At 57.2% G+C, this 57149-nt stretch carries 59 protein-coding genes and 1 pseudogene (2 of these 60 cut by a window edge); 8 read left to right on the forward strand and 52 right to left on the reverse strand.

What is annotated here, in order from left to right; genetic code table 11:
- From mnmA to G5137_RS04970, 5 genes are all read left to right on the forward strand, one after another.
- Positions 1-402: the 3' end of a tRNA 2-thiouridine(34) synthase MnmA gene (gene mnmA, locus G5137_RS04950; RefSeq protein WP_005353619.1), read on the forward strand. 705 nt of this gene lie to the left of the window's left edge; only the last 402 of its 1107 coding nucleotides appear in the window; its start codon lies beyond the left edge, outside the window; the stop codon is at positions 400-402.
- A 23-nt stretch (positions 403-425) separates the two neighbouring features.
- Complete coding sequence (gene hflD / locus G5137_RS04955) at positions 426-1040, forward strand: high frequency lysogenization protein HflD (protein ID WP_005334622.1); 615 nt, start codon at positions 426-428, stop codon at positions 1038-1040.
- Positions 1041-1170: 130 nt separating this feature from the next.
- Positions 1171-2541, forward strand: a complete 1371-nt coding sequence (gene purB, locus G5137_RS04960; RefSeq protein WP_005334624.1) for an adenylosuccinate lyase — start codon at positions 1171-1173, stop codon at positions 2539-2541.
- Between the two features lie 139 nt (positions 2542-2680).
- Positions 2681-3811, forward strand: a complete 1131-nt coding sequence (locus tag G5137_RS04965; RefSeq protein ID WP_266134045.1) for a cupin domain-containing protein — start codon at positions 2681-2683, stop codon at positions 3809-3811.
- Positions 3812-3994: 183 nt separating this feature from the next.
- On the forward strand, positions 3995-4408 hold the full coding sequence (locus tag G5137_RS04970) for a hypothetical protein (protein ID WP_266134046.1): 414 nt from the start codon (positions 3995-3997) through the stop codon (positions 4406-4408).
- A 96-nt stretch (positions 4409-4504) separates the two neighbouring features.
- Here the strand turns inward: G5137_RS04970 and G5137_RS04975 are convergent, their stop codons facing one another.
- Positions 4505-5044, reverse strand: coding sequence for a GNAT family N-acetyltransferase (locus tag G5137_RS04975; RefSeq protein ID WP_005344037.1), 540 nt, complete (start codon positions 5042-5044; stop codon positions 4505-4507).
- Positions 5045-5344: 300 nt separating this feature from the next.
- Here G5137_RS04975 and G5137_RS04980 point away from each other — a divergent pair, with 300 nt between their 5' ends.
- Positions 5345-5410 (forward strand): hypothetical protein, encoded by a 66-nt coding sequence (locus tag G5137_RS04980; RefSeq protein ID WP_374956611.1) that lies wholly within the window; start codon positions 5345-5347, stop codon positions 5408-5410.
- A gap of 456 nt (positions 5411-5866) precedes the next feature.
- Here the strand turns inward: G5137_RS04980 and G5137_RS04985 are convergent.
- The 5 genes and pseudogenes from G5137_RS04985 to G5137_RS05005 all read right to left on the reverse strand — a co-directional run.
- Positions 5867-6691 (reverse strand): annotated as a pseudogene (locus G5137_RS04985) (GNAT family N-acetyltransferase); the annotation flags it as partial.
- A complete protein-coding gene (locus tag G5137_RS04990) occupies positions 6691-7305 on the reverse strand; it encodes a glutathione S-transferase family protein (RefSeq protein WP_216979245.1) in 615 nt (204 codons plus the stop codon). The pseudogene G5137_RS04985 and the gene G5137_RS04990, both read right to left, overlap by 1 nt.
- A gap of 36 nt (positions 7306-7341) precedes the next feature.
- A complete protein-coding gene (gene pdxH / locus G5137_RS04995) occupies positions 7342-7980 on the reverse strand; it encodes a pyridoxamine 5'-phosphate oxidase (protein ID WP_216979246.1) in 639 nt (212 codons plus the stop codon).
- Positions 7981-8175: 195 nt separating this feature from the next.
- Positions 8176-8499 carry a hypothetical protein gene (locus tag G5137_RS05000; protein WP_005344032.1) on the reverse strand — a complete coding sequence of 108 codons (324 nt, stop codon included), beginning with the start codon at positions 8497-8499 and terminating at the stop codon, positions 8176-8178.
- Positions 8496-10511, reverse strand: coding sequence for a reprolysin-like metallopeptidase (locus tag G5137_RS05005; protein ID WP_421255024.1), 2016 nt, complete (start codon positions 10509-10511; stop codon positions 8496-8498). The genes G5137_RS05000 and G5137_RS05005 overlap by 4 nt, the downstream gene beginning before the upstream one ends.
- A gap of 222 nt (positions 10512-10733) precedes the next feature.
- On the opposite strand from G5137_RS05005, the gene G5137_RS05010 reads away from it, so the two are divergent.
- Positions 10734-11945 (forward strand): RsmB/NOP family class I SAM-dependent RNA methyltransferase, encoded by a 1212-nt coding sequence (locus tag G5137_RS05010; RefSeq protein WP_374870968.1) that lies wholly within the window; start codon positions 10734-10736, stop codon positions 11943-11945.
- A gap of 80 nt (positions 11946-12025) precedes the next feature.
- Here G5137_RS05010 and G5137_RS05015 read toward each other — a convergent pair whose 3' ends face one another.
- The 6 genes from G5137_RS05015 to G5137_RS05040 form a co-directional block, all read right to left on the reverse strand.
- Positions 12026-12409, reverse strand: coding sequence for a RidA family protein (locus G5137_RS05015; protein ID WP_216951785.1), 384 nt, complete (start codon positions 12407-12409; stop codon positions 12026-12028).
- A 69-nt stretch (positions 12410-12478) separates the two neighbouring features.
- Positions 12479-14773, reverse strand: a complete 2295-nt coding sequence (gene pflB / locus G5137_RS05020; RefSeq protein WP_216951786.1) for a formate C-acetyltransferase — start codon at positions 14771-14773, stop codon at positions 12479-12481.
- A gap of 44 nt (positions 14774-14817) precedes the next feature.
- Positions 14818-16026 (reverse strand): propionate kinase, encoded by a 1209-nt coding sequence (gene tdcD, locus G5137_RS05025; RefSeq protein ID WP_421255025.1) that lies wholly within the window; start codon positions 16024-16026, stop codon positions 14818-14820.
- A gap of 201 nt (positions 16027-16227) precedes the next feature.
- Positions 16228-17559, reverse strand: a complete 1332-nt coding sequence (tdcC, locus tag G5137_RS05030; RefSeq protein WP_279505501.1) for a threonine/serine transporter TdcC — start codon at positions 17557-17559, stop codon at positions 16228-16230.
- Between the two features lie 11 nt (positions 17560-17570).
- A complete protein-coding gene (tdcB, locus tag G5137_RS05035) occupies positions 17571-18575 on the reverse strand; it encodes a bifunctional threonine ammonia-lyase/L-serine ammonia-lyase TdcB (protein WP_216951789.1) in 1005 nt (334 codons plus the stop codon).
- Positions 18576-18934: 359 nt separating this feature from the next.
- Complete coding sequence (locus G5137_RS05040; protein WP_005353650.1) at positions 18935-19279, reverse strand: Grx4 family monothiol glutaredoxin; 345 nt, start codon at positions 19277-19279, stop codon at positions 18935-18937.
- Between the two features lie 288 nt (positions 19280-19567).
- Here G5137_RS05040 and sodB point away from each other — a divergent pair, with 288 nt between their 5' ends.
- Positions 19568-20152, forward strand: a complete 585-nt coding sequence (sodB, locus tag G5137_RS05045; RefSeq protein WP_005334664.1) for a superoxide dismutase [Fe] — start codon at positions 19568-19570, stop codon at positions 20150-20152.
- Between the two features lie 112 nt (positions 20153-20264).
- On the opposite strand, the gene G5137_RS05050 is transcribed toward sodB, so the two are convergent.
- The 40 genes from G5137_RS05050 to G5137_RS05245 all read right to left on the reverse strand — a co-directional run.
- A complete protein-coding gene (locus G5137_RS05050) occupies positions 20265-21077 on the reverse strand; it encodes an MlaA family lipoprotein (protein WP_021229893.1) in 813 nt (270 codons plus the stop codon).
- An 85-nt stretch (positions 21078-21162) separates the two neighbouring features.
- On the reverse strand, positions 21163-22431 hold the full coding sequence (gene ccmI / locus G5137_RS05055; RefSeq protein WP_279505509.1) for a c-type cytochrome biogenesis protein CcmI: 1269 nt from the start codon (positions 22429-22431) through the stop codon (positions 21163-21165).
- A complete protein-coding gene (locus G5137_RS05060) occupies positions 22428-22907 on the reverse strand; it encodes a cytochrome c-type biogenesis protein (RefSeq protein WP_227341076.1) in 480 nt (159 codons plus the stop codon). Before G5137_RS05060 ends, ccmI begins: the two co-directional genes overlap by 4 nt.
- An 11-nt stretch (positions 22908-22918) precedes the next feature.
- On the reverse strand, positions 22919-23449 hold the full coding sequence (locus G5137_RS05065; protein WP_279505510.1) for a DsbE family thiol:disulfide interchange protein: 531 nt from the start codon (positions 23447-23449) through the stop codon (positions 22919-22921).
- Positions 23446-25401 carry a heme lyase CcmF/NrfE family subunit gene (locus tag G5137_RS05070; RefSeq protein WP_216951794.1) on the reverse strand — a complete coding sequence of 652 codons (1956 nt, stop codon included), beginning with the start codon at positions 25399-25401 and terminating at the stop codon, positions 23446-23448. Before G5137_RS05070 ends, G5137_RS05065 begins: the two co-directional genes overlap by 4 nt.
- The gene (gene ccmE / locus G5137_RS05075; RefSeq protein WP_005344003.1) at positions 25398-25889 is read right to left on the reverse strand and encodes a cytochrome c maturation protein CcmE; all 492 of its coding nucleotides are present in this window, start codon (positions 25887-25889) and stop codon (positions 25398-25400) included. The genes G5137_RS05070 and ccmE overlap by 4 nt, the downstream gene beginning before the upstream one ends.
- A complete protein-coding gene (ccmD, locus tag G5137_RS05080; protein ID WP_216951795.1) occupies positions 25886-26092 on the reverse strand; it encodes a heme exporter protein CcmD in 207 nt (68 codons plus the stop codon). The genes ccmE and ccmD overlap by 4 nt, the downstream gene beginning before the upstream one ends.
- Before the next feature lie 2 nt (positions 26093-26094).
- Positions 26095-26835, reverse strand: a complete 741-nt coding sequence (locus G5137_RS05085) for a heme ABC transporter permease (RefSeq protein ID WP_216951796.1) — start codon at positions 26833-26835, stop codon at positions 26095-26097.
- Between the two features lie 171 nt (positions 26836-27006).
- A complete protein-coding gene (gene ccmB / locus G5137_RS05090) occupies positions 27007-27675 on the reverse strand; it encodes a heme exporter protein CcmB (protein WP_216951797.1) in 669 nt (222 codons plus the stop codon).
- A 5-nt stretch (positions 27676-27680) separates the two neighbouring features.
- Complete coding sequence (ccmA, locus tag G5137_RS05095; RefSeq protein ID WP_421255026.1) at positions 27681-28316, reverse strand: cytochrome c biogenesis heme-transporting ATPase CcmA; 636 nt, start codon at positions 28314-28316, stop codon at positions 27681-27683.
- A gap of 293 nt (positions 28317-28609) precedes the next feature.
- On the reverse strand, positions 28610-28987 hold the full coding sequence (locus G5137_RS05100) for a DUF2802 domain-containing protein (RefSeq protein WP_216980226.1): 378 nt from the start codon (positions 28985-28987) through the stop codon (positions 28610-28612).
- A gap of 28 nt (positions 28988-29015) precedes the next feature.
- On the reverse strand, positions 29016-29504 hold the full coding sequence (locus tag G5137_RS05105; RefSeq protein ID WP_005343991.1) for a chemotaxis protein CheW: 489 nt from the start codon (positions 29502-29504) through the stop codon (positions 29016-29018).
- A 69-nt stretch (positions 29505-29573) separates the two neighbouring features.
- A complete protein-coding gene (locus G5137_RS05110) occupies positions 29574-30446 on the reverse strand; it encodes a chemotaxis protein CheW (protein WP_421255027.1) in 873 nt (290 codons plus the stop codon).
- Positions 30443-31237 carry a ParA family protein gene (locus G5137_RS05115; RefSeq protein ID WP_005334696.1) on the reverse strand — a complete coding sequence of 265 codons (795 nt, stop codon included), beginning with the start codon at positions 31235-31237 and terminating at the stop codon, positions 30443-30445. Before G5137_RS05115 ends, G5137_RS05110 begins: the two co-directional genes overlap by 4 nt.
- A 4-nt stretch (positions 31238-31241) precedes the next feature.
- Positions 31242-32162, reverse strand: coding sequence for a flagellar motor protein MotB (locus G5137_RS05120; RefSeq protein WP_216951800.1), 921 nt, complete (start codon positions 32160-32162; stop codon positions 31242-31244).
- A 2-nt stretch (positions 32163-32164) separates the two neighbouring features.
- Positions 32165-32902, reverse strand: a complete 738-nt coding sequence (locus G5137_RS05125; RefSeq protein ID WP_227341082.1) for a flagellar motor protein — start codon at positions 32900-32902, stop codon at positions 32165-32167.
- A gap of 2 nt (positions 32903-32904) precedes the next feature.
- Entirely contained in the window at positions 32905-34020 is a 1116-nt protein-coding gene (locus G5137_RS05130; protein ID WP_227341083.1) for a protein-glutamate methylesterase/protein-glutamine glutaminase, read from the reverse strand.
- 32 nt (positions 34021-34052) lie between these two features.
- Positions 34053-36281, reverse strand: coding sequence for a chemotaxis protein CheA (locus G5137_RS05135; protein WP_216951802.1), 2229 nt, complete (start codon positions 36279-36281; stop codon positions 34053-34055).
- Between the two features lie 11 nt (positions 36282-36292).
- Positions 36293-37033: a protein phosphatase CheZ gene (locus G5137_RS05140; RefSeq protein ID WP_216951803.1), complete on the reverse strand. Its 741-nt coding sequence runs from the start codon at positions 37031-37033 to the stop codon at positions 36293-36295.
- 12 nt (positions 37034-37045) lie between these two features.
- Positions 37046-37429 carry a chemotaxis response regulator CheY gene (cheY, locus tag G5137_RS05145; protein WP_041234108.1) on the reverse strand — a complete coding sequence of 128 codons (384 nt, stop codon included), beginning with the start codon at positions 37427-37429 and terminating at the stop codon, positions 37046-37048.
- A 111-nt stretch (positions 37430-37540) separates the two neighbouring features.
- Complete coding sequence (locus G5137_RS05150; RefSeq protein WP_216951804.1) at positions 37541-38260, reverse strand: RNA polymerase sigma factor FliA; 720 nt, start codon at positions 38258-38260, stop codon at positions 37541-37543.
- Positions 38253-39095: a MinD/ParA family protein gene (locus tag G5137_RS05155; RefSeq protein WP_408082997.1), complete on the reverse strand. Its 843-nt coding sequence runs from the start codon at positions 39093-39095 to the stop codon at positions 38253-38255. The genes G5137_RS05150 and G5137_RS05155 overlap by 8 nt, the downstream gene beginning before the upstream one ends.
- 34 nt (positions 39096-39129) lie before the next feature.
- On the reverse strand, positions 39130-40554 hold the full coding sequence (flhF, locus tag G5137_RS05160) for a flagellar biosynthesis protein FlhF (protein ID WP_227341085.1): 1425 nt from the start codon (positions 40552-40554) through the stop codon (positions 39130-39132).
- A gap of 16 nt (positions 40555-40570) precedes the next feature.
- Entirely contained in the window at positions 40571-42676 is a 2106-nt protein-coding gene (flhA, locus tag G5137_RS05165) for a flagellar biosynthesis protein FlhA (protein WP_421206218.1), read from the reverse strand.
- A 107-nt stretch (positions 42677-42783) separates the two neighbouring features.
- Positions 42784-43914, reverse strand: coding sequence for a flagellar biosynthesis protein FlhB (gene flhB / locus G5137_RS05170; RefSeq protein WP_216951807.1), 1131 nt, complete (start codon positions 43912-43914; stop codon positions 42784-42786).
- Complete coding sequence (gene fliR / locus G5137_RS05175; RefSeq protein ID WP_216951808.1) at positions 43907-44704, reverse strand: flagellar biosynthetic protein FliR; 798 nt, start codon at positions 44702-44704, stop codon at positions 43907-43909. The genes flhB and fliR overlap by 8 nt, the downstream gene beginning before the upstream one ends.
- Positions 44701-44970, reverse strand: coding sequence for a flagellar biosynthesis protein FliQ (fliQ, locus tag G5137_RS05180; RefSeq protein ID WP_005334727.1), 270 nt, complete (start codon positions 44968-44970; stop codon positions 44701-44703). The genes fliR and fliQ overlap by 4 nt, the downstream gene beginning before the upstream one ends.
- A 25-nt stretch (positions 44971-44995) precedes the next feature.
- Positions 44996-45769 carry a flagellar type III secretion system pore protein FliP gene (gene fliP, locus G5137_RS05185; protein WP_216951809.1) on the reverse strand — a complete coding sequence of 258 codons (774 nt, stop codon included), beginning with the start codon at positions 45767-45769 and terminating at the stop codon, positions 44996-44998.
- The gene (fliO, locus tag G5137_RS05190) at positions 45756-46136 is read right to left on the reverse strand and encodes a flagellar biosynthetic protein FliO (protein ID WP_216951810.1); all 381 of its coding nucleotides are present in this window, start codon (positions 46134-46136) and stop codon (positions 45756-45758) included. The genes fliP and fliO overlap by 14 nt, the downstream gene beginning before the upstream one ends.
- A complete protein-coding gene (gene fliN, locus G5137_RS05195; protein ID WP_005343964.1) occupies positions 46133-46525 on the reverse strand; it encodes a flagellar motor switch protein FliN in 393 nt (130 codons plus the stop codon). Before fliN ends, fliO begins: the two co-directional genes overlap by 4 nt.
- Positions 46526-46574: 49 nt before the next feature.
- Positions 46575-47645 carry a flagellar motor switch protein FliM gene (fliM, locus tag G5137_RS05200; protein ID WP_005343961.1) on the reverse strand — a complete coding sequence of 357 codons (1071 nt, stop codon included), beginning with the start codon at positions 47643-47645 and terminating at the stop codon, positions 46575-46577.
- A gap of 7 nt (positions 47646-47652) precedes the next feature.
- Complete coding sequence (gene fliL, locus G5137_RS05205) at positions 47653-48168, reverse strand: flagellar basal body-associated protein FliL (protein ID WP_227341088.1); 516 nt, start codon at positions 48166-48168, stop codon at positions 47653-47655.
- 57 nt (positions 48169-48225) lie between these two features.
- Positions 48226-50160, reverse strand: a complete 1935-nt coding sequence (locus G5137_RS05210; RefSeq protein ID WP_421255028.1) for a flagellar hook-length control protein FliK — start codon at positions 50158-50160, stop codon at positions 48226-48228.
- 67 nt (positions 50161-50227) lie between these two features.
- Complete coding sequence (fliJ, locus tag G5137_RS05215) at positions 50228-50668, reverse strand: flagellar export protein FliJ (protein WP_216951813.1); 441 nt, start codon at positions 50666-50668, stop codon at positions 50228-50230.
- A gap of 27 nt (positions 50669-50695) precedes the next feature.
- Entirely contained in the window at positions 50696-52027 is a 1332-nt protein-coding gene (gene fliI / locus G5137_RS05220) for a flagellar protein export ATPase FliI (RefSeq protein ID WP_421254383.1), read from the reverse strand.
- Positions 52028-52079: 52 nt separating this feature from the next.
- Positions 52080-52904: a flagellar assembly protein FliH gene (fliH, locus tag G5137_RS05225; protein WP_421222777.1), complete on the reverse strand. Its 825-nt coding sequence runs from the start codon at positions 52902-52904 to the stop codon at positions 52080-52082.
- Between the two features lie 68 nt (positions 52905-52972).
- The gene (gene fliG, locus G5137_RS05230; protein WP_216951816.1) at positions 52973-54034 is read right to left on the reverse strand and encodes a flagellar motor switch protein FliG; all 1062 of its coding nucleotides are present in this window, start codon (positions 54032-54034) and stop codon (positions 52973-52975) included.
- Complete coding sequence (gene fliF / locus G5137_RS05235; RefSeq protein ID WP_216951817.1) at positions 54027-55733, reverse strand: flagellar basal-body MS-ring/collar protein FliF; 1707 nt, start codon at positions 55731-55733, stop codon at positions 54027-54029. Before fliF ends, fliG begins: the two co-directional genes overlap by 8 nt.
- A 45-nt stretch (positions 55734-55778) precedes the next feature.
- Positions 55779-56096, reverse strand: a complete 318-nt coding sequence (gene fliE, locus G5137_RS05240) for a flagellar hook-basal body complex protein FliE (protein ID WP_042011636.1) — start codon at positions 56094-56096, stop codon at positions 55779-55781.
- Positions 56097-56442: 346 nt separating this feature from the next.
- Positions 56443-57149 carry the 3' end of an efflux RND transporter permease subunit gene (locus G5137_RS05245; protein ID WP_421255029.1) on the reverse strand. 2398 nt of this gene lie beyond the right edge of the window, so the window shows 707 of its 3105 coding nt (coding positions 2399-3105); its start codon lies beyond the right edge, outside the window — the gene reads right to left on this strand; its stop codon occupies positions 56443-56445.

Genomic DNA, 57149 nt, shown 5'->3' on the forward strand with positions numbered 1-57149 from the left:
CTGATGTATCACACCCTGGGCCAGCGCAAGGGGCTCGGCATCGGTGGTCGCAAAGATGCCACCGAAGAGGCCTGGTATGTGGTCGACAAAGAGGTCGAGCGCAACGTGCTGGTGGTGGCGCAGGGCGAACATCCTCGCCTCTACTCCGATGGCCTGATTGCCAGCCAGTTGCACTGGGTGGATCGCACCCCCATTCGCGAGCCGCGTCGCTGCACCGTCAAGACCCGCTACCGCCAGCAGGATATCCCCTGCCTGATCCAGCCCATCGACGACGAGACCATCCGGGTCATCTTCGACGAGAAACAGGCTGCGGTAACCCCGGGCCAGTCCGCCGTCTTCTACGACGGGGAAGTGTGTCTGGGCGGTGGCATCATCGAACAGCGTTTCAGCCATCCGGTTTGAATCCTTAACAGAAGGCAGCAGACGTGAGCGATAAATTCCAAGACAGAACAATGGCCTTTGCCGGCATCTGCCAGGCCGCGTATCTGGTGCAGAAGGTGGCCCGAGACGGCAGCTGTGACGAGGCCGCCCTGCGCGAGAGCCTCTCCAGCATTCTGGTGACCAACCCGAGCCAGCCGCTCGAGGTGTTCAACAACACCCATCTGGCCATTCGCGACGGCTACCGCGCGCTGGTCGAGCAGCTGGGTGCCGACGGCAGCCAGAAGAATGCCGAGCTGACCCGCTACGTGGTGAGCCTGATTGCGCTGGAGCGCAAGCTGGCCAAGCGCAAGGACATTCTCAATATGCTGGGTGAGCGGATCAGCCAGATTGGCCGCCAGCAACAGCACTTCGATCTGCTCGACGAGCAGATTTTGGCCAACATGGCGAGCATCTACAGCGATCTTATCAGCCCCATCGGGCCGCGCATCCAGGTGGCGGGTACCCCGCTGTTCCTGCAGCAACCGCTGGTGCAGCACAAGGTGCGCGCCCTGCTGCTGGCGGGCATTCGTGCCTGCGTGCTGTGGCGCCAGCTCGGTGGCAGCCGCACCCAGATCATCTTCGCTCGCAAGAAGATGGTGGAGCTGGCCAAACGTTACTAATCATCGGCTCGCGCGCGGGCCAGCCGAGGTCGACATCAGGGTGAACAGCCGCACATCCGCCTTGATGACGACTCAGCCCCACGCGCGAGTGGATACGGATCCCCCACACAAATCATCAGGAGTTCACCCCATGGAGCTGTCCGCGCTGACTGCTGTTTCCCCGATTGACGGTCGTTATGGCGACAAGGCCGATGCCCTGCGCCCTATCTTCTCCGAATTCGGCCTGCTGCGTTTTCGCGTCGAAGTCGAGGTGCGCTGGTTGCAAAAACTGGCCAGCCACGCCGGGATCCCGGAAGTCCCTGCCCTGAGCGCGGCCGCCAACGCCCTGCTCGACGGCATCGTCAGCAACTTCAACGAGAGTGACGCCGCCCGTATCAAACAGATCGAGCGCACCACCAACCATGATGTGAAAGCGGTGGAGTACTTCCTCAAAGAGAAAGTCGAAGTGAACCCGGAGCTGGCGGCTGTCAGCGAGTTCATCCACTTCGCCTGCACCTCGGAAGACATCAACAACAACTCCCACGGTCTGATGCTGAAAACCGCCCGCGAAGAGGTCATCAAGCCTTATTGCGAAAAGCTGATCAGCGAGCTCAAGCGTCTGGCTCACGAGTACCGTGACATGCCGCTGCTCTCCCGTACCCACGGCCAGCCGGCCACCCCGAGCACCATGGGCAAGGAGATGGCCAACGTCGCCTACCGTCTGGAGCGCCAGTTCAAGCAGATCATGGCGGTGGAGATCCTCGGCAAGATCAACGGCGCAGTCGGCAACTACAACGCCCACCTCAGCGCCTACCCGGATGTGGACTGGCACCAGTTCTCCGAGGAGTTTGTGACTTCCCTCGGCCTGACCTGGAACCCCTACACCACCCAGATCGAGCCGCACGACTACATCGCCGAGCTGTTCGACGCCATGGCCCGCTTCAACACCATCCTGATCGACTTCGACCGCGATGTGTGGGGTTACATCTCCCTGGGCCACTTCAAGCAGCGCACCATCGCGGGGGAAATCGGCTCCTCCACCATGCCGCACAAGGTCAACCCCATCGACTTCGAGAACTCCGAAGGCAATCTGGGTCTGGCCAACGCCGTGTTCCAGCATCTGGCGAGCAAGCTGCCCATCTCCCGCTGGCAGCGAGATCTCACCGACTCTACCGTGCTGCGCAACCTGGGTGTGGCGGTGGGTTACTCCCTGATTGCCTATCAGGCGACCCTCAAGGGCATCTCCAAGCTGGAAGCCAACGACGCCGCCATGGCCGCCGATCTGGATGCCAACTGGGAAGTGCTGGCCGAGCCGATCCAGACCGTGATGCGCCGCTACGGTATCGAGAAGCCCTACGAGAAACTCAAGGAGCTGACCCGTGGTCGCCGCGTCGATGCCGAAGGGATGCGTACCTTTATCGACACCCTGGAGTTGCCGGAAGCGGTCAAGGTCGAGCTGAAGAAGCTGACCCCGGCCAACTACATCGGCGACGCCCAGCGTCTGGTCGATCTGCTGAAGTAAGCCAACCGGCAGTGACGAAGGGGCCCTGTGCACGATACGCCACAGGGCCCCTGTTATTTTCCCTGCCACGGCAGGATCCCGAGTGGCTTTTCCCAAGCCCGCCTTGGGCAAAACCTCTTTGCGATACACGAGAAACAGCATGTACGAACTCAATCTGGATATCGCTCACTTCCTCGAGCACTACTGGCAGAAGCGCCCACTGCTCATCAAGGGCGGCTTCACCGACTTTCAGGATCCCATCAGCCCGGACGAGCTGGCGGGTCTGGCCATGGAAGAGGTGATTGAATCGCGCCTCGTCACCCGCTTCAACAACAAGTGGGAGGCAGCCCACGGCCCCTTCGAATCCTACGATCACCTGGGTGAAGAGAACTGGACCGTGCTGGTGCAGGCCTGCAACCACTGGGCTCCCGAGGTCAACGAGCTGGCAGTGCCGTTCCAGTTCATTCCGGGCTGGCGTTTTGACGATGTGATGGTGAGCTTCTCCACCCCTCACGGCGGGGTCGGTCCCCACATCGACAACTACGACGTCTTCATCACCCAGGGCCAGGGCAAACGCCACTGGCGCGTCGGCGATGCCAAGCCCTTGAACGAGTTTGCCGCCCATGCGGCCCTGCTGCACTGCGAGCCGTTCGAGGCGATCATCGACGTCATCATGGAGCCGGGCGACATCCTCTACATCCCGCCTGGATTCCCCCACGAGGGCTACGCCATCGAGCCCTCCCTGAACTTCTCGGTGGGCTTCCGCGCACCAGATGCCAAGGCGCTTATCTCCTCCTTTGCCGATCACCTGATAGACAACGAGGTGCGCACCGAGCGTTACGGCGATGCCGACCTCAAGCCCCGCACCCGCCACGGCGAGATCCAGCCCCACGAGCTGCACCGTCTGCGCGAGCTGATGCAACAGGCCCTCGATGACGAGACCCTGTTCAAGGAGTGGTTCGGCACCATGATCTCCGAGGCCAAGCACGATCTGGACGTCAATCCGGTGGAGCCGGACTACAGCGCCGAGGAAGTGGCCGACCTGCTGACCCAGGGCGAGCCAGCCATCAAGGTGCCGGGTCTGCGCACCGTCTGGTTTAGCGGCGAAAGCCAGCAGTGCTTCATCGACGGCGAAGCCTGGACCCTGCAGAGCGAAGACGCGGCCGCCATTTCGCTGTTGTGTGACAAAGACATCATCACTCAAGCCGATATGGTGGAGCTGGCCGATCAGGCCGGTTTCCTGCAACTGCTGACCCGTCTCGTCAACCGCGGGTACTGGTTCTTCAACTGATCCAGCGATGACTGAACGACAAAAAGGCGCCTTATGGCGCCTTTTTTGTCACTCAGATACGGTTCAATTAACAATCGATGCGCGAAACTGAACCCACTCTTGATGAACCGACAAGTGGTGATTTATTGAACTAAGATCGATGAGTATCATGCGTCCGTCCCTGTTCAAAAGAGAAGCGCCACCATGCAAATCACCTCCCGACCCATGCCGCTGCCCGATTACGGCAAATACCCCTCCTCTCCGACTGTCACACCCGAGCAGGTCAGTCAGGCCCGTAACGAAGCACTGGCCAAGAAGGATGAAGTGCAGGCGCAGAGCGAAGAGAAAGCAACGGCTCGCAGAACTCTGGCGGTCTCTTATACGGCCAACCAGCAAGATAAGGCCGTGGTGGAGCGCTACCTGGAGGCCAGCGGTCAGGAGAGCGACAGCAAGTCGGGCCCGAGCACAGCGGAACTCTATCAGGCGGCCAATCGCTACCAGCGCCAGCAGAATCTGAGCGACTACATGCAATTCCAGCAGAGTCCGCTCGCCCAGCAGATGGGTGACATGGTGGGCGAAGATAATCGCAAGGGCACCCAGCTCGACATCATTGCCTGAGCCAATTTGCTCGAATAAGCCCGGCAGGGACCAATACAAGATGAAAAAGCCCTCGATGAGGGCTTTTTCGTTATGGCTTGTCGCTGCGACGTCTCGCTATAAATGGGACACTTCTGCCTGCGCGTCCGGCAGCTCGTCGGGGAGTTCATCAAACAGGGGGTGATAGAGCACCTCACCCTGCACACCCGCAAAACCGCGCTCCTGTAGCTCCATCGCCATAAAGCAGTCGGCAGGCACCTCATAGATGCAGTGCAGGCCAAACTCGCTGGCCGGGCGGAAACCGAAACGGCTGTAATAGGCCGGATCCCCGAGTACAACCACCCCTTTCCAGTCCATCTCGAGCGCCGTATCAAGCCCTTCACGGATAAGATCCGAGCCAATCCCCTGGCCTTGCCAGTCGGGATGAACCGCGACCGGCGCCAGACCGAGCCAAGGCCCTTCCATGCCGTTAATGGTGATCGGGCTTAGCATCAGGTGCCCCATGAACTCGTACTCTTCCTCTTCGACCATGGTCACCACGGCAGCACCACATTCGCGCAGGCGGTTGACCAGTTCGGCCTCATCGGAACGACCGAAGGCGGCACTCAGCAGCTCATAGACCGGCAGCATGTCACCGGGGCGCTCGGTTCTCAACATCAGGTATTACTCCTCGTACAGCAGAGCAGGCATTATTCCACATAACGGCTGGTCACTCTGAGTACCTTTGTCCAAAAATGGGAGGGTGCACTCAGGAAAACGAGCTGCAAACTGCTGCTGCAAGGCGGTTAGCGTCGCCGGGGTGACCCTGTTCATCGCCTCGCGGTAGGCCAGCCAAAGGGCGGGAGCCTCCCGCGCCAACCGCTCAAAAGTCAGTTCGGGCGTTTGATGCCAACAACCATCCAGCTCGTCGACCAGCTCCGGCAGCTCCACTAGCAGCCGTAACTGCTGATAGCGTATCTGCGACGAGTCACAGTTGCCACCCAGCGCCTGCGCCATCAATTGGTTGAACCAGTGGAGCCGTGATGCGCGCTCCTCGCGGCTAAGCCGCTCGGGCCCTTGACGCTGCAGCGCGGCCAGTTGCAGCAACCACGCCAGCCCCTGTTCATCCCTGTCTTTCAGCAAGACGCCGCCAAGATGGGACAACTGCTCCGGTTCGGCCTGCTCCAGCAGTTCGACGGGGTAACAGTGCAGCTCCAGAGACCTCTCAAGATGCGGCGGGCAGCGAATAGAGCAGGACTCCTCCCCCGCGCCCCTCTCATCCACAAAGAGCGAGATAGCCTGCTTTCCGTTGGCACTCTGCCGATTGGTCGTTGCGGGATCACACAGGATCACTACGGCGATCCGCTCATCCGCCAGCCAATGATCAATCTCATCAAGTAAAGGGGCTGGCAAGGAGAGGGGGCGATCCAGCCGCCAGTAGCTCACCTCACACGACTGGCGACCGCTGATATGGCGCCGCCCGCGATAGTGCATCCCCACTTTTGCCATCACCCGGCCGGAGGCTAAATTGTCTGGCATATGGCGAGCCGTCAGCGCAGGCAGTTGCAGTTGGTCAAAGGCGAACCCCTTGACCAAGCTGGCGGCCCGGGTCGCCAGACCGCGATTTTGCCAGGGCACGCCCACCCACCAGGCGAGCTCGCCATTCCATTGCAAGGAGATCACTCCAACCAGCGCCACCCCTTGCTCCTCTGGCAAGGTGATGGCCCAGCTCCAGCCAAGGCCAAGCGCCGCTTTGCGCCAATTGAGCGCCAGCCAGTCGCGGGCCCCCTCCGGCGGATAGGGGTGAGGAATATTGAGGGTGTAGCGCGCCAGCGCCTCGTCGCTGCAGTAGCGCACTATCTCGCGTTCATCGTCGGCCTGCAGCGGTCGCAATACGACACCTGATAGCGGATGCCCCTCAGCCAGGGTCGGCACCGTCACGCGGCGCGCCAGCAGGCGATTGAGCACGGCGCCCAAATCGGCCTCGGGGGTGAGCGGCAGATCGGCCCCCACAGGGCCAAGGGTGAGCAGTCCCTGCTCCCTGGCGAGGGTCAATAGGGAGGTAGAGGCACTGATCAGGATCTGGCGGCTGGGATCAACATGAAAATCCGCCAGCAGATCCCCATCGAGCCAAGTAGCCAGCAGGGCCCCCGGGCAGAGCACCCCGTCAGGAGGACTGCTCGCCCAGGGAGCATCGGTTTGATCGAGGACGGCGGCCGCCTCTTTGCCCAGTAGCAGCTGCCAGCGATGACCCTGCTGCTGCCAGTGCGGCAACAGCGCAGCCCACTGCGGTTGCCACAGACTGGCCTCGATCAGCAGTTCCATCAGCTGGCCTGACAGGCCGCGGGCAGCGTCAGGTGACGGGGATGGGCTTCAATACGGGCGATCCAGCTACGGATAGCGGGCCACCCCTGCAGAGAGAAGATCCCCTCCTCTGCCACATGGGTGTAGGCATAAAGGGCGATATCGGCGATGGTCGGCGCATCACCACACAGGTAGGGGCTCTGTTTCAGCTGTTGCTCCATCACCGCCAGCGCCTTCTCGCCACCGGCTTTCAGCCCGTCGAGACGCGCCTCCTGCGACTCGGGTCGGCCGAGATAGTGAACGATGAAGCGGGCCACCGCGATGTATGGCTCGTGGCTGTATTGCTCGAAGAACATCCATTTGAGCACCTCGGCCTGCTGGCGCGGATCGGTTGGCCACAAGGTGCTACCTTGCGCCAGATAGAAGAGGATGGCATTGGATTCCGCCAGCGTATCGCCCTGACCCATCTCCAGCACCGGGATCTTGCCGTTGGGGTTCATGGCCAAAAATGCAGGGGTACGGGTATCCCCCGCCTGAATATCGACCTCTACCCACTCAAGGGGCAGCTCCAGCCAGCGGGCCAGCAGCCACACCTTGTAACAGTTGCCGGAACGCAGATCACCATACAGACGCATACACACTCCTTGTGAAAACAGATTTGAACAGCGCACTCAGGGAGCCAGACGCTCGATATGCCAGCCATCCCCATCGCGGGTGTAGTAGAAACGATCGTGCAGGCGATGCTCACCCCCCTGCCAGAATTCGACCGTGTCGATCCGCACCCGAAAACCGCCCCAGAAGCTCGGCAGCGGCACTTCGCCATTGGCAAACTTCTGCTTGAGCTCGAGGAATTTGGCCTCCAGCACACCGCGCGCCGAAATGCGGGTCGACTGCTTGGAGACCCAGGCGGCAATCTGGCTATCCTTGGGACGGCTGTGGAAATACTTCATCACCTCGAAGGTGCTCATCTTCTCCACCCGACCGGTCACATGCACCTGTCTGTCCAGCGTATGCCAGGGAAAGAGCAGGCTGATACGGGGATTGCCTTCCAGCTGCTGCGCCTTGCGGCTGCCCATGTTGGTGTAAAAGACCATCCCCTGGGCATCGTAGTGCTTGAGCAGCACGGTACGCTGCCAGGGCTGACCATCGGCATCGACGGTCGCCACCACCATGGCGGTGGGATCGGTCAGTTTGGCCTCACAAGCCTGCGCCAACCACTTCTCGAAAAGCGCCAGCGGCTCGGCCGGCAGATCGGCCCGGTGCAGCCCGCCACGGGTATACTCCCGACGCAGATCAGCAACATCCATCATCTTGATTTTCCTTCTCTCTTTGCCGCCCATGCGGCCATGCGGCCATGCGGCCATGCGGCCATGCGTGCTGGCATTGTGCGACGAGCACGCCATGGGTACAAGCCTTGTGACCAGCAAATGGCTGCTGCAAAAAAAGAGGGAGGCTCACGCCTCCCTCCTTGATATACCCTTCGCACGATCTTGGTACGCGCAGGCTTATTGCCTGCCAGCGACAGCAGGACAATGCGCCAGCATGCGCCGGTTGTAATCGGCCGCATAGGCCGCCAGCTTGGCCTGGGCCTCTTCCTGTCCGGGCTTGATGACATCCCCCAGACCGTCGAGGTAGCGCACACCGCAGCGCGCCTTGGCCGAGGCCTGCTGCTCCGGCGCGATGCCGGGCGCCACCTCGCCGCGCCCGGCCCGCACGATCAACCGGTAATCCTGCTTTGCCAGGCTGGCGCTGACCGCCTGCTCCAGAGTATCGGCGTCGGCCTGACAGCCGCCAAGCAGGGACACCAGCATCAGCCAGCCAACCCTCATCCGCGCCTCCGTTGCCAACCCAGCAGAGCCAGCGCCAGAGTCCAGAGACCGAGGGCACCACCGCCGCCGCTACCGCCCGAACTGCCGCCGCTTTGGACAACCGGCAGCTTGGAGGGACTGATCGCGAAGAAGATGTTGTCGCTGCAGGCCACCTTCAGGCGGGCAGAGCTGGCCAGATCCGCCGGCAGGGTGACAGTGGCGGCGCCGCTGTTGGGCTGGCTGACCGCCAGATTGCTCCAGCTGGTTCCCTCGTTTTGGGTGATGAACAGGTCTACCTTGCTGCAGCTGATCGGCGCCAGCGTGGTGCCGGCCACATCCCAGCTGACAGCCAGGCTTGCCCCCGGCGTCAATGCCACCCCAATCGGGGCGGTCAATCGGAAGGCACTGCCAGTGTTGATCACCTGGACCTTCATGTCGTCGCTGGCGACACCGCCCTTGCCGTCACGCACCGTCAATCGGAAGTTGAGATCCCGGTTAGTGGTGGGCCATGCCTCGCCCTTGGCGAGCGAGCCCGAGAGCAGGGATGGCAAGCTCGGCAAAATCCGCTCCGGCGAGCCGGTCGGCGACACGAAGCGGAACAACGGACGGGAGCCGTCATCGATCATGTCAAAAGCACTGCTGGACGGGTCGCCCAGATCAATCTGCTCCCAAGTGTAGGTCAGGGGATCCTTGTCCAAATCGGCGCCGGCCCCCTTGAGCACGAATGGCGTGTTGGCGGGAATGATATAGCTGGCTCCGGCCACCGCCTGGGGCGTGTTGTTGACGAGATTCAGGGTGGTGCCACAGGCCGGCACGGTCGCCATGTGCGCCCGCATCTGCTCGATAGATTTGCTGTGAAAATAGGGATCGCTGTGGGGCTGGATGTTCTCGTCCCCGCAGATCCCGGCATAGGCCATGATAGAAGTACCGCTGCCCGGCTCCCAGGCTTGTGCCGCCTCCCGATTGCCACCGCCGCAACTGCCAGTGGTGCCGTTGAAGGTGTGGTCGGCACCGAACTGGTGGCCGATCTCGTGAGCCACGTAGTCGATAAAGAAGGCATCCCCCACCGGCTTATCGGAGCCCGTCATCCCGGCCGACTTGTCCGCGGTGCACAGCACGCCGAGCCCGGCCAGGCCACCTCCCCCGGTATTGACCACATGCCCGATATCGAATGCGCCCAGCTCACCATTGGCGAAGGCTTCTCCCTGTACCAGGACGTTCTTGCTGGTGTCATCAGCCTCATAGATGCTGCTCACGCCGCTCACGTAGTCAGGGTTATCGCCGTTGTAGAAAGGGTCTGTTACCGGATCGGTAAAAATCACAGAATCGTTGCCGCTGGCCAGCACGAACTCGGCCCCCACATCTCGCTGGTACACCTCGTTGACCCGGTTGAGCAGGGTAGTAATGGCCGCCAGGGCCAGCACTTGGGAGCCGCCATGATATTGGGTGTACTCACCTGCGGCCGAGATAGCGATGGTGTAACGTTTGCGAACATTACCATCCACTTGCACCTTGCGAGCCAACGTTTTGGCGTCAGCCCCGATCACCTTGTCGGCGTCTTCTTCCAGTCGGCTGTAGGCATCCTGCTGGTAGTAAATTGCATACCCCTCGGCATTGCGCAGCGGATCGACAAACACCATCTTGCCCTGATGGCTGAACATGGCATGAAAACCTTGCGGCCCCAGATCGAAGCGTCCAGTATCAACCGGATGAGCCGGGTTGTACCCCTTGAAGGTGCGGATCTGAGGATACTTGGCTGCAAGGTCTGCGGGCAGTACATTGTAAGCTTCCAGTGCAAAGGTAACCTCCCCCCCATCAGGCAGTGGCAAGGTCAGCTTGCTGGCCCCCGCTTGCAACCCGGCAAAATAGTCGAGCGGCACCTTGGCGACCCGGAACTGATGAGCCCGTACCTCATAACCCTCGTCAGCTGTTGCTCTGGCGGCAACCGTGCTCCATTCGCTGGCCATCAGGCTGGTTGAGCCCAGCATGCTGGCAACCAGCAAGGCCACCCTAGAGTATTTCGTCACATGCATTGTTTTTAGTCCTTGTATTAATGCAATCGCCTGAATTGCGGCCTGTACTTTATTTTTATTCGGCCACATCAATACAAAGCTGAAGCAACCCTTTCCACCATTCCCGAGTGGGAGTGTTGCGCCAACCCCGTCTAACCCCTATCATTGCGCGGATTTGTCAATTTTAGAACAGCCCCTCTTCACAAAGGTGCAGTTCATCTTTATCTGGCCAAGGTTAATCTCATGCTCAAATCCCCACTGTTGCCCCGTTTCGGGGATCTGGTCGTTGCCATTATTGACGATGTGCTCGGTCAGGGTCTTACCCTCGACCGTGCCTATGCCCGTCACTTCTCAGGCATCGAACTCAAACCGCAAGAACAGGCAAGGATTGCCCTGGTCACCGGCGACCTGCTGCGTCGTCTCAGCCTCTATTGCTTCCTGACCGGCATCCAGGTCCGTCAGGCCGAAAAGAATGTCTGGCCGCTGCTACACAGCTGGCACGCCTTCCACAAAATTGCCCAGCCCAACAACCCGACCCTGGATCGCTTCAATGAAGAAGCATTCCGCCGCCGTCTGACCGAGGCGAAGAAGAACCCGGTATTGATGGATGGCTGCCCTTCCTGGCTGGAGAAACTGGGCAGCGAACAGCTGGGTGAAGCCTGGCCTGCCGAGCGTGCCGCTCTGGCCTGGATGCCCAAGCGCTACCTGCGGGTCAACACCCTCAAGTGCACCCGTGATGAGCTGCAAGCCATTCTGGCCAAAGAGCAGGTCACCACCATTCCGGTTGATGGTGTGGAGACTGCCCTGCAGGTCACCTCGGACGCCGCCCTGTTCCGTACCAAGGCCTTTGCCGATGGTTGCTTCGAGCAGCAGGACGCAGGCTCCCAGCTGGTTGCTGCGGCTCTGGAGGTCACCCCGGGCATGCGCGTTATCGACGCCTGCGCCGGGGCCGGTGGCAAGACTCTGCACATCGCCGCCATGATGCAGGGCAAAGGCCGTCTGCTGGCGATGGATGTGGAAGAGTGGAAGCTGGAGAACCTCAAGCAGCGCGCCCGTCGCGCCGGTGCCCACAACGTGGAGACCCGGGTCATCACCAGCAGCAAGACCGTCAAGCGCCTCAAAGAGAGCGCCGACCGCGTACTGCTGGACGTGCCCTGCTCCGGTCTGGGCGTACTCAAGCGCAATCCGGATGCCAAGTGGCGTGATACCGCCGAGCGTCTGCCGGTGCTGGTCGCGCTGCAAGAAGAAATCCTGCAGCGTTACAGCCAGATGGTGAAGGTGGGTGGTCTGCTGGTCTATGCAACCTGCTCCATCTTGCCGCAGGAGAACCGCCAGCAGGTGGACAAGTTCCTCGCGGCCAACGAGAACTTCCGTCTGCGTGACGATCACACCGTAAGCCCGTCCGAGACCGGCTTCGACGGTTTCTACATGGCTCGTATCGAGCGGATCGCCTGATCTGCCCGATGACCAGATAGAAAAAGCGGCTGCCAATGGCAGCCGCTTTGTTTTGGCTTGCTGACCCACACCCGATGGGGTTACAGCGCAGCAATCGCCTCAATCTCGATCTTTACATCCTTCGGCAAGCGGGCCACTTCCACACAGGATCGCGCCGGATACATGGCATCGTGCTTGGTGAAAAAGTCGTTGTAGACCTGATTCACCACAGCAAAGTCGTTCAGATCAGAGACAAACACCGTGGTCTTGATGATGTTGCGCACCTGACCGCCTGCCGCCTCGACAATCGCCTGTACGTTTTGCAGGGAGCGCAGGGTCTGCGCTTCGATCCCCTCCGCAACGTCGCCGCTCACCGGGTCCAGCGGGATCTGACCGGAGGTGTATAGGATGTTGCCAATCCGGGTGGCCTGCACATAGGGGCCGATGGCGCCCGGCGCCGCCTTGGTAGTGATAACCTGTCGCATCTGTTACTTCCTCGTGCTGACAAACAAAAAGTAGGCCCGGAGCAAGCCTGCTCACCCCGGGCATGAGAGTTACATCATGTTGGTGAAGGTTCTGGAGATGACGTCCTGCTGCTGCTCGCGGGTCAGGGCGTTGAAGCGCACCGCATAACCGGAGACCCGGATGGTCAGGCTGGGGTACTTGTCCGGATTGTCGATGGCATCCAGCAGCATCTCGCGGTTCATCACGTTGACGTTGAGGTGCTGACCCCCTTCCACATCCCGCTCATGATGGAAGTAGCCATCCATCAGCCCCACCAGATTGCTCTCGCGATTGGCTGGCTCCTTGCCGAGCGCCCCCGGCACGATGGAGAAGGTGTAGGAGATCCCGTCCTTGGCGTATTTGAACGGCAGCTTGGCCACCGAGGCGAGCGAAGCGACCGCCCCATTGCGATCCCGACCGTGCATCGGGTTGGCTCCCGGTGCAAACGGGGCACCGGCACGGCGGCCATCCGGGGTGTTGCCAGTCTTCTGGCCATAGACCACGTTGGAGGTGATGGTCAGGATCGACTGAGTTGGCACCGCATTGCGGTAGGTCGGCAGCGCCTGGATCTTCTTCATGAAGCGCTCGACCAGATCGCAGGCGATGGAGTCGGCCCGCTCGTCGTTGTTGCCGTACTGGGGATACTCCCCCTCAATCACGAAATCGACCGCCAGCCCGTCAGCATCGCGCACCGGCTTGACCCTGGCGTACTTGATGGCCGCCAGCGAATCGACCGCCACCGACAGACCGGCAATGCCGCAGGCCATGGTGCGATAGACGTCGCGATCGTGCAGCGCCATCAGCGAGGCCTCATAGCTGTACTTGTCGTGCATGTAGTGAATAAGGTTGAGCGCGCTGATGTACTGCACCGCCAACCAATCCATAAAGCTGTCGAGGCTGGCCATGACGGTGTCGTATTCCAGCACCTCGTCCATGATGGGGGCCACTTTCGGGCCAACCTGGATCTTCAGCTTCTCGTCCACGCCACCGTTGATGCAATAGAGCAGGGTTTTGGCGAGGTTGGCGCGGGCACCAAAGAACTGCATCTGCTTGCCGATCACCATCGGGCTCACGCAGCAGGCGATGGCGTAGTCATCGCTCTCGAAATCGGTGCGCATCAGGTCATCATTCTCATACTGCAGGGATGAGGTATCGATGGAGACGCGGGCCGCATAGGTCTTGAAGGCACGTGGCAACCCTTCCGCCCAGAGGATGGTGAGGTTAGGCTCGGGCGCCGGCCCCATGGTCTTGAGGGTATGGAGATAACGGAAGGAGTTCCTGGTCACCAGGGTGCGACCATCCAGCCCCATGCCGCCGATCACCTCGGTGGCCCAGATGGGATCGCCGGAGAAGAGGGAGTCAAACTCGGGAGTACGCAGGAAGCGCACCATGCGGATCTTCATGATGAAGTGATCGACCAGCTCCTGGGCATCCTGCTCGTTGATAAGCCCCGCCTTCAGATCCCGCTCGATATAGATGTCGAGGAAGGTAGCGGTACGACCGAGGGACATGGCCCCACCATTTTGCGACTTCACCGCCGCCAGATAAGCAAAGTAGAGCCACTGCACCGCCTGCTGGGCAGTGCGTGCCGGCCCGGAGATGTCAAAGCCATAGCTGGCCGCCATCTGCTTGATCTGCACCAGTGCCCGCTTGTGCTCGGCCAGCTCCTCGCGCTGGCGGATCACCTGCTCCAGCTGCTCTCCCCGCTCGAGAGCCGGTTGCAGATCGGCAAACTGCAGCTCCCGTTCACGGATTAGATAATCTATGCCATAGAGCGCCACCCGACGATAATCTCCGATAATGCGACCACGGCCGTAACCATCCGGCAAACCGGTCAATACCCCTGATTTTCGGCAGCGCAACATCTCGGGAGAGTAGACGTCGAACACCCCCTGATTGTGGGTTTTACGCAATTCGCTGAAGGTATATTCAAAATCGGGATCCATCTCCCGGCCATACGCTTCAAACGAGCTGCGGATCATATTTACGCCGCCAAACGGGTGCAGAGCTCTTTTAAGGGGCTTGTCGGTTTGCAGGCCAACGATTTTTTCCAGCCCCTGCTCGATATAACCCGGCCCATGGGCGGTGATTGTGGTGGCAATATTGGTATCAAAATCGACCGGTGCGTGGGTGGCATTCTCGATACGGATCCCCTCCATCACCTTATTCCACAAAGTGGTGGTCGCTTCGGTCGCATCTGCTAAAAACTGTTCGTCACCTTCATAGGGGGTGTAGTTCTGCTGGATAAAATCACGGACGTTGATCTCGTGCTTCCAGTTTTCACCGGCAAACCCTTGCCATGCCTGACGGAATTTATCCTGATCCAATTGCATATCAACTTTCATCAAATAAACCTCATTCACTACTCATGACACTACAGTGGAAGATGTCAGACGCACTCGGCCTGACGAACCAGCTGCCCCAGACGAATGGCATCCAGTGCGATCATTTTCTCTTCATTGGTGGGAATAACCGCCGCCAGCACCATGGACTCTGCCGCCGAAATCACCCGGCAGCCCTCGCTATTGGGACGCTGGTTAAACGGCTCACTGATCGCTACGCCAAATACCTGAAGTCGTTCGCATACCAGCTTTCTGATAAAGGCCGAGTTCTCGCCGATCCCGCCGGTGAAAATAACGGCATCCAGCCGGCGCAATGAGGTGGCATGGCCGCCGATATGGCGGGCAATACGATGGACAAAAGCGTGAATGGCCAATTTTGCCCCGGGATGTCCTTCGTGATAGGCAGCTTCCAATACCCGCATATCGGAGGAGAGCCCCGAAATACCTAGCAGGCCGGACTGCTTGTTCAATACCCGCTCGATATCCTCGATAGATTGTCCTGTCTTGCTGGCGATATAGGCCAGCGCGCCAAAATCGATATCGCCGCTGCGGCTGCCCATGATCAACCCCTCCAGCGGCGTCATCCCCATCGAGGTATCGACGCTCTTGCCATCCTGCACCGCACAAATAGAGGCGCCATTGCCCAGATGGGCGATGACCAGACCGGCATGCTGCTCATCCAGCCCCATAAATACGCAAGCCTGCTCGGCCACATAGCGATGGGAGGTGCCGTGGAAGCCATAGCGGCGCACGCCGTAATCCTGCAAATATTGGTAAGGCAGCCCATAGATATAGGCTTCCGGCTTCAGGGTCTGGTGAAAACCGGTATCAAATACCGCAATTTGGGGCTGGTTGGGAAAGAGCTGGCGGGCGGCCATCACGCCGCTCAAATTGGCGTGGTTGTGCAGCGGGGCCAGTGGCGAGACCTGCCTGATTTTGGCCAATACATGTTCATCAATGATCACGGCTTCACTAAATTCACTCCCACCATGAGCAATTCGATGACCCACCAGTGCAATGGCATCACGCAGATCCCGTTTTTTCAATTCCGCCGCGATGGCAGCCAATGCACAGGTGTGGTTATTTTCAGGTAATAACATTGCGGGCGCTTTACCCACTTGCAATTGGGGATGGGCCGTCTCAATACCATCGGCCATCCCGGAGATCACCACCTCGCAGGTTTTACTATCCAGTACCGAGAATTTGACCGACGAAGAGCCGCAATTGATAACCAGAACCAACGAATCAAACTTCATTACATCGCCTCGATATTTATGCTGTCGAGTCACTGCAGTCAGAGCATCTTTGCCACTGTGTTTAGTGGCCAAATAACGGATAGCCTTGCCCTCGGCCCAAATAATTGGGCCAACCAAGAACCGGTTATTGCGCGCTTCTGACTACGCCATGCAGACCCCGCCAAGGGGATCTGAATGGCTGATGACTTGCAGAAAAGGTTTTCAGAACAGCTTGGAAACAATATTCAGGATGGTCAGCACACCTATGATGGTGACAAACAGGTTGCTGGCCTGACCTTTATATTTTGCCAGTGCCGGTGTCTTGTTGACGGCATACATCGGCAGCAGACAGAGCAGGGAAGCGATGATCGGCGCCCCCATTGCCTCAATCAGGTCGAGGATGTTGGGGTTCACATAAGCGACCAGCCAGGTGGAGCCCATGATGAACAACATACTGACCATATTGAGTTTTTTACTGGAAACCTTGCTCTTGTCGCCCTGGTAGCCAAAGCGGAGGATAAGGCCGTTCAACCCTTCCAGCGTCCCCAGATAGTGGCCGAAGAAGGATTTGAAGATAGCAACCAGCGCGATAATGGACGCCGCATACTCCAGAGTGGTGGCAAACGCAGACTTGCTGCCCGTCATCGAGGAGAAGTGGTTGGCCAGATAGGAGAGCACCGGAATATTCTGGGCCTTGGCTTCCGCCATATTTTGCGGCGACAGGGTAAACAGGCAGCTGAAGGCAAAGAACATCACCACGGCCACCATCAGCATGCTGGCACCGGAGATAATCTTCGAGCAGCGCTTCTCGGTAAAATCACGACCGAACTCCTGCTCATACTCTTCCCGCTTGGAGACGATGAAAGAGGAGACAATCGGCGAGAAGTTGAAGGAGAAAACCATGATGGAGATCCCCAGCCAGACGGTGACCAGAATACCATCGTGACCGAACATGGATATCTCGCTAAGGTTGACCTGATCAAAGACGGCACTATTCCAGTACGGAACGAGGGAGAGAGAGATGACCACTAGGCTGGCGATGAAAGGAAATACCAGATAGCTCATTACGCGAACCATCAGATCCTTACCAAAATAGATCACAAATGCCATCAATAGCAGCAGCCCAAGGGCGACAACACCCCGATTAAGCGGCGCCATTTGCAGTTGATGCTCCCAGAATGCCATAAAGGTATTGGTGATCGTCACACCATATATCCACAGCAGTGGGCAGATGGCAAAGAAATAGAGGAAGGTAATCACTACCCCACCCATTTTGCCAAAATGTTCTTCAACGGTCTCGGTAATATTTGCCGATGGATTGCTGCCAGAAAGACATAATCTGGCCAACGCCCTGTGGCAATAAAATGCAATAGGGTAAGCCAGCACCAGCATGATTAATATTGGGATCAGGCCACCATATCCGGCCCGAATAGGGAAAAATAGAACACCTGCACCGATCGCTGTACCAAACAGACCTAATCCCCATGTGGTATCCGATTTACGCCATGCACGTGTATTCTCTTTACTGCCGGTGACAACACTGTCTAATATCATGACTGCATTCCTTACAGGCTAAATTGACGAATATTGTTCTGTTCGATAATTTCGGTGATCCGGGTCAGGTCAATATTGCCACCAGAAATAATACTGACGGTTTTTTTGCCTTCGACATAATGTTTGAGTTTGCCGCTCAGCAGCGCTGCCGAGGCCAGAGCTCCCGCCCCTTCGGTAATCACCTTGTTGCGCTGAATAAGGTCAACCATGCTGTGACGAATATCATCCTCGGTGACCAGTACAATATCATCCACCAATTGTTTGACGATTTCGAAGGTCAGGGTGCCGGGTCTTGCCACGTCACAGCCATCGGCCAGCGTACTGCTGGTTCTGTGATTGGTAATGGTGCCTGCGTAGTATGAAGCCGCCATGCCGTGGACATTCTCCGACTGCACGCCAATCACCCGGATAGTCGGGTTGATGGATTTGATGGCCATGGCGACACCGGCAATCAGACCACCACCGCCAATCGGCACTATGATGTTATCGACATCGTACAAATCTTCGATAATTTCTAGGCCGATGGTTCCCTGGCCGGCAATCACTTTTGCATCGTCAAAGGGGGGGATAAATACGCGGCCTTCCATCTCCACGATTTCGCTGACTTTGGCAATGGTGTCATTGAAACTATTGCCATGCAGAATAACTTCCGCCGAATAATCGCTGGTTGCAGCAATTTTTGATTTGGGTGCGCAGCAAGGCATGACCACCTTGGCATCAATTCCCAGCATGGCACTGGACAAAGATACCCCCTGCGCGTGATTACCGGCAGAGCAGGCGACAACACCTTTTTGACGATCCTCCAGACTTAATGAACTGAGTTTGTTGAAGGCACCGCGAATTTTAAAAGAGCCTGTACGTTGCATGTTTTCAAGCTTGAGGTAAACCTCGCCATGGCAACGTTCGCTGATGTAGTTAGAGGGTAATTGCGCGGTCTTGTATATATGGTTGGTCAGTCTTTTTTTGGCTTCGGTAATATCATGAAGACCAATGGGCAGATTGCTATACATCTTCATCGCAAATCTCTTTTTATTTATTAATTTGTAGGGTTTTATTTCACTGGGCGAAGCGATACTAGGTTCTATCACTTGCAATTAATGTGAGCATAAACACAAAAAAATCTACAAAGAGACTGCGTTACGGTGAAATTATCAAAAAATGTGATGACAGCAACACTTGAATCCAAAATGATTAAAAAAAGTAATCGCAGATTGGGAAATCAATATGGTTAACAACTCCAAAACAAAGCGGCAAAGATTAGATTTTTCAGGGCGAACGCGTTGCTTTTTGCAACCGACAATCAGTTGCTTGCCTGCCAGAACCGGGATAATAAAAAAGGAGCCGATGTGGCTCCCTATCGACAACACAGGACCGATTACTCGGCTGCTGCATCATCTTTCTTGTACTTGGCAGCAGTCTCTTTGATCAGAGCCTGCAACTCGCCAGCCTGGAACATCTCGATCATGATGTCACAGCCACCGATCAGCTCACCTTCAACCCACAGTTGCGGGAAGGTCGGCCAGTTGGCGAATTTTGGCAATTCGGCGCGGATATCCGGATTCTGCAGGATATCAACGTATGCAAACGGCTCGCCGCAGGACATCAGAGCCTGGGAGGCCTGGGCAGAGAAGCCACAGCTGGGTAGCTTGGGGGAGCCCTTCATGTAGATGATGATGGGGTTGTCAGCCAGCTGCTGCTTAATCTTTTCAATAGTTTCCATAGGTGCCTCACTAGAGCGATTTCGGCGGCCATTCTACTGCAATCTTGCCCGAGCACAAACTGACAAAGGGGTGACCCGGCTCGAATTGTGCAAAGAACCCACACAGGATTGATCGCGATCATGGCGCCAATCAAGAGTTGTTAGGCCATCTTTGATACTGCTACAATCCCTTGGCTTTGGGCTACCCAGCCCCATCATTTTAAAAACAACTCTTTTCACATATAGAAAAGAGTACGCAATGTCTTGCAACCGTCGCCTTCGCACGGTCCAGCCAATGGAGAGTAGAAAATGGCATTCGAACTTCCCGCTCTGCCCTATGCAATCAACGCTCTGGAACCGCACATCTCCCAGGAAACTCTGGAATATCACCACGGCAAGCACCACAACACCTACGTGGTCAACCTGAACAATCTGGTGCCGGGTACCGAGTTTGAAGGCAAGTCTCTGGAAGAGATCATCAAGACCTCCAACGGCGGCATCTTCAACAACGCCGCCCAGATCTGGAACCACACCTTCTACTGGCACTGCCTCTCCCCGAATGGCGGTGGCGAGCCGACTGGCGCCCTGGCTGATGCTATCAACAAGGCATTCGGCTCCTTCGCCGAGTTCAAAGATGCCTTCACCAAATCAGCCATCGGCAACTTCGGTTCCAGCTGGACTTGGCTGGTGAAAAAAGCTGACGGCTCTCTGGCTATCGTCAACACCTCCAACGCTGGCTGCCCGCTGACTGAAGCCGGTACCACCCCGCTGCTGACCGTTGACCTGTGGGAGCACGCCTACTACATCGACTTCCGCAACCTGCGTCCGAAGTACATGGAAACCTTCTGGGCTCTGGTTAACTGGGAATTCGTGGCCAAGAACTTGGCTGCCTAATCAGCCTCGCTTGCCAAAACGCCCCGCACTGCGGGGCGTTTTTTTATATCTAGATGGCTGCGTAAATGAAAGAGGCGCCCGCAGGCGCCTTTTACATATCGAGATAGCCAGTTTACTGGTCCAGCTCGTCCATGTATTCATCCAGATTGGCATCGTCGGCCTGCTCTTGCTGAGATGCTTTCAGCTCGGTCTGCTTGCCCGTCACCTTGCCCTGGTTATATTGCAGGTAGAAGTCCTTGGTTAGCGCATAGGGGTCGAGGGAGTTGTCGATGATCCGCTCCTGATCGATCAGCTTGGCGCGATTGCCCAAGCCATCCAGAACCCAATGAGTAACCCTTAACGGGATAGTCAGCAAGGCATAGGGGAAGTAGATGGTGTCAATGGTGTCACCAACCAGCTCCCGAGTGGTGGTCGGACCGTAAACAGGCACCATGATGTAGGCACCATTACCGATATCGGCCCTGCCCAGCACTGTGTCCATCTCCAGCTTGTTGCGCTCGAGGCCGGCATGTTTGGCCACATCGAAGATACCCAGCAGACCGACGGTGGTGTTGAGGGTAAAGCGCCCCAGGTTGGTCCCTGCCCCCTTCAAATCACCGGTGATCAGATGGTTCACCATGCTGCTTGGCTCATCAAAGTTGGCAACAAAGTTGGCAATGCCATCCTTCACCCCCACCGGAATATAGCGAGCGTAAGCATGTACCACAGGACGTGCTACATAGGGCTCCAGCACATCATAGTTGACCGCCCACATGGCCCGGTTGGCCCCCTGGAAGGGATCGCGCGGATCGGCCGCCGTACTGGTTGCGCCCGGATTATTCATGCCGGGATTGAGATCCAGACTCTCTGGGCCAGGCTTGGGTGGACCACCGGCACAGCCAGCCAGCAAGAGGGCTGCCAGTATGGCCCCTGAACGAAGATACATATGATTGTCCTGACGTTTTATTTTGATTTATCAGAAGTATAGATAACCCGGCCCCTATCCAGGAGCCGGGTTATCCAAAGGCATATTAGAGGGCGTGATCGATGCGGATGTCAATCGGAGCAGCAGGGATCTCGGCCGTCTTGACCGGCACGGATACCCCTTCGAAGGCTCCTTCCTTGTTCATCACATTGCCACCGCGGGAGAGACGCGCCTTGAACTGCAGTTCTGGATACGCTTCCAGCTTGCTGCCCTCCATCATGGCGTCACCATCCCCCAGTGAAAGGGTGACAGGCAGGGTTGGCCCAGCGATACGTTTCACCGCGATGGGCATGGGTGGTCCGTTGGGCACCACGGCAAAGACGAAGAGGTGAGCATCTTCCGGCATCTGGATGCCCGCAGCCAGCGTGATGTGGATGGGGAACTCTCCCTCATTAACGTCAGACTGCTTTACCTGCTCTGTTCCCGTTTTGGCTGCGCCTGAATTCGTCACCTCTATGCCACGCTGCTTGAGCTGCGTGCGGGCATACTCCATGGAGCGCTCAACCATCACATAACGGGGAGAGCCTTTTTCCATCAAGGGCAACATCGCCTGCCAGCGAGACAGCGCGGTCTGGAAGTCCTCTTTCTGCAGCGCCATAAAGGCATAGACGGAGCGCGCCTCGATATTATCAGGCTCCTGCGCGATGGCTGCACGCAGCAGTGCATCGGCCTGCACCTCCTCCCCCGTCATCATCAGCGCTTGGGCATAGGGCACCGCCACCAGCGATTTCTGGGGAGCAAGCTTGTAGGCACGCGACAGCGCATCGTTGGCCATCTCGGGATCATTGCCATCCAGCGCCAAACGTCCGAGCAGCAACCAGCCGCGGTAGTCGTTCGGTTCATCCTTTAGGCGGGTACGCAGTGCCAGCGTGAAGTCCAGCAGATCCTGCTCGGTTACCTGGGCATCCCGCTCCACCAGAATGCGGTTGCTCAGCTCGCCAAGACGGCTGCTGGCATCCTGCCAGCGGCTCACCTCCTGCCATGAACCCAGCTTGTAGTAGATACCCAGGCTCACCACCACCAGCACCAGCACACCTGGGATCCAGCTCAGACTCTTGCCACTGCGGGCTGTCTGCTCCACATCGGGAATATCATCCAAGAGGCTGCGCTGCAACTCGACCAGCGATTCGGGCTCCTCGGCAAGCACACCCTGCTCTCGCTCCTCGCCAATCTCTAGCAAGCGCTGACGATAGAGCTGTTTGTTGAGCGCCGAGCGACTGATGCTCTGGTTTCCCTCACTGCGCCACAACGGTAACACCAGAGCCAGACTCACCAGCACCAGCAGGGCCGCAATCACAATCCAAAAGGCGGTCATTGTTTCTCTTCCTCTTTGAGCAGCTCGGCCAGGCGACGCTGCTCTTCATCGCTCAGGGTGCTTTCCACAGGCTCTGACGTTGCCGCAGAGCGTCGGCTACGTATCACCACCACGCCGATGCCGATAACGATCACTAACAGCGGGCCAAGCCAGAGGATCAGGGTCGATGCCATCAGGGGCGGGTTATAGAGGATAAAGTTGCCATAGCGGGCAACCATATAGTCCACGATCTCCTCTTTATCCTTACCCTCGCGCACCATCTGGTAGGTCTTGTCACGCAAGTCCTTGGCCAGCCCCGCATTGGAATCGGCGATATCCTGGTTCTGGCACTTGGGGCAGCGCAGCTCTTTGGTCAGTTCGCGAAAGACCTGCTCCTGATTGTCGTTGTCGAAGGTGTAGACATCGATAGCAGCCATGACCGGCGTTTGTACCACCCATCCCAGCAACAGCAGCAGGGAAGCAATAAATACTCTCATCAGCACGCCCCTCACTTCATGGCATCAAAGATGGGTTTGAGGGTCGACACCCAGTTCTCGGGATTGATATCCCCCACGTGGCGATAACGGATGATCCCCTTGCTGTCGATAAAGAAGGTCTCCGGCGCGCCGTACACCCCAAGATCCAGTCCCAGCATGCCGTCCGGATCATAGAGATTGACCAGATAGGGGTTGCCCAGCTCCGCCAGCCATTTGATCGCCTTGTCGCGCTCATCCTTGTAGTTCATGCCGATGATGGGAATGCCCTGCCCTGCCAACTGTTTGAGGTAGGTGTGCTCGCCGTAGCAGGTCGGGCACCAGGTGGCCCAAACGTTGAGCAGCATGGGGCGACCGGTCAGGATACTGCGATCGTGCTGTTTGTTCAGATCGTAAATGTCCTGCAGGGTAAACACCGGTACCTCCTTGCCCACCATCACGGATTCGAGCTTGGTGGGATCGGAGTAGAGCCCCTTGAACAGGAACACAGCCCCCAGCAAAAAAACGATAAAGGGAATTAAAAACAACCAGAGCTTTTTGTTCATGCCTTGGCTTCCTCCTCACGACGGCCGAAACGGTAACGCTTGTCGAGCATCGCCAGCACGCCACCGATAGCCATAAAGACGCCGCCGAACCAGATCCAGCGCACGAACGGCTTGTAGTAGATCCTCACTGCCCAGGCATTGTTGTCTAGCTGCTCGCCAAGGGCCGCATAAAGATCTCGCGTGAAACCAGCATCGATGGCCGCTTCGGTCATCGGCATCCGGGTCACTGTGTACATCCGCTTCTCGGGCTTGAGCAGGGCGACCTGCTTGCCATTTTTGTGCACTTCCAGCACGCCCTTGAAGCCATCGTAGTTGGGGCCGTTCTTCTCTTTGATCCCGGCAAAAACGAACTCGTAATCGGCAAAGTGCACCCGATCACCCGCCTGCATCCGCAGATCCTTCTCGATGCTGTAGTTCTGGGTGCAGGCGATACCTATGATGCTGACTGCCAGCCCCACATGGCCAAGGATCATAGCCCAGTGACTGTTGCCAAGCTTGCGCACACCGACCGCAAAGCTGTGCTTGTGGGTCGCGCGCACCCAGGTCTCCTGCAGGCTGGTAACGATGACCCAGGCCCCAAGACCAATCCCCACCGCAGCCCACGGCTTGAAGGTTTCGGCAAAGATCAGCGGCAACAGCAGGGCTGCTGCCAGGCTCAGCACCAGCGCAAGAATCACCTTGCCCTTGAGCTCGCCAAGCTCCTGGCGGCGCCAGCGAAACAGCGGACCAACCCCCAGCAGCAGGGCAAACGGAATGATCAGCCAACTGTAGATATGGTTGAAGAAGGGAGTACCGATAGAGATGCTCCCCAGCCCCAGCTCCTTGTGCACCAGCGGCAGCAAGGTGCCGAGCAGCACAGTCAGCAGGCCAGCCACCAGCATGATGTTGTTGCAAAGCAGCAGGGTTTCGCGACTCCACAGCTCATGCTTGCCGTGGCTTTTCACCTGCGAACCTTTAAAGGCAAACAGCAGCAAGGATGAACCGATCACCGCCAGCAGGAAGCCGAGAATAAACAGGCCGCGGGTCGGGTCGGAGGCAAACGCATGCACCGACACCAGCACGCCGGAGCGCACCAGGAAGGTACCGAGCAGGCTCAGCGAGAAGGCCGAAAGGGCCAGCAGCACGGTCCACGCCTTGAAGGTGGCGCGCTTCTCGCTCACCGCCAGCGAATGCAGCAGAGCGGTACCCGCCAACCAGGGCATGAAGGAGGCATTTTCTACCGGATCCCAGAACCACCAGCCGCCCCAACCGAGCTCGTAGTAGGCCCACCAGGAGCCGAGCACTATGCCGAGGGTCAGGAATACCCAGGCCGCCATGGTCCAGGGGCGCGACCAGCGGGCCCAGGTTGCATCAAGACGACCGGTCATCAATGAGGCTATGGCGAAGGCAAATGCCACCGAGAATCCTACATAACCCATGTAGAGCATCGGCGGATGGAAGATCAGACCCGGATCCTGCAGCAGCGGATTGAGGTCACGGCCATCGACCGGAAAATAGGGCAAGGTGCGGGTGAAGGGATCAGAGGTGAACAGCACGAACGCGGTGAAACCGACCGAGATCAGCCCCAACACGCCGAGCACCCGCGCCACCGCATCGAGCGGCAGACGGCGGCTGAACATGGCTACCGCCGCAGTCCAGCCACCCAGGGTCAGTACCCACAGCAGCAGGGAACCTTCGTGGGCCCCCCACACCGCCGAGATACGATAGGCGAGCGGCAGCAGGCTGTTGGAGTTAGTGGCCACATACTGCACGGTAAAGTCGTTATCGATAAAGGCCCAGGTCAGGCAGAGAAACGACAGCAGCAGCAACAAAAACTGGGCATAGGCGAGCGGACGAGCCGCCGACATCATGCCAAGACGCCCCCGACTTGCGCCAAGCAGCGGATAGCTACCCAGCAACAGGGAGGTGGCAAAGGCCAGGATCAGCGCAAACTGTCCTAATTCCGGGATCATGGCTTATTCCCCTTCAACTGCGCATCGGTGTATTCCGGTTTGAAGTGCATGCCACTGGTGGCATCGGCCACTTCTGGCGGCATGTAGTTTTCATCGTGTTTGGCCAGTACCTCGAACGCTTCGACCGTGGTGGCATCCTTGAGAGTTCCTTGCGCCACAATCCCCTGCCCCTCGCGGAACAGATCCGGCAGGATGCCATCAAATTGCACCATCACCTGATGACCACCATTGTCGATCAGGTTGAAGCTAACCTTGAGGCTGTTCGGATCGCGCTTGACAGTGCCGGGGACCACCAGACCACCAATGCGCAGGCGCTGCCCCTCTTCCGGTTTGATCTTGTCCGGCCCCTTCCCTTCCACCAGCTCGCTCGGGGTATAGAAGAGGTCGATATTCTGACTGAGGGCGTAAAGCACTAGGCCGCTCACGGTGGCGAGGCCCAGGGTGATGGCCAGAATGATAGTGAGGCGTTTTTTGCGTCTCGGGTTCATAGGGTGTTCTCCATCTGCCGGGCCGCCTTGCGACGGCTCTCGCGTGCCTGCTTGCTGCGTAACTCATTAAACAGACGACGGGTTTTCATGCGGGTAGAAATGATGATACCGACCAGACAGAGCAGGGTCAGACCGAAGGAGAGCCAGACGTAGAAGGCGTAACCGCCCATCGCCAAAAAGTCACTGAATGAGGCAAAGTGCATGCTTACTTCTCCTGTTCGGCAATCTCTTGAACCCAGGGACGATGCCACTCCCGCATCAAGAGCTCGTTTCGAAAACGCATCAGGGTAAGGGCCCCGAGAAAGGCAACAAACGCCAGGATCATGATGAGCAGTGGCCAAAGCATCTCGGGAGAGATGGAGGGTTTGTCAAACTTGGTGATAGTGGCCCCCTGGTGCAAGGTGTTCCACCACTCCACCGAGTAGTGAATGATGGGGAGGTTGATCACCCCCACCAGTGCCAGAATGCCGGCAGCACGGCCAGCAACCACCTTGTCACTGAAGGCGTTGTAGAGGGCAATCACGCCGAGATAGAGAAACAGCAGGATCAGCTCAGAGGTGAGCCGTGCATCCCACACCCACCAGGTTCCCCACATGGGCTTGCCCCAGGCGGCACCGGTAAACAGTGCAATAAAAGTGAACACAGCGCCGACAGGTGCGATAGCCGCCACCGTCATGTCCGCCATCCGCAGTTGCCATACCAGCCCGATAAAGGCGGCAACTGCCATGGTGGAGTAGGCCCCCATCGAAAGAATGGCGGAAGGAACATGGATATAGATGATCCGGAAAGAGTCACCCTGCTGATAATCGGCGGGTGCAAAAGCCAGTCCCCAGACAGTGCCGATGATGAACGATAGCAGACTTATCACAGCAAACCAGGGCAACAGGGTCCCAGCCAGCCGATAGGCCCGTTCGGGTTTAGCGTAAGGGTGCAACCATTTCCACATAACTCACAAACCTTTTTGTTATTAATTGTTTGGCGAGGCCTAACATACTGACCTCGGGATAACATCAAATACCTCGAAAGCAATAAGCGGCAATCCGCTTGATCCATCGCAACTTTATTTCTGGAAAAGAATGCTCCATGCGAAACCATGTTGCGTTCTACCAATAGATCATCAGTTAAGACTGACCCTCAATGCGGCCGAAACGGCCAGTGGCGTCAGCGTCAGGGCACCAACCAGCATGGCGGCCAGAATGGCAAGCTGTCCGCCATAGGGCAAGCCCATCCCCGCCGCATCAATTGCAGAGGTGGCAAAAATCAGTACCGGAATATAGAGCGGCAGGATCAGCAGACTGAGCAGCACTCCGCCCTTGCGCAACCCGACCGTCAGGGCAACCCCGACTGCACCGAGCAGGCTCAGCACCGGTGTGCCGAGTGCCAGAGTGGCGACTACCGCCAGATAACTGTTCATATCCAGCGATAGCAAAATTGCCAGCAAGGGCGAAATCAGCAGCAACGGCAATCCAGTCAGTAACCAGTGAGCAATCACTTTGGCCAGCGCCAGCAACCCGAGTGAATGGGGCATCAACATGATCTGCTCCAACGAACCGTCGCCAAAGTCGTCGCGAAACAGTCGCTCCAGCGACAGCATGGCCGCCAGCAAGGCTGCCACCCAGATGATGCCGGGAGCAATGCGAGCCAACAACTTGGGCTCAGGGCCGATACCGAGTGGGAACAGGGTGATGACAATAAGGAAAAACCAGAGCGGGTTAAGAATGTCTGCACGCTGGCGCAGGGCCATCAATAACTCGCGGTGGATCAAATACATGACGGCACGCAACATCGAAACTACTCCTGCAGCAAGGGCGTAAGCGAGAGTGTTTTCAGTCGACCCTGCATCAGCGTCATATCCTGATGAGTGGTGAGGATCACCATCCCCCCCCGCTCGGCATGAGCAAGAAACAACCTCTCCAGCACCTTGACCCCCTGCTTATCAATGGCGGTAAAAGGCTCATCCAGGATCCAGAGAGCCGGTTTGTCACTGAGCCAGAGCCTGGCCAGAGCCACCCGACGCTGTTGACCTGCCGAGAGCTGCCCGGTCGGGTTCTCTTCAAAACCGGCCAACCCAACCTGGGCAAGCACCTGCCACAAATCGACCGTCTGCCGGGACACATGATGCAGCTTCTGGTAAAAGGCGAGATTTTCGAGCGGAGTCAAAGCAGCTTTGACCCCGGGCTGATGACCGAGATAGAGCAGATTGGCATGGTACTCATCACGGCAATGGCGAATATTTTCACCATTCCAGCACACTTCACCGGCAAACGGCTGAGACAGCCCAGTCAGCAGGCGCAGCAGGCTGGTCTTGCCTACCCCGTTGGGACCTTCAATTTGCACCAGATCACCGGGAACTACCGCAAAGGAGAGATGTTCAAACAGAGTGCGATCTTCACGCACGCAGCTCAGATTGTTAACTTGAAGCAGCATGGAGATTTTTTCAGAGAAAATGAAGCGGCCTGCATCTTAACACAGTATTGGAATACGTCTTTTCCAAGATGCCCATCATCCACTGTTTTTGTGGAGAAGATCGCGCATAAGAGAAAATAGGCGGGAAAAATGATGACAATCAACGACTTCAAAATACATCAAATCGAAAAGATTAATAAAAAATCATCTTAAAACATAATAATTCAATCATCTCACTGTACATCGCGCTACATCAGAGAGCTGTATGCAAGGAGCAGAAAAAAATTCAGGAAGGCGACTGCCTCCCTGAATAATCAAGAGCGACCTTTTCGCAACGATATCAAGAGCTCTGCTTCTGCCTTTGGCAACTCACACTCACTCATGACTTCATCAAGATCGGCGCCCAGTTCGACCATCTTAGCCGCTCGACTGTAGAGCCTGCGTTCGGGATCTTGCATGGTCAGTTCTTGCTGGCGTTCATTGACCTGCTGCATCGCGCCTTCTACCGACTGTAACCGCTGTCCCATGCCAATGGAGCCGCTATGAAGCTCCATCATCTGTTTGCGCAAGCTTTCCAACTGACCTTGCAGCGTTGCCACACTGGCCTCGGACTCCTGCTTGCTACGCTTGCTCTTGAACCAGTTATAAGAGGCAAACACCAAGGCAATCAGGGACACCCCCAAGGCAACCATCTCGATTATCAAAACATCACCTTATTTGTCAGAGGGAACCGATATCTTCCCACTCTTCATCGGAGAGCAGCTTGTTCAAGTCAACCAGGATCAGCAGTTGACCGTCACGGTTGCTGACTCCCTGAATGAACTTGGCACTCTCTTCGGTTCCCACGGCCGGAGCCGCATCGATTTCGGAAGATTTCAAATAAACCACTTCCGCCACACTATCGACCATAATGCCAATCACCTGCTTCTCGGCCTCGATGATAACAATACGGGAATTTTCGCTCACATCACCGGAAGGCAGACCGAAACGGGAACGGGTATCGATGACAGTCACCACATTGCCACGCAGGTTGATGATCCCCAGTACGTACTCAGGCGCACCCGGCACCGGTGCAATTTCGGTGTAGCGCAACACCTCCTGAACCTGCATCACATTGATGCCGTAGGTTTCGTTTTCCAGTTGGAAGGTTACCCATTGCAGCACTTCATCTTCGGCCAGATTCTGTGCGATATTGCGCTTTTCTGTCATGTTTTTATTCCTTTTATGAAAACGTCTACTGCTAAAACTAGCAATAAAACAGCTCGATTGCAGAAGTTATCAGCGACCTTCTATGTTAACCCCACGCTCCAGCAACAGGAGCAGTTCGCGAACGTGTAACAGGGCACACATTTTTTCTTTGACCATGCCCGCCAACCAGGGGCGCTTACCCTCCTGATGGCGCCATTTCACCTGGTCACGGTGTAACAATTCAGTTCCTTTGAGATGATGACAAGCCAGCCCCCAAGGGGATTCACCCAGCATAATCAGATACTTGTAATCATCCATCTCCAAATGCTGACCCGGCATGACCCATTGGGCTGTATCGACCACATTCATCTTCTGCTCGCGGGAGGTCATGATCCCCTTGTACCAGCCAGGCTGGCCAAACAGGGAGGTGATCTCGCCAAGCTGATGGATACCACCCAGCTCGGTCAGCGGCACCGCAAACGTCACACCCGCAACTTCAAAAAAGAGGGCCTGAAACTCTTTACCGGTATCGATATTTTCCCAGGCAACCGGTTCACTGGCCTCTACCGGAGCAACCTCCAGCGCTGTTTCGGTCAGGATAGTAGTATGGGGCTCCGCAACCTCGGGGAGCAGCACCTCCGCAGGCCACTCTGGCTCCACCGGCAGCAGTGATTCCTCTGCCACAATCTCCAGCGGTGCGGTGAGAGTCACTTCCTGGGTGAAGGCATCATTCTCAAACTGAACTTGTCCCACCTGAGCCAACAGTTCGCCAAGCTGGGCAAGGCGTGGATCACTTTCCAAATAAGGTGCAGCAACCACCTCGGGGACGCTGTGGGGCTGACGTTGCAACTGTAAAACAGGGGCGGATTGAACCTCTTCCACCTCATCCAGCACCAGCGGCTCATCGAGCAGCAGGGAGTGGAAATAGTCATCCATCGCCCGTACTTGAATGGTATCTCTCATGCCGTCACCTCATGAACCCGTTGCCGCTCAAGGGCATCAAGATGGTTGAGCAGCGTCTCATAGGCATAGGTTCCACGACTCCCGGGAGAATAGATAGACGGGGGGATATGCAGCAAGCTGGCATCCCGAAACTTGGTATCAATAGGGATCACCGCATTCCACACTGAATCTCCATATTGATCCTTGATCGACTTCAAGGTCATCAGAGAGGCACGGGTGCGCTTGTCGAACATAGTCGGGATCACGGTATAACGGAATTTGTCACGCTTGGAACGCTGCATGATCTCGAATGTCTTCATCATCCGCTCCAATCCTTTGAGAGCGAGAAACTCGGTCTGAACCGGCACAAGAATACGATCGCAGGCAGCCAGCGCATTGACCATCATCACCCCAAGCACAGGCGGGCAGTCGATCAGCACATAATCATATTGATCCTGAATGCGCAGCAGCGCCCGCTTCAGCACCAGCCCCATTCCCTCACGATTTCCCATTACCCGATCAAGAGTCGCCAGGGTAATAGATGCGGGTAGTAAATTGATATTCTCGAACTTGGTCTTGAGCGTCAGTTTATTGACAAGCTCGGCTGTCGGTTTGACAGCTTGAAACAACTCATAGAGGGTTCCATCCAGACGATCTGAATCAAAATCAAGATATGCAGTCAGCGAGGCGTGAGGATCGGTGTCAATCAACAGCACTCGCTGACCACGCTGGGCCAGGATCCCGGCAAGCGAGACCACTGTGGTGGTTTTACCCACACCACCTTTCTGGTTGGCAACCGTCCAAACAATCACTGTATCAATCCTGCCTTGTTGTTATACGTATGCCGCCACCGGGCAAAGAGATAACCTTTATCTCTCCAGCATCCACCGCCTGCTGCACCACAGGAACCGGTTCGGCAACCACCGGGGGCTTTACCGCCACAGGAGCTGGCGGCACCCAGGCGAATTTGGAAATTGCGACCACAACCTTGCGATTTTGCAGCCGGCCTTGCTCAGTGCTGTTATCGGCAAAAGGGGAAAACTCGCCATATGCCTCAAAGGCCAGACGCTGGGGTGCGATGCCATCAGCAATCAAGCCATTGAGCACCGCTTCGGCCCTCGCAGCAGAAAGCGCCCAATTAGAACGATAAATTTCATTATTTATCTGTTGGTTATCTGTATATCCTCGGACCCTTATATAGTTATCGACCGGTTTGAGAATACTTGAAAGAGTATTGATTACCGGTGCAGCATTCGGTCCCATAAAGGCGCTGCCACTGCCAAACAGCAGACCTGAACTGAGTTCCACAGTCAGCCAGTTCTCGTCTTGCGTCATTTTGACTATCCCGGCATCCACCAGTGACCCCATGCTCTCTTGCAACTGCATATCAAGTTTGGCAAGTGTCGTGCCATCTTGCAGCACAGGGACACCAGAAATGGGGGCAAGTGAAGGAGAGGGGGACGTTGCGCTTTCCAGCAACGAGGGGGAGGCAGAAACAGCATTCTCCAACAGTGAATTGCCCTGCCCCTCCAGCAGACCATCACTGCGAGACTGCATGACACTGAACGCCTGACTCATGCCATCTATCACCGCACGATATTTGTCCTTGTTCACCAGCGCAACAGAGTAGAGCACCACAAACAGAGCAAATATCAGCGTCATGTAATCGGCATAGGAGACCAGCCAACGGTCAAGGTGTTCACGCCCCTGCAAGTGCAAACGATAGCGCTTGCGCATGGCTACTCTCCTTTCAAATAGGCCCTGAGCCGACGTTCAACCTGTAAACCATTCTCACCATGGGCAATGGCTAACAGCCCTTCCAGGGTCATCTCCTGAAACAGTGCATAGTGATAGTGAAACGCTCGCAACCGGTTGGCTATCGGTAGATAGATCAGGTTGGCAAACCCGACACCATAGATGGTTGCCACAAATGCCACTGCGATGCCAGCCCCCAGAGCAGATGGCTCTTCAAGATGAAACATGGCCTGGATAAGGCCCAAGACAGCGCCGATAATCCCGATTGTCGGACTATATCCCCCCATGGCTTCGAACACCCGGGCCGCATGTTCATTACGCTCCTGCTCGATATCGATATCGGCTTCGAGCAACATGCGAATATCCTCCGTGGAGACACCATCGACAATCATGTTCAACCCTTGGCGGGTAAAATGGTCCTCCTCCTGCTCAGCCTGATTTTCGAGGGCCAGCAGCCCCTGCTGGCGTGCAAAGGCAGCCCAGGATTGTAGCCGTTCAGCCTGGGCAGAGAGATCCTGCCGTGGCGGATTGAAAATCCATAGACACTGGCGCAATGCCAGCAAAACAAACTTGGCAGGGGTCTGCAATGTAACGGCACCAACTGTACCGCCAAGAACAATGAGAAAAGCAGGCCCGTCCAACAACGTCAACAGGGAGCCACCATGCCACAGCTGGGCAATAGCAATAGCCCCCAGTGCGAGGAGCAGACCGAGCAAGCCCATGATTAGCGCCCCAACTCAACCAGAATACGCTGGGCCACCTTGTCCAGAGGAAGTGATTCACTGGCAATACCTGCCTTTGCAACCGCTTGAGGCATGCCATATACCACGCAGGAAGCCTCATCCTGAGCCCAGATTGTAGAGCCCTGCTCTTTCAGCAGTCTGGCACCATCACGGCCATCAGCCCCCATACCGGTTAGCACAATCGCCAATACCTTGTCGGCATAGGTCTTGGCAGCAGAGGCAAAGGTAATGTCCACGCAAGGCTTGTAATTTACCTTGTCGTTGCCATCAACGATGCGAATACGGGCGCCTGCACCACGACCCTCCAACAGCATCTGCTTGCCACCGGGGGCCAGGTAGGCATGGCCCGGTTTGAGGACGTCTCCATCCTCGGCCTCCTTGACACCTATCTGGCATAACCCGTTTAGACGGGCAGCAAAAGCTGCGGTGAAGGTGGCAGGCATATGCTGGATAAGCAATATTGGGTGAGGAAAATCCCCTGGCAACTTGGTCAGCACATTTTGCAAGGCTACCGGGCCGCCGGTAGAAGTCCCGATCGCCACCAATTGATAACTCTTGCCACTTCGCTTGAATGAGGCACTTGGCACAGTGCGTTGCAGGTCAGGCTGACGCTCTGAGGATCTGGGCGCAGTGCTACCCAGCGGAGCACGAGCAACCGGTTCAGGTGCTTTGGGGCGAGCAGCGGATGTCATCAGGAAGCGCTTGCGGGAGATCTCCTTCACCCGTTGTTGCAACAGTCTGACCGCTTCGTCCTTGTCTCTGGCAATGTCTTCAAATTTTTTGGGCAAGAAGTCAAGAGCACCGGCGTCCAGTGCATCCAGCGTTGCCTTGGCGCCTTCATGAGTCAGGGAGGAGAACATCAGAATGGGAGTTGGACACTTGGCCATGATCTCCCGCACTGCACTGATGCCATCCATCACGGGCATCTCGATGTCCATGGTGATCACATCAGGGCGCAGCGACATGGCCTTGTCTACGGCTTCACGCCCATTCTGAGCAGTATCTATCACCGTCAGCATGGGATCCTGATTGATTATCTCGCTCACCCGGCGGCGAAAGAAGCTCGAATCGTCGACAACTAATACCTTGACTGCCATTGTTATTTTTCTAACTCCTTGGGCCTGAGCGATTAATGTCTACGCGCATATGCTTTGAGCAGACTCGGTACATCCAGAATAAGGGCAATACCGCCATCGCTGGTAATGGTTGCACCAGCCATCCCCGGGGTGCCTTGCAGCAGATTATCGAGCGGCTTGATCACCACCTCTTCTTGACCAATCAAGCTGTCGACCACAAACCCGATTTGCTGAGTGCCAATCTGCACGATCACCACATGCCCGGTATCCTGACGTGAGCGCTTGTTGGTACCACGGATCAACCACTTGTGTAGATAAAAGAGGGGAATCGCCTTATCACGCACAATGATGGTGAGCTGACCATCGACCATATTGGCCTTTTTCAGATCCAGATGGAAAATCTCGTTCACACAACCAAGGGGAAGAGCGAAGGTCTGCTCACCCACTTCAACCATCAGGGTCGGCAGAATGGCTAGCGTCAACGGAACCTTGATTTCGAGACGGGTGCCTTTCCCCCAGGTAGAATCGATGTGCACTGACCCATTGAGGCTGACAATACTGGTTTTAACCACGTCCATTCCGACACCACGGCCAGAGATATCGGAAATCTCGGACTTGGTCGAAAATCCGGGGGCAAAGATCAGGTTATAGGCATCGTTATCACTCATGCGCGCGGCAGTATCTGCATCCAGCACACCGCGGCTGATGGCAATAGACTTGAGTTTTTCCGGGTCCATCCCGGCGCCATCATCCTCAATGCAAAGCAGGATATGATCGCCTTGCTGGGAGGCGCTAAGGGTGATCGTCCCTTGCCGCGGCTTGCCCGCTTTCTCCCGCACATCCGGCATTTCGACCCCGTGATCGCAGGAGTTGCGAACAAGGTGAACAAGAGGATCGGCGAGCGCCTCCACCAGGTTTTTGTCGAGGTCGGTCTCTTCCCCAACCATCACCAGCTCAATCTCTTTTTTGAGGGTTCTGGCCAGATCACGCACCACGCGCGGGAAACGACCAAATACCTTCTTGATTGGCTGCATGCGGGTTTTCATCACCGCACCTTGCAGGTCAGCCGTTACCACATCCAGATTGGCAACCGCCTTTGACATCTCTTCATCATTACTGGCAATACCCAGACTCACCAGCCGGTTACGAACCAGTACCAACTCACCTACCATGTTCATAATGACATCAAGGGTCTTGGTATCCACCCGCACCGTCGTATCGCTTTGCACTGCACTGTTTTCGGCAGGAGCTGGCGTAGCCTTGGCGGCAGGCGCTGATGCCTTGGCTGCTTCGGCAGGTTTTGCGGGGTCAGCCTGTACAGGTTTGGCTACAGGTGTTGTCGGTTTGGGCGCAGTCACCGCGGCAGGTGCGGCAGGTGCGGCAGGTGCGGCAGGTGCGGCAGGTGCGGCAGGTGCGGCAGGTGCGGCAGGTGCGGCAGGTGCCATACTACTCTGAGGACCTTGGCCACGACCATGCAATTCATCAAGCAGGCGTTCAAACTCATCATCATCGATAAGCTCGTCCACCTCTTTTTGCACCGACTTCAGAGGATTCACCTCTGGCGCCCCCATGTGCTGTCCCTGACCATGGAGTTGATCCAGCAAGGCCTCAAACTCATCATCGGTTATATCGCCAGATTCGCCAGCAACAGTCGCTCCTGCCGCACTCTTGGTTGGTGTGCCCCCCACGCCATGCAGCTCATCCAGCAGACGCTCGAATTCATCAGCTGAAATCTCGTCTATGGATCCGCCCCCGTTAACAGGAGCAGGATCGCTGGCCTGGTTTATCGGTTCAACAACCTCGGGGTCGGAGACAACCTCAACAACAGGAGTGACAGCCTCCTGCTCCATGGCAATAGCGCCACTTGTCGCGGTTCGGAGTTGCTCTTCTCCTTCAGGCTTGCACAACTCGTGGAGGTCATGGAGCAGATCATCAGACGCAGGACTTGGCGCTTCACGGTTTTGTACTTGGGCGAACATGACGTTTATGGCGTCCAGCGCTTGCAGGATCACGTCCATCAGTTCGGCAGTCACGGTTCGCTTGCCATTACGCAAGATATCAAATACGTTTTCAGCGCCGTGGCATACGTCAACCAACTCCCCCAAAGACAGGAAACCGGCACCACCTTTTACGGTATGGAAACCGCGAAAGATGGCATTTAACAGATTCTTGTCATCAGGCCGCTTTTCCAAGTCGACCAGTTGCTCAGACAACTGTTCCAATATTTCGGATGCTTCGACCAGAAAGTCTTGCAGTATGTCTTCATCAACTTCGAAGGCCATGCGTCACTCCATTAGAATCCCAAGCTAGACAGCAGATCGTCCACATCATCCTGACCATTGACTACATCGGCACGCGCCTCTGGATTCATGATTGGGCCTTCGGCTTCAATCCCGTTCACAGGGAGAGTACGAGTTGAATGCTCAGCTGCAGCCTCACCAAACATAGTCAGCATTTCTATTAATTTTGTTTCAACTTCCTGAACCAGTTTTATGACCTTGCGGATCATCTGGCCTGTCAAATCCTGAAAGTCTTGTGCCATCAGAATTTCTGTCAGCAGTTGTCGTAACTTATCGGCATCTGACTCAGAAGCCTTAATGAAATCATCAAGTTGATGGCATAAGGACTTAAACTGCCCCACGCTCATATCTCTGGACATCAGTGCATTCCAGTTGGGCATCACCAGCTGGATATTATCATTCAGGCGATCCGCTATTGGCAGACTGGCCTCTACCGCATCCATGGTGCGATTAGCAGCCTTGTCGGTCATATCTATGACGTAATTGAGGCGCTCCCTCGCATCGGGAATGTCATGGGTGGCCAAATCGGGAATTCGGGGGTCGAGACGAAATTCTTGAAGTGAGTTATGCAGTTGTCGGGTCAGCTGACCAACTTTTTCAAACAGATCGGCTGCGTTGGGGGCACATACATTGGCAAGCAGTTCATCGGCCAGCTCGAATTCACCTTGCTCCAGATGAGCAACAAGCATCCTTGCCTGGTCGAGCGAAATCATTGCTTTCGTTTTGGCCATCATCCCTGCTGCTCCTTAGCCAAGGCGTTCAAAAATTTTGTCGAGTTTTTCTTTGAGCGTTGCTGCAGTGAAAGGCTTGACGATATAACCGTTAACGCCGGCTTGCGCGGCTTCGATGATCTGCTCGCGTTTGGCTTCTGCCGTCACCATCAGTACCGGCAGATGCTTGAGCTTTTCATCGACACGAATGGCTTTCAGCAGGTCGATACCTTGCATGCCTGGCATGTTCCAGTCGGTAACCACAAACTGGAAATCACCATTTTTCAGCATCGGCAATGCTGTGTTGCCGTCATCCGCTTCATGGGTATTGTTGAACCCAAGGTCGCGAAGCAAGTTCTTGATAATCCGGCGCATCGTTGAAAAATCGTCAACAATGAGGATTTTCATGTTCTTGTCCAAAATTCCCTCCTCAATAGCCACCTCAGTGGCTCACTTACATGATGCTAAAAACGGGTTGTGTCATGCGGATTATGCCTTAGAGTTTCATCTCAGTGTAGCCAGTACAAACACTTATAGATGCCAATCTCTCAAACGAGCGCGTAGTCTGTGCATTGCCTGACTATGTATCTGACTCACGCGCGACTCACTCACATTCAAAACCTCGCCAATTTCACGTAAATTCAGCTCTTCATCGTAGTAAAGAGAGAGAACCAGGGCTTCTCTCTCCGGTAAGCGACCAATTTGCTCCGACAGTTGAATTTGAAATCGTTCTGTGGCCAGTTCATCAAACCCCGAGCCTGACGGAGCTTCATCAGGGTTACCGATCACATCCTCACTGACCCCCAGATCCTCGATACCGATGATCTTGCCACAGGAGACATCCTGCAGCATGACATGATAATCAGCGAGAGAGACCCCCATTTGCGCTGCGACTTCCGCGTCGCGAGCATCCCGTCCATTGGCTTGCTCCACATTTTCGATCGCTTCGGCAATCGCTCTGCTGTTTCGATGCACGGAACGGGGCACCCAATCACCACGCCGGATCTCATCCAGCATGGCACCACGGATACGGATCCCGGCATAGGTCTCGAAACTGGCTCCCTTGCTACCATCAAAGTTCCGTGACGCTTCGAGCAGCCCAATCATACCTGCCTGTATCAGGTCATCCAGCAAGACACTGCTTGGCAGGCGAGCCAGCAAATGCTGGGCAATCCGCTTGACCAGTGGAGCATGGCGCTCTACCAGCAGATAGGAATCCTGATGACGCAAGTACGCTTGGGCTTTATTCACGGGAACCTTCCTGTGTGGTGGCCTGAGTCTGCAACAGATTCTCCAGGAAAAACTCCAGATGACCGCCAGGCTGGTTTGGTACCGGCCAGCTAGCTGCTTTGTTGGCCAATGCGCGGAAAGCCAAAGCCGCCGGCGACTTGGGAAACGCCTCGACAATCAGTTTCTGCTTGCGCACGGCTGCACGCAGATTGGTGTCATAAGGCACGCAGGCAACCAGTTCCAGTGACGTATCGAGGAAACGATCGGTTACCCGGGTCAGCTTGGCAAAAAGCTCCTGCCCTTCACGCAGGCTGCGCACCATATTTGCCACTACCTTGAAGCGAAATACACCGTGCTCTTTGGAGAGGATCTTGATGAGGGCATAGGCATCGGTAATGGAAGTCGGCTCGTCACACACCACCACCATGATGTCCTGCGCAGCACGGGTGAAACTCAAAACCATGTCCGAGATCCCCGCCGCCGTATCCACCATCAGAATATCGACCTGGGTCTTCATCTCGCTGAAGGCGCGGATCAGTCCGGCATGTTGTACCGGTGAAAGCTCGACCATGGACTGGGTCCCCGAGGTTGCAGGCACAATCATCATGCCATACGGTCCCTCAACGATAATGTCGTCGATAGTGCACTCACCTGCCAGCACGTGAGAGAGATTGCGATGAACCCGCAGCCCCAGCATGACGTCGACGTTGGCCAGACCAAGGTCAGCATCCAGCACCATTACCCGTTTGCCTTGGGCCGCCATGGCTCCGGCCACGTTCAGGGTCACGTTGGTCTTGCCCACGCCACCTTTACCACCGGAAACGGCGATCACTTTTACTCGATTGTTTTGACGCATTTTGCGCAGACCACTCGCCTGATCCATATACATGTTACTCATAAAACTCCGAATCTTCGGCCTCGCCAAAGCCTGTGCCCCAGAAATAGGGCTCTTCTGTTTCTCGCTCCAGCGAGCCCATGGCCGCGCCGACAAGCTGCGCCGCATTGGCAACCTGAATATCTTCCGGAACCCGCTGCCCATCCGTGATGTAACTGATAGGCAAGGCATTCTGGATACACACGTTAATTACTTCGCCCAGATTCAGACTCTCATCCAACTTTGTAAGTATGCAGCCGCTCAAGGGAATGCGCCGGAAATGGTCAACCGCTTCCTGCATTACCCGACGCTGGGAGGTTGCCGACATCACCAGATAGCTGCGGATCCTCACCTTGGCATTCTTGACCAGGGTATCGAGCTGCTCGGTCAGACGGATATCCCGCTGCCCCACGCCTGCCGTATCGATCAATACCAGCCGACGGTGGCGGAACTGATAGAGGGCATTGGCCAGCTCTTCGGCATCACGCACCTGACGTACCGGACAGCCCATGATCCGGCCATAAGTCTGTAATTGCTCATGAGCACCGATCCGGTAGTTGTCAGTGGTGATAAGGGCCACCTGCTCGGCACCATACTTCATGGCAAAACGGGCGGCTAATTTGGCGATGGTGGTGGTCTTGCCCACCCCGGTCGGCCCCAGCAGGGCAACGGCGCCCCCCTGACGTAAAATCTCGTCCTCGCTGATCTTGAGCTGAGCCGTCAACACTTCCGCCAACTGGGCCATCGCCTGATGGATGGGCATGTCTTCAGGGATCAGCCCCGCCAGTTGATCGGCAAACGCATCGTCAAAGCCCATCTTTTTGAGCTCCTTGATCAGCAGAGCCCGCATCGGCTCACGTCGCTCAACTTCCTGCCACATCAGACCGGAGATCTGGTGCTCCAGCAATTTGCGGATACTGGCCATCTCCTTGCGCATCCCCTCCATCTCCTGATCCCGCTGAGCAGGTTGAGAAGAACGCTGGGCGGAGGCAACCCGGGCTTTGGGCTTGACAGGTTCCGGGGCGGCGCCCCATTGCCCCTGCTCGGCCAATGTTCTGGGCGCTGCATTGGCAGCGGCCAGACCGGCCGATTGGGTATTGCCCATTGGCGCCCCATTGCCCGGCTTGAGCTTCTGCTGGCGCGCCAGCAAGGCTGCCAGGGTATCGGCATAATGTTCGTTCTGTTCCTGAACCTTTGTGGGCTCGGGGCGGGTCATCTGCCGAGCAGCAGACGAAATATTGACACTCTCATCGTTCAGCTGACGGCGAACCGGCGCATCTTTGGGCCCCGGAACCTGGGATTGATAATCGACTGCGGCGACTATCTCTACCCCTCCGGTGACCTTCTTGTTGGACATGATGACAGCGTCAGGCCCGAGCGTCTCCTTGACCTCGGCCAGAGCCGTTCGCATGTCCTTGGCAAAAAACCGCTTAATCTTCACCCATCGTCTCCGCTAACTAGTTCTGCCCTACCGCACTGACGATGCGGATCTGCTTGTCGTCGGGCACTTCCTGATAAGACAGAACACGCAACCCAGGAATGGCATTCTTGACAAATTTTGCCAGGGTATTGCGCAAGATCCCCGATGTCAGAAGCACGGCCGGTTGGCCTTCCAATTCTTGTCGTTGAGTGGCTTCCACCAGCGAGCGCTGCATTCGCTCCGCCAGACCCGGCTCAATACCGGCACCATCACCTCCACCCGCCTGCAGGGATTGATGCAATATACGTTCCAATTCAGGTGCCAATGTTATCACCGGTAGCTCTGGGTCTGGGCCGGCAATCTCCTGCACAATCAGACGACGCAGGGCAATCCGGCAAGCCGCGGTGAGCACTTCCGGATCCGGACTGCGCGGCGCGTATTCAACCAGGGTCTGCAGGATAGTGCGCATATCGCGGATTGGCACCCCTTCATCGAGCAAATTCTGCAATACCTTCACAAGGTTACCCATGCTGATCACTTCCGGCACCAGCCCTTCGACCAACTTGCTCTGGTGTTTGCCAATCATGTCGAGCAGTTGTTGTACCTCGTCATGGCCGAGCAACAGTGAGGCATGGTTGGTCAAGATCTGACTCAAATGGGTGGCAACTACGGTCGCAGTATCCACCACTGTATACCCCAGGGTCTGCGCCTGTGACACCTGCTCCTTGGCTACCCACACTGCTTCAAGTCCAAACGCGGGATCCCGGGTAGCAATCCCCTGAATTTGGCCGAATACCTGCCCCGGGTTGATGGCCATCTCTTTATCATGGTAGACGCTGGCCTCGCCGGTACTGACTCCCATCAAGGTGATGCGATATTGATTTGGTGCCAGATCCAGGTTGTCGCGGATGTGGACGGCAGGCACCAGAAAGCCCAGTTCTTGCGAGAGTTTCTTGCGCACCCCTTTGATCCGGTTGAGCAGTTCGCCCCCCTGATTGCGATCCACCAGCGGGATTAGCTGGTAACCCACTTCCAGCCCGATGATGTCTACCGGCATCACATCGTCCCAGCTCAACTCTTTCTGTTCATGCGATGGCTGGTCAGTACTGGTCGGCATCAACTCGCCGCTGGCTGCTTTGGCTACCGCCAGCTTCTCGCGGCGCAGCAGCCACCAGGCTCCAGCGGCAGCGATCGCCCCCAGACTCAGGAAGGCGAAGTGCGGCATCCCCGGCACCAGTCCCATCATCAGCAGGATACCGGCAGAGATGATCAAGGCCTTGGGATTGTCGAACAGTTGGCCCAATACCGCCGTGCCCATATCCTGATCGGTATTCTGACGGGTCACTATGATGGCGGCGGCGATAGAGAGCAACAGGGAGGGGATCTGCGCCACCAGACCGTCACCTATCGCCAGCAGGGTATAGATCTCGGCAGACTCCCTGAAGGTAAGATGATGCTGCATCATCCCGATGATAAAGCCGCCGATGATGTTGATGAAGAGGATCATGATGCCCGCAATGGCATCCCCTTTGACGAACTTGGAAGCACCATCCATAGAGCCATAGAAGTCCGCTTCCTGGGTCACATCCTGGCGACGCTTCTTCGCCTCTTCCTGGTTGATGAGGCCGGCATTCAAATCGGCATCGATGGCCATCTGTTTGCCCGGCATCGCATCCAGAGTAAAACGGGCGCTCACTTCCGCGATCCGCCCGGCCCCCTTGGTGATAACCACAAAGTTGATGATCATCAGGATAGTAAAGACGATGATGCCGACTGCATAGTTACCGCCGATCACCACATTACCGAATGCCTCGATCACATGGCCTGCCGCTGCACTGCCATTGTGACCTTCCAGCAACACCACTCGGGTCGAGGCCACGTTCAATGCCAACCGCAGCAAGGTGGCCAGCAGCAATACGGTCGGGAAAGCAGCAAATTCGAGGGGGCGCCGGGTATAGACGGATACCAGCAGCACCACGATAGAGAGCGCAATGTTGAAGGAGAAGAGCACATCCAGCATCAGTGGCGGGATGGGCAACACCACCATGCCGAGCGCGGCCAATACCAGCAGAGGGGTACCAAGGCCTTTGCTCAATACTCCCCGAGACTGTTTTAACTGGCCCAATACTGCCTTGAATTCCATCGCTCTTCTCAATGTCAACCTGCTGGTGCCAGATTAAAGCAAACATTAAGCCAACAATGCAACACATTGAAATGCAATGAATTTATTTTGACAACGTCAGAACTTTGTCATTTGCGATATTCGGTCGGAATGGGCAGATCTTTAGCCAGCGGCTGAGGACGGCGCCCCTGGCCACGGCGGAATTTCTTGAGCTGGAAGACATAGGCCAGAACCTGGGCAACCGCCGCAAACAACCCTTCCGGGATCTCGTGGCCCAACTCGGTAGAGTGGTAGATAGCCCGGGTCAAGGCCGGTGACGGCATGATGGGTATCTCGTATTCTCTAGCTATCTCCCTGATCTTCATTGCAATTTCATCAGTTCCCTTGGCCAAGACCTTGGGCGCAGCACCGGGTTTGCCCGCATCATACTTGAGCGCTACCGAGTAGTGAGTCGGGTTGGTGATCACCACATCAGCCTTGGGTACATCCCCCATCATCCGGCGCATCGCCATCTGCATCTGCAACTGGCGGATCTTGCCCTTTACCTCGGGTTTACCCTCGCTATCCTTGAACTCGTCCTTCACCTCCTGCTTGGTCATCTTGAGCTGACGCATATGGTTCCATTTTTGGAACGGCACATCGATGGCCACAATAGGCAACAGGGCACAGCAAAGAATGATCAGCATCCACAAAAAAAGGTCGAGGGCATCTATAATCCCACCGGGGAATCCCTCCATGGAGAGGTTGAGCAGATGATCAAACTGGCTGGAGAGCATCCACCAGGCAAACAGGGTGATGAACACCACCTTGGCGATGGACTTGACCAGCTCAATCAGTGACTGCACCCCAAACATCCGCTTGAACCCGCTGATGGGGCTCATCTTGCTGAATTTCGGCATCATTGCTTCAGTGGAGAAGTTCATCCCCCCCATCAGGATATTGCCGATAAAAGCTGCAATAGCGACCAGAGCGAATAGCAATCCGAGCGGAAACACCAGTTCCCCCAGCAGCGCCGGCACCATGGCAACCATGGCATTGGGATCGAAAGCCTGCTCTCTGTTCAGCGTGAAGCCCATGGTCACCACCTTGAGCATGGCGTTCGCCAGGTAACCCTTGATAAACAGCAGGCCAAATACGGCTGACAACAGCACACTGGCTGTTCCCAGCTCCTTTGAACGTGCAATCTGCCCTTTTTCACGGGCCTGTTGCAGTCGTTTGCCCGTGGGTTGTTCGGTACGTTCCTGGTCGGTATCAGCCATTGACACCTCCGAAACATTGGGTGTCAATCAGCTCGCAACTGACCTCCTGCACCCGCTCCCACAAGGTGTCGAAATGGCCGAGGAACCCGCCGATCGTAAGCCAGAGGATAAGCAAACCCGACATCATGCTGACGGCAAAACCGATACTGAAAATATTGAGCTGGGGGGCTGCCCGGGTCATCACGCCAAAAGCGAAGTTGATGAGCAACAGCGCCACGATGGCAGAGAGGGCCATCACCAGCGAGGCCTGATACATGACCCCCAGGAACGCGCTCAGGGTTTGCATAGAAGAGAGTGACAGACCGCTATCGGAGATGGGTAGCGTCTCAAAACTGAGGATAACCAGGCGTAGCATCACCAGATGACCATCAAGCGCCAGAAATACCAGAGTCGCCAGCATCAGATAAAACTGACCGACCACAGGGGCCGACTGGCCATTCATCGGATCCACCAGGGTGGCAAAACCCAGACTGGTTTGCATGGCTATCACCTGCCCCGCCATCACGAAGCTTTCCATCAGAAACTGGGTCATCAACCCCAGCGCAATACCGATCAGCAGCTGCTGGCCCAAGACCAGAAAACTGCCGGCAGAGAAGAGCTCCACTGGGGGCATGGGAGGGAGCAGAGGAGCAACCAGAAACGTCACGGCTACCGCCAGCCCCAACCTGATCCGAGCGGCGACCAGCCGGCTGCCAAATACCGCCATCACCATGAAAAGGCTGCTTATTCTAGCCAGTGGCCAGAGAATGGACGACAACCACTCCATGATCAGAGCGGTGGTATAGGTCACCCCACCACCTCGGGAATTTGATTGACCATCAGGATGAAGAAGTCCATCAGACTCTGCATTCCCCAGTGAGCACCAATCCCTAGGGCCAAAAGGGTCACGATGAGACGGGGCAGAAAGCTCAAGGTCTGTTCGTTGATGGAGGTGGCGGCCTGAAAGATGGCTACCACCAACCCGATAGCAAGGCTGGGCAGGATCACGGCGCTGACCATGATATTGACCAGCCAGAGCGCCTCACGAAATACATCGACAAAGGTTTCTGGACTCATGTTCGGGCTCCTTGCATGGGACCGGTTAACCGGCACCCAGTCCGAAACTGTTGGCCAGCGAACCCAGGATCAGGTTCCAGCCATCCACCATCACAAACAGCATCAGTTTGAAAGGCAACGAGACGATCATCGGCGAGAGCATCATCATCCCCATCGCCATCAAGATACTGGCGACCACCAGATCGATGACCAGAAACGGCAAGAACAGCATAAAGCCAATCTGGAAGGCTGTTTTCAGTTCGCTGGTGACAAAGGCCGGGATCAGCACCCGCAGCGGCACATCGGCAGGCTTCTCCACCTGCACGTTGGCGATCTCCATAAAAGTATTGAGATCCTTGATCCGGGTCTGGGCCAGCATGAACTGGTGGATGGGCAATTCAGCCCGTTCCAGCGCCTCCTTGGCCTCAATGGTTTCGGCCAGATAGGGCTGCAGTGCCTCGTCATTTATGCGATCCAGCACAGGCGACATGATGAAGAACGACATGAACAGGGCGATGCCGATCAACACCTGATTGGAGGGGCTCTGTTGCAGACCGATCGCCTGACGCAAGATACCCAACACTATGATGATACGGGTAAACGAGGTCATCATGATGACCATTGCCGGCAGGAATGAAAGTGCCGTCATCAACGCCAGCACCTGCAGGGTCAGGCTGTACTCCTGAGAGCCATCCCCCATGGTCTTGACGGTCACTGCCGACATGCCGTCCTGCGCCAACGCAGGCCAGGCGCAAAACAGCGAAATCAACAGGCTGGCCAGCAATCCGCTTTGCCACAACAAGCCGTTAGTTTTTTTCATGTTTGCCCATCAACTTACCCAGCTGCTGGGAAAATGCCTGCGGCTGCTGTTCGTCCAGCGGCTCCTCCAGCCGATAGAGAAAGTTGACCTGCTGCGGCGTTACGCCGACCAGCAGCTGCTGCTCACCCACCTTGACCACCAGCAACTTCTCCTTGTAGCCCACAGGCAGCGTAGCAATCACTCTCATCTGCCCGCCCCCCATGGCGGTGGCAATTTTGCTCTTCTTGAGCAAGAAACCCAGCACCAGAATAAGCCCGATCACCATCAGGCTGGAGAGCAGCCAGGAACTCAGGCTGGGAGGGTTGGCGGCCCCCCCCACCTCGGCAAACACCGGCAATGGCAGCCACAACAGCAGCAGACGCATCATTTGAGTTTCTTAATCCGTTCAATCTGGCTGATGACGTCGGTCAGGCGAATACCGAACTTGTCGTTCACCACCACCACCTCGCCGTGAGCGATCAGGGTACCGTTAACCAGCACGTCGAGGGGCTCGCCCGCCACCCTATCCAGCTCCACGACCGAGCCCTGGTTGAGCTGCAGCAGGTTACGAATGCTAATCTGGCTGCGACCGACCTCCATCGAGATGGTGACCGGAATATCCAGAATGGTGTCAAGCTTGCGCCGCTCCTCGGCACTGATAGGGGCATCGTCCTTGAGCTCTTCCAGCGGGGCCGGTTTGGCTTCCGCCGTCACCTGCTCCTCCAGTGCTGCCGCCCAGGCATCAGCCATCAGATCCTCTTCCTCTGTTCCGCTCATCTTGTTTCCTTATGCCACTTCGTGACGATCAATAACTGCAAACCGTCGATTAACGCTGTTGTTCTTCGATGCTGCGCTCAAGCTCTTCAAGCTCGGCCTCACCATCGATACGTACACCACCCCGGGTCACCAGATGCATCTCGGTCTTGACCCCTTCCGGGCGCTTGAGCTTGTCGGTGATCTTGAGTGCCACATTCTCCTTGGTCCGCCCCATCTTGGCATGGAAGGTGGGCAAATCTTCCACGTAGACCAGCAAATGTTCGGGCATGTCGACCGGAATAATATCTCCCGGCTGCAGCTCCATCAGTTCACGCAGAGTGAGTTCGGTCTCCAGCAGTTTGGCCCTCAACTCGACCTTTACATCCATGATCTCGTCACGAAGTGCCTTGCTCCAGCGCACGTCTGTGTCACCCTTGTCACTCTGTACACCGGCATCGAGCAGTTCACGGATCGGCTCCAGCATGGAGTAGGGCATGGCCACGTGGAAATCGCCGCCGCCACCATCGAGTTCGATGTGAAACGAGCTCACCACAATCACTTCGGTCGGGCTGACGATGTTGGCCATCGCCGGGTTCACTTCAGAGTCGAGATACTCGAACCCTACGTCCATCACCGGCGCCCAGGCATCCTTGTAATCCTCAAACACCAGTTTGAGCAGCATCTGGATGATCCGTCGCTCGGTCGGCGTGAACTCGCGCCCCTCAATCTTGGCGTGGTAGCGCCCGTCACCACCGAAGAAGTTCTCCACCAGGATGAAAACCAGTCGTGCCTCCATGGTGATGAGTGCGGTTCCTTTCAATGGCCGGAAACGCACCATATTGAGGCTGGTCGGCACGAACAGGGTGTGAACATACTCACCAAACTTCAGCATCTGCACCCCGTTGATGGAGACCTCGGCGGTACGACGCATCATGTTGAACAGGCTGATCCGCATGTGGCGAGCAAAACGTTCGTTCACCAGCTCCAGGGTCGGCATCCGGCCACGGACGATGCGGTCCTGGGAGGAGAAGTCAAACTGGGCAACGCCGGGGTCTCCGGCGCCGCCTATCTCTTCCTCTTCGACATCATCGACACCGTGCAAGAGGGCATCAATTTCGTCCTGACTTAACAGATCGCTCACGCTTCACCTACTGCATTACAAAGCCGGTAAACAGCACTTGTTCGATAACGGGGGAAGAGACCAGGTCCTTAAGCACCCGACGGCACTCTTCCAGTGAATCCTTGCGCAGCTTCTCCTTGCCTTCAAAGGTCATCAGCTGTTCGGCACTGGCTGCACTGAACACCCGCAGCAAGGTGCCTTCAATCAGGGGGATATTCTGTTTGGCCAGCGTCTCGTCGGCGGTGCCGCGCACCATCAGCTGGATCTTGATCTGCACCAGTCGATCCCGCTGGGCTCCCGCGACGTTGAAGACAAAGGGGCGCGGCATCCCGACATAAAGGGATGGCTGGGGTGCTTCCACCTTGGGTTTGGCCTCGGCGCCCTCCGCCGCTTCGGCAGGGGGGGTATCCGAGCCGGACAGCATAAGCCAGGCGCCAGCTCCACCACCGCCCAGCAAAATGACCGCCAGGGCAATGATAATAATCAGCTTCTTTTTCTTGCCCGCAGCCGGGTCTTTTAGCGTCAATTCGTTATCGTCAGCCATCCCTTGTCCACCCTAGTCTCAAACTTGTTCGATATCATAAACTTACTCGGGATTGCATCAAGCATAGAAATCTATTCCTGAACCGTTTGTCGATTCCACCGACAAATTGGGGTTGGTCGTAGTGACCTCCCCGTCAAGATGGCTATGACCGGAGTGTCCCTCTCCTGATTGTCCCTGCCCGGCAAACGCCGACTGACCCTGCTGTTGTTGCTGCGGTGACTGTTGTGACTGCTGCTGCACCTGGGTCTGGCCAAGCTGGATCCCCTGCCCCGCCAGCATTTCACGCAGACGGGGCATCGCCTGCTCCAGCATCTCACGGGTCTGTCCGTGCTGAACTACAAAATGGACGCTCGCCTGGCTGGATACGTCGATCTGGATCTTGATCTTCATCTTGCCAAGGCCGATGGGGTCTAGCTGAAGCTCGGCCTGCTGCAGCTTGTCGGCCAGCATCAGGTTGACCTTCTGGTGCAATTCGGCGGGTGCTTCCTGACTAGACAGTTTCAAATGGGGTAAATTCTGCGGTTCACGGCGCAACGTGCCCTCAGCGGCGGGCGCCCGGCTGTCGGCCACCTGGGGCTGAGGCTGGCTGTTCTGGCCATGCTGTACAGTCTGGCTCTGGCTGCTCTCGCTGCTCGATGTCGTAGCGACAAGACTCTTCTCAGACTCACCGACCTTCGGTTTTACCTCAAGCGAAACCGCTTTGCGCACCTCGTCGGTGCCCGTCACTTCCATCTGCCTGATCCCGGCTGAAATGCTCGACAGCGGCGCTTGCGGCCCCTGAGATTCGGACTGCGCCAACACCTGCTGCGGCGCCACCATCACGGGTGCGGCAGCGCTATCGGTCTGAGTCGTCACATTTGCCGTCACGCTGCTCTGGGCTGTGGCACTTTGCACTGTCGTCACTTGCGCCGCACCTGGATTGGAGGATGTGGTTGTCGCTGCCTGCTGTCCCCCCTCGGCGCTACTCTTATCAGCTCCCTTGCCAGACCCATTAGCGGTGCTCTCTACGGCAGTAGAAGTGGTTGAGCTACCCGCATCTGGTTGTTTGCCCCCCTCACCGAATGCCTTGAGCACCGCCCCCTGAGTCGTGGCTTGAGCAGCTTGTCCCTTGCCGGTCACGACGCTGCTGGCAGCGGGGTCGGATTTGCTGTCATCTCCCTCTTTCACTGCGGGTGACTCACCACTATTTGCCGCATTGGCGGACGCCTCAACCGGCAACACCCTGGCCAGTTGGGCCATCCGCTCAGCCCCCGTAAGGGGCTTGGTGAGCTTGCCATCTGCCCCGAGAGTTTCACCCTTGGCAGAGACTTTCTCCCCGGGCTGACCATCTTGGGTGGCGGCGGCATCCTTCCCCTCAGAAGTGTTGGGAGCGGAGGACAGTACGGCGGTCGAGGCGTCGCCCTGCTCAATCACTCCTCCTGCAGAGAGTGAAACCGGAGTTTCAAGGGAAGATTTACCAGTCGTAGCCAGAAGCGACTGCGCCCCGGACTGATCGGCAAGTTGGCGTACAGTCCTGACAGTTGCAGGGGACTGCTCGCTTTCATCAAGCGCAATCCCCTCCAGCGCACCCTCTTGCGGCAACGGATTGCCGTCTGCCGCAGTGGCGCTCTGTTGGGCCGCCACCGCCAGTTGGGGTGTCACTAGCGAGGTATCGAGCTTGAGGGAGTCTTGCAGACGGAGCAGAAAGTCGGTGGCAGGGAGCTCCTCCGCCTTGTTGTCGGCGCCAGGCTCCTGCTCCTTGCTGGCCTCCTCTTTGGGAGAGGCGCCCTCGGTCGCCAAAGATTTGGCTGATCGGACATTTTTATCGCCCTGAGTAGCCTCGGCGGCGCCCTGTTCGCTGTTCCGGGCCTTGGCAATCAGAGTGGCGAAATCACCCTTGCTGTCGCGCCCCCCCAGATCGATGCCATTGCTCTCGACTGAGCTGCTCAGAGGCGCTTTGTCCAATCCGTTGGCCGCAGCCGAAGGCGTTTGTGTCAACACTGTCTGCATCATGATGGCATCCCTGAATTCTGGCGGCCCCCTACGAGATGGCCGCCGACAATGTCCAGATCAAAGCAAGTTACAGGCCAGATTGATGAAAACGCCGCAACATGGCGTACTCATCCAGCATCTTCTGCTCCTGACGCAGAGCTTTCTGCTGCTCGCGGCTCGCCTGCTTCTCCAGCAACAGCTCTACCGCCTTGCGTCGCTGCTGGGCAGCCAGCCACTCTCCACGACGTTGCTCCAGCGCCTGACGCACCTGCAGCACCCCTTCGTATTGCTGGGTCGCCGCCTGCTCAAGCTTGTTGATAAAGGCGTGATACTGGCTGTTTTGCTGGGGCGAAATCCCTTGTAAACCGCGATCGGTCCACTGCTGGTGGTAGATCTGGCGGTACTGGTTGAGGGCATTTTGCTGATCCATAAACAGCTTGAGATCCTGCTGCGCCTTCACCAGCGCCAGCGCACACTGCTGCTCTGCCTCAGCCAGCCGCTCTGCCAACAATAGCAACCCTTTACTCATAGCCGCACCCTCTCTTCCCAACCGTCATCAACGCATCAAGGGCATCGCCACCATCTGCAAGGCTTGCAGGCCATCATCGTAGTGAATGACCTCGCGCATCCCCTGCTGCAAGAACTGATCCAGGTAGGGTTTTTGAATGATGGCGCGGTCGATGCGGGGGTCGGAACCCTGACTGTAGGCACCGATGGTGATGAGATCCCGGTTCTGCTGATAGAGGGAGTAAAACTGCTTGAGGGTGCGCGCCAACTCCATGTGCTCAGGTGAAGTGACCATGGGCATAACCCGGCTGATGGATTTCTCGATGTCAATGGCCGGATAGTGGCCTGCATCGGCCAGATCGCGCGACAGAACTATGTGGCCATCGAGGATCGCCCGCGCCGCATCGGCAATGGGATCTTGCAGGTCATCCCCCTCGGTCAGTACGGTGAAGAAGGCGGTGATGGAGCCCTGGCCGTCGCTGCCGTTACCAGCCCGCTCTACCAGCGCCGGTAATTTGGCAAATACCGACGGTGGATAGCCCTTGGTCGCTGGCGGCTCGCCCACCGCCAGTGCGATTTCCCGCTGAGCCTGGGCGTAACGGGTCAGCGAATCCATCAAGAGCAGCACATTGAGCCCCTGATCGCGAAAATACTCGGCAATGGCCAGCGCCGTTTCACACCCCTTGAGCCGCATCAGCGGCGAAGCATCGGCGGGAGCGGCCACCACCACGGAGCGGGCACGCCCCTCCTCCCCCAGAATGTCCTCGATAAACTCTTTCACCTCCCGGCCCCGTTCACCGATGAGGCCGACCACCACCACATCCGCCACCGAGCCGCGAGTCATCATGCCAAGCAGCACCGATTTACCGACACCGGAACCGGCAAACAGCCCCATCCGCTGGCCCTGACCCACCGTCAGCACGGCGTTGATGGCGCGCACCCCGACATCCATCGGTTGATGGATCGGGCGGCGAGAGAGCGGGTTGATGCGATGCTGGGCAAACTGCACGGTCTGGGAGGAGAAAATGGGGCCGAGCCCATCGAGTGGCTGGCCGATGCCGTCGATGACCCGACCAAGCAGGTTCATGCCAACAGGAATACCGTGCTCTTCGGTGATGGGCACCACCCGAGCACCGGGAATGACCCCCTTGAGCTGCTCGCTCGGCATAAGATAGAGGCGATCGCCAGAGAAGCCGACCACCTCAGCCTCCAGCGTCCCATCAAGGGTATCGATACGGCAGAGGGCACCGATGGCGGCACGGCAGCCGATGGCTTCGAGGGTCAGCCCCACCACCCGGGTCAATTTACCGGCGACCGGCGGTTTGGGGGCGCTGTCGCGTACCTTGTACCCTTGCAACCGGTTCAGTAGCGAGCCGCTCATCTGGCCTCCTGAGAGCTAAAAAGTGCAGCCGGACAGCAACGTCCGGCATCGGTTATGGGCGTGGATCCTGCGAAGCCGGTTTCTGCGACGCATTGTCCCGCAAGAAGTTGCGCAGCAACTGATCGATGCGCCCGGAGAGGGTCAAATCGATGCTGGAGAGCTCGGTAGCCAATTGCAGATCGCCGGGGGAGAGGGTGGGATCGCTCTGCAATCGCCAGTGGCGCTTGGCGCACTCGTCGGCGCCAAATGCCTGTTCGATTCGCGCGATATCGTCGGGATGCAGCATCAGAGTCACCCCCTGTTCGGCGGCAGGCAGCAAGGCCAGCCCCTCTTTAAGCGCCTCCAGCAGAATGCGGGGGGAGGTCTCCGCTTCGTGACGAATAAGCGCACGAGCCAGTTGCATCACCAGCGAGACCAACTGCTGCTCCACCGCCTGATCCAGCTCGTTAAGCGGATTGGCAAGGCGGGCGGCGAGCCCCTGCCAGTGGGCGATCTCCTGCTCCACCAGCTCGCGCCCCATAGCCAGCCCCTCCTCGCGCCCCTGTTCGAGACCGGCAGAGTGGCCCTGTTGCAATCCTTCCAGCTTGCCCTCTTCCATCCCCTTGGCATAACCGGACTCGCGCCCCTCGGCCATCCCCTCTTCCCAGGCAGCCTGACGGATCGCTTCAAGCTCTTCGGCGGTGATGCTGGGGGCCGGCTCCTGTTCGGGCTCCGGCTCCACCACCTCCTCTTCCTGCTGATACCAGTCAGGGGCCAGGCCAAGGGCATTGGTAGGCGCTCCCGCCTCTACCTCGACCTCCATCTCGGGCCAGCCCCAGGTCTCAACCCGGGCATCATCGCCCTCGGGGAGCACATACCCACGCAGTTTGTTGTTCATGCTTTGCGCGGCTCCTCACCACTGCCTGATGCGGGTTTGGCATCGCAATTCGGTTTATGGGCCATGGCTTAGAGGAACTCCTCGCCACCGCCGGAACCCAGCATGATCTCGCCGGCATCCGCCAGACGGCGGGCGATGGAGAGGATCTCCTTCTGGGCAGCCTCCACCTCGGAGACCCGGATCGGCCCCATGGCCTCCAGATCGTCTGCCAGCATTTCTGCCGCCCGTTTCGACATGTTCTTGAAGATCTTCTCGCGCATCTGATCGTCGGACCCCTTGAGGGCGCGCTGCAACAGATCCCCAGGCACTTCCCGCAGCAGAGTCTGGATACCGCGATCGTCCACATCGATGAGGTTTTCGAACACGAACATCAAATCCTGGATCTGCTGGCTCATCTCTTCGTCCGACTCGCGGATGGAGTCCATCAACTGGCCTTCGATATTGGTATCCAGATAGTTCATGATGTTGGCGGCTGCCTTCAGGCCGCCCATCTTGGCTGCCTGGGCACCGGCCGCACCGGCGAACTGTTTCTCCATGATGTCGTTCAACTCTTGCAGTGCCGCCGGTTGTACCTCTTCGAGGTTGGCGATACGCATCACCAGATCGAGGCGCACCTGCTCCGGGAACTGGCTCAGGATCTCGGCGGACTGCTCCGGCTCCAGATAGGAGAGCACTATGGTCTGGATCTGCGGGTGTTCGTTCTGGATGATGCTGGCCACCTGACGGGCATCCATCCACTTGAGCGAATCGAGGCCACGGGCGCCGGAACCGAGAATGATCTGGTCCACCAGATTGCTCGCCTTGTCCTCGCCAAGGGCCGCCACCAACGCCTTGCGCACAAAGTCTTCACTACCGATACCTATGTTGGTGTACTTCTGGATATCGTCGATGAATTGACGGTGCACCGCCGCCACCCGATCGTGACTGAAATCGGACATGGAGGCCATCGACATACCGAGCCGCTGCACCTGCTTGGGTTCGAGATGGCGGAAGATCTGGGCGGCATCCTCTTCGTTGAGGCTCAACATCAATACAGCCGCCATCTCCATACCGGACATCTGATCCAGCAACTGGCGCTGGCTGTCGGTAATGTCGTTGCCGGTCACCTGGCTTTTAGTTTCTTCAGGCATCTTTGGTTACCCACTCTTTAATGACCTGAGCGGCCAGATCCGGTTCGTTCGCCACCAGCGCACGCACCGCCTTGAGCAAATCTTCGTCACGGTGCAGATCCGGCAGTTTCAGCTGACCATCGCGCACCCCGAATACCTGCTCTCCCTCAACCTGGGCTGCCAGCAAGCTGAGCTCGTCGTCACCACCCAATACGGTGTGGTTGTCAAAGTCAACTTCCCCTTCCGGCTTGGCATCCGGATAGAGCAACCGCTTGAGCATGGGGCGAACCACGGTGACGATCAAGACAATAATCACCAGTACCGAGGCGGCAATCCGTACCGCACGCCAGAACCAGGGCTGATCGTAGAGCGGCACCTCGGCCACGGTATCAAGCTCGGGACGATTGAACGGAATGGCGACCACCTCGAGGGTATCACCACGGGTCACATCAAAGCCAAGGCCACCGCTCAGCAAACGGCGCAGGGTATCGAGTTCCGCCTGGGTGCGCGCTTCGCGGGTCACAGCCCCGTCGGCACCGGGCACCGCCTTGTAATCCACCGCGACCGAGACGGTCATGCGGCGAATGCCCCCCATCTGGCGCCGGGTATGGCTGACGGTGGTATCCAGTTCGAAGTTGCGGGTCGCCTCTTTGCGAGAACGCCCCGAGGCAGCAACGCTGGCCCCATCACCGCCAGTGGCCTGTTCAGGAATATTGGACGCGGCAGGGGGCTGGTTGCTGAGAGCCCCCGGCACTCCGCCATTGCTGCCGCCGGAGCTGTTCTCTTCCAACGTCATCTCGGAGCGCACTGCAGGCAGATCCGGGTTGTAGGTTTTGCGGGTCTGCTCCTGCTGGGAGAAGTCGAGGGAGAGATCCACTTCCGCCGTATAATTGTCGGCGCCAAGCACCGGGATCAGAATGGCGTCAATTTTTTGCTTGTACTCCAGCTCCTGCTTCTGTTGCATCGCAAATTCCTTGCGCGTCTGGGCAGAGACGGGATCCTGGGAGCCGGAATTAAGCAGGCGGCCATTCTGGTCGGTGACGGTGACACGAGTCGGCTCCAGGCCATGTACCGCAGAGGCCACCATATCGACGATGGAGTCCACCTCCCCCTGCCCCAGTGCCGCCCCTTTCAGGTTGAGTACCACGGTAGCACTGGGCTTGCGCTCGTTGCGGGCAAAGACGTTATCTTTGGGGATGGCCAGCAGCACCTGGGCCTTGGCCACATTCTGGAACTGTTCAATGGCGCTCGCCAACTGGCGCTCGCGACTCAACTTGAGCCGCTCGGCCTCCATCCGCTGGCTGACACCGAAACTGGAGTCCTTGAGCAGAATATCCTCTCCACCATTGGCTACATCGGCCGCATTGGTGAGGCCGGCCCGGGTCAGTGCCAACCGGATACTGGCAAAGTTCTCGGCACTGACCAGCACGCTCTTGCCATCGACCTCATAGGGGATCTTCTGCTGATCGAGGAAGTCGAGAGTCTTCACCAGCTCCTGAGTGGTATAGGTGCCAAGAGGGCGCATATCCGGCTCCTTGCCCCACAGCAGGATGAAGACGGCGATGGCGAGGCAGATGGCAAGCCCCAGGATCAGAGTGATCTGGCGCAGTACATCGGTATTGGACAAGAATCCCAGTGCCGAGCTCTTCTGCTCGTTGGCATCGAGGGCGGCGGTGCCCTCATCGTTTATCAGCAGATCGCCATTTTGGTCAGTAGCCACGATTTATGTCCTTATTGCTGACATGTCATGATGCACGGTCATCGCTCAGACCGGCATATTCATGATGGTTTTGTAGGCATCAACCATCTTGTTGCGCACTTGCACCGTCGCCTCAAAGGCGATGGAGGATTTTTGGCCCGCGATCATCACCTCGGCCAGATCCACCGACTTGTCGCCCATATCGAAACGGGTGCGCAGATCATTGGCTGCGCCCTGCAACTCGTTGACGTTACCGAGTGCTTGCTGCAACAGCAGGCCAAAATCGGAGGTCACCTGACGGCCAGGCTGTGACAGCGGGGTTGCACCGGCCTCTACCTTGAGAGCCTGCATCTCTTGCATCAGGCTGCTTGCACTAATTTCCATTTTCTGTCCCCAGACAAATCATTGACGCTGACGGACCAAAGCAATAAAAGTGCCAATTAGGTAAAAACGATCTCAAGCCGCAGAAATGGAGGGGAGAAAGAGATGATGAGGGGGATCGGGGAATAGGCCGCTTCACGCACGGCACGGCTCCGTAACCGGCCACACCGTAGAACCGTGATGTTTGTCGAGCCACTTGACCAGTGGTTTGTTGTAAAGATTAACCACTCGACGGGCTATCAGTCCGGGGGGATGGTGCGTGCAGAGCCGGCTATCGGGCTCTACACGCTTGCGGGTGCGGACTGATACGCTCCGCGGCCCCAGTCAAAGCTGGCATCGGACACTGCCGTTATGGCTCAGAAGTGTCCCCCCTGGCGGCCAGCGCCTCATCTACCTGCTGATCCCGCTGCCCGGTCATGCTGGCGTGACGGGCGATCAGGTGGTAGGTGGCGGGCACCACCAGCAGGGTAACCAGGGTCGCCAGGGAGAGACCGAAGAAGACCACGGTCCCCACCGCCATCCGGCTCTCGTAGCCAGCCCCCATGGAGAGCATCAGCGGCACAGCGCCGATGATGGCGGTGAGCGAGGTCATCAAGATCGGCCGCAGACGGCGCACCGAACCCGCGATGATCGCCTCTTCGAATCCTTCACCGCGCTGACGCAACTGGTTGATGAACTCGACGATGAGAATACCGTTCTTGGTCACCATGCCGATCAGCATGATCATCCCGATCTGGCTGTAGATGCTCATCTCCTGCCCCGTCAACCAGAGGCCAAGCAGACCGCCGAAGATGCCGAGCGGCACCGTCATCATCACCACAGTCGGGGTGAGGGTGCTCTCGAACTGGGCCACCAGCACCAGATAGACCACCAGCAGGGCGAGGCCGAAGACCATCGCCATCTCCCCCTGATTGTCGCGGTAATCCTTGGAGTCACCGGCGTAATCCACCGTCATACCGCTCGGCAGATGCTCGTTGGCCCAGCCATCGAGGAAGTCGAGCGCCTCGCCCAGAGTGTGATCCGGTGCCACATCGGCGGTCAGGGTCACCGCCTTCT

Origin of the sequence: Aeromonas sp. 600282, assembly GCF_049175755.1 — a bacterium.
Taxonomy (GTDB): Bacteria; Pseudomonadota; Gammaproteobacteria; order Enterobacterales; family Aeromonadaceae; genus Aeromonas; species Aeromonas veronii_A.

Excerpts from the sequence above, each read along its gene's own strand:
- G5137_RS05135 (WP_216951802.1), bottom strand. The coding sequence starts at position 36,281 with ATGGCCTTCGAAGTTGATGAAGACATACTGCAAGACTTTCTGGTCGAA.
- G5137_RS05120 (WP_216951800.1), bottom strand. The coding sequence starts at position 32,162 with ATGCGCAAGCGCTATCGTTTGCACTTGCAGGGGCGTGAACACCTTGAC.
- G5137_RS05000 (WP_005344032.1), bottom strand. The coding sequence starts at position 8,499 with ATGAGGGTTGGCTGGCTGATGCTGGTGTCCCTGCTTGGCGGCTGTCAG.
- fliO (WP_216951810.1), bottom strand. The coding sequence starts at position 46,136 with ATGATGCGTCTGCTGCTGTTGTGGCTGCCATTGCCGGTGTTTGCCGAG.
- G5137_RS05155 (WP_408082997.1), bottom strand. The coding sequence starts at position 39,095 with ATGCGTCAAAACAATCGAGTAAAAGTGATCGCCGTTTCCGGTGGTAAA.
- fliH (WP_421222777.1), bottom strand. The coding sequence starts at position 52,904 with ATGAACAACAAACTGCGTGGGTATGTGCTCCCCGAGGGCGATGATGCC.
- fliJ (WP_216951813.1), bottom strand. The coding sequence starts at position 50,668 with ATGAGTAAAGGGTTGCTATTGTTGGCAGAGCGGCTGGCTGAGGCAGAG.
- fliL (WP_227341088.1), bottom strand. The coding sequence starts at position 48,168 with ATGGCTGACGATAACGAATTGACGCTAAAAGACCCGGCTGCGGGCAAG.
- G5137_RS05015 (WP_216951785.1), bottom strand. The coding sequence starts at position 12,409 with ATGCGACAGGTTATCACTACCAAGGCGGCGCCGGGCGCCATCGGCCCC.
- ccmB (WP_216951797.1), bottom strand. The coding sequence starts at position 27,675 with ATGTTGCGTGCCGTCATGTATTTGATCCACCGCGAGTTATTGATGGCC.
- G5137_RS05125 (WP_227341082.1), bottom strand. The coding sequence starts at position 32,902 with ATGGGCTTGCTCGGTCTGCTCCTCGCACTGGGGGCTATTGCTATTGCC.
- G5137_RS05050 (WP_021229893.1), bottom strand. The coding sequence starts at position 21,077 with ATGTATCTTCGTTCAGGGGCCATACTGGCAGCCCTCTTGCTGGCTGGC.
- G5137_RS04990 (WP_216979245.1), bottom strand. The coding sequence starts at position 7,305 with ATGCGTCTGTATGGTGATCTGCGTTCCGGCAACTGTTACAAGGTGTGG.
- pdxH (WP_216979246.1), bottom strand. The coding sequence starts at position 7,980 with ATGATGGATGTTGCTGATCTGCGTCGGGAGTATACCCGTGGCGGGCTG.
- ccmI (WP_279505509.1), bottom strand. The coding sequence starts at position 22,431 with ATGACCGCCTTTTGGATTGTGATTGCGGCCCTGCTGGTGCTGGTGAGT.
- purB (WP_005334624.1), top strand. The coding sequence starts at position 1,171 with ATGGAGCTGTCCGCGCTGACTGCTGTTTCCCCGATTGACGGTCGTTAT.
- G5137_RS05070 (WP_216951794.1), bottom strand. The coding sequence starts at position 25,401 with ATGATCCCGGAATTAGGACAGTTTGCGCTGATCCTGGCCTTTGCCACC.
- ccmD (WP_216951795.1), bottom strand. The coding sequence starts at position 26,092 with ATGCACTTTGCCTCATTCAGTGACTTTTTGGCGATGGGCGGTTACGCC.
- tdcB (WP_216951789.1), bottom strand. The coding sequence starts at position 18,575 with ATGAAGATGTATAGCAATCTGCCCATTGGTCTTCATGATATTACCGAA.
- G5137_RS05130 (WP_227341083.1), bottom strand. The coding sequence starts at position 34,020 with ATGGCAGTCAAGGTATTAGTTGTCGACGATTCGAGCTTCTTTCGCCGC.
- G5137_RS05060 (WP_227341076.1), bottom strand. The coding sequence starts at position 22,907 with ATGAGAGTATTTATTGCTTCCCTGCTGCTGTTGCTGGGATGGGTGGTA.
- ccmA (WP_421255026.1), bottom strand. The coding sequence starts at position 28,316 with ATGCTGCTTCAAGTTAACAATCTGAGCTGCGTGCGTGAAGATCGCACT.
- G5137_RS05105 (WP_005343991.1), bottom strand. The coding sequence starts at position 29,504 with ATGACAGAAAAGCGCAATATCGCACAGAATCTGGCCGAAGATGAAGTG.
- G5137_RS04970 (WP_266134046.1), top strand. The coding sequence starts at position 3,995 with ATGCAAATCACCTCCCGACCCATGCCGCTGCCCGATTACGGCAAATAC.
- G5137_RS05065 (WP_279505510.1), bottom strand. The coding sequence starts at position 23,449 with ATGAACAAAAAGCTCTGGTTGTTTTTAATTCCCTTTATCGTTTTTTTG.
- fliQ (WP_005334727.1), bottom strand. The coding sequence starts at position 44,970 with ATGAGTCCAGAAACCTTTGTCGATGTATTTCGTGAGGCGCTCTGGCTG.
- G5137_RS05210 (WP_421255028.1), bottom strand. The coding sequence starts at position 50,160 with ATGATGCAGACAGTGTTGACACAAACGCCTTCGGCTGCGGCCAACGGA.
- flhB (WP_216951807.1), bottom strand. The coding sequence starts at position 43,914 with ATGGCTGATACCGACCAGGAACGTACCGAACAACCCACGGGCAAACGA.
- fliN (WP_005343964.1), bottom strand. The coding sequence starts at position 46,525 with ATGAGCGGAACAGAGGAAGAGGATCTGATGGCTGATGCCTGGGCGGCA.
- G5137_RS05100 (WP_216980226.1), bottom strand. The coding sequence starts at position 28,987 with ATGGTTGCCTTGGGGGTGTCCCTGATTGCCTTGGTGTTTGCCTCTTAT.
- G5137_RS05040 (WP_005353650.1), bottom strand. The coding sequence starts at position 19,279 with ATGGAAACTATTGAAAAGATTAAGCAGCAGCTGGCTGACAACCCCATC.
- fliI (WP_421254383.1), bottom strand. The coding sequence starts at position 52,027 with ATGAGCGGCTCGCTACTGAACCGGTTGCAAGGGTACAAGGTACGCGAC.
- G5137_RS05010 (WP_374870968.1), top strand. The coding sequence starts at position 10,734 with ATGCTCAAATCCCCACTGTTGCCCCGTTTCGGGGATCTGGTCGTTGCC.
- fliP (WP_216951809.1), bottom strand. The coding sequence starts at position 45,769 with ATGAAAAAAACTAACGGCTTGTTGTGGCAAAGCGGATTGCTGGCCAGC.
- pflB (WP_216951786.1), bottom strand. The coding sequence starts at position 14,773 with ATGAAAGTTGATATGCAATTGGATCAGGATAAATTCCGTCAGGCATGG.
- G5137_RS05140 (WP_216951803.1), bottom strand. The coding sequence starts at position 37,033 with ATGATGGCCAAAACGAAAGCAATGATTTCGCTCGACCAGGCAAGGATG.
- fliE (WP_042011636.1), bottom strand. The coding sequence starts at position 56,096 with ATGGAAATTAGTGCAAGCAGCCTGATGCAAGAGATGCAGGCTCTCAAG.
- G5137_RS04975 (WP_005344037.1), bottom strand. The coding sequence starts at position 5,044 with ATGTTGAGAACCGAGCGCCCCGGTGACATGCTGCCGGTCTATGAGCTG.
- G5137_RS05110 (WP_421255027.1), bottom strand. The coding sequence starts at position 30,446 with ATGAGAGATACCATTCAAGTACGGGCGATGGATGACTATTTCCACTCC.
- G5137_RS05085 (WP_216951796.1), bottom strand. The coding sequence starts at position 26,835 with ATGTGGAAATGGTTGCACCCTTACGCTAAACCCGAACGGGCCTATCGG.
- sodB (WP_005334664.1), top strand. The coding sequence starts at position 19,568 with ATGGCATTCGAACTTCCCGCTCTGCCCTATGCAATCAACGCTCTGGAA.
- fliG (WP_216951816.1), bottom strand. The coding sequence starts at position 54,034 with ATGCCTGAAGAAACTAAAAGCCAGGTGACCGGCAACGACATTACCGAC.
- tdcD (WP_421255025.1), bottom strand. The coding sequence starts at position 16,026 with ATGAAGTTTGATTCGTTGGTTCTGGTTATCAATTGCGGCTCTTCGTCG.
- flhA (WP_421206218.1), bottom strand. The coding sequence starts at position 42,676 with ATGGAATTCAAGGCAGTATTGGGCCAGTTAAAACAGTCTCGGGGAGTA.
- G5137_RS05005 (WP_421255024.1), bottom strand. The coding sequence starts at position 10,511 with ATGCATGTGACGAAATACTCTAGGGTGGCCTTGCTGGTTGCCAGCATG.
- G5137_RS04965 (WP_266134045.1), top strand. The coding sequence starts at position 2,681 with ATGTACGAACTCAATCTGGATATCGCTCACTTCCTCGAGCACTACTGG.
- tdcC (WP_279505501.1), bottom strand. The coding sequence starts at position 17,559 with ATGATATTAGACAGTGTTGTCACCGGCAGTAAAGAGAATACACGTGCA.
- ccmE (WP_005344003.1), bottom strand. The coding sequence starts at position 25,889 with ATGAACCCGAGACGCAAAAAACGCCTCACTATCATTCTGGCCATCACC.